Source organism: Spirosoma lacussanchae, from assembly GCF_005870035.1.
GTDB classification, from domain to species: domain Bacteria; phylum Bacteroidota; class Bacteroidia; order Cytophagales; family Spirosomataceae; genus Spirosoma; species Spirosoma lacussanchae.
The window spans coordinates 2155870-2213540 of record NZ_SWJG01000001.1 but is presented as its reverse complement, the minus strand read 5'-3'; the positions used below and the strand labels follow the sequence as shown (position 1 = coordinate 2213540).

Sequence of the window (57671 nt, the reverse complement as noted above, 5' to 3'; positions counted from 1 at the left end):
GCCGCCATGCCCCGCAAAGAAGAAGATGACCAGGTCGTTTTCGTTGGCCTGATCCCGAAGCCAGGCCAGCTTTCGTTCGATTTCGGCCCCTGTAGCCTGCTCGTTGAGTAACCGATGAATGTTTCCCGGCTTAGCCTGGTTGGGGTAAGCGGCCAGGAGGTAGGTGTAAAACAGCTGGGCATCATCGTCGGCAAATTCCAAATCCCGAATATCGCGGTTGCCGTAGGTGCTGACCCCAACAATCAGCGCGTAAATGTTTTTAAAGGTCGAAGGGGCATCTTCGGCGGTCGCCTGAGAGCCGCGTTTTTTATCGGTCGACTGAGCCCTAAGAGCCGAAGCCGCACCGCTCAACATCAGCAGGGCGCAGCCTACTACCAGCACTTTTTTCATGAGTATCGGAGAGGTTAACAAGTTGGTTTGTTCTCAACAGAAAACGTCTTGCCGAGGGTCTGAACAGCAGCTGTTCAGACCCTCGGCCCATATACTGGTTCGGACTGATTTACTGTTCTTTCTGCTGCTGATATTCGGTTTCGATCATTTTCATGATGAAGCCCGAAATCCAGCCAATCTGACCGTTCCGGTGAAAATGAAACTCTTTGGTTTCAGGATTACTCCGACGACATTCCTCCAGGATGCCTCGCAGCAGGGTGGCGCCGGCAATGATTTCGTCGCGTTTGAAGATTTTTTCCCGAACGGTCTTCACATCGGCCTGTGCTTTTTTGAAAACTTCGTCGCTGTCGATGCTGCTCATGTCAGGATTGGTGAGCGCTTCGTAATTGCGAATGGCCAGGTCCTGAAACTTCAGCGCATCCTTGTAGCTGAACTGAACGACAGTTTTGTTGGTCTCCTGGGGGTGCAGGTAGGTAATCAGGGCATAAACGATCCCGCCGAACACGTATATCTTACGGCGGTTTTCAAACTCCGGCTTGCGCCCCAGCTCCCGCCCCACCACCGATTGCATTTCGTCCGTATAGACCTGCTGGGCAGACTGGGCAACAGGTTTACCACTGTCCTGAATTTTGCGGGTCATGGCCGACGTACCCGGGAAGTCAACATATTCGAACTGATTATCCGCCGTGAAGTAGCCTCCCTTTGTGTTGCCGCTGCCGATATCGAGGGTAGCCGTTGTGAGCCATTCATTCTGGGCAATGGTTCCCCGGACGGTTAGTTCGGCCTCCGTAGCCGCGTCGATGTAGGGAATGTCGTCGGGCCATACCGTACTCAGCTCTGTTTTCAGGGCCTTGTTCAGGTCTGGCAGTTTGCTGGCATTCTCCAGCACAGTTTTCAGGCCGCTGCTGCCCACGACAAAAACACGATTCCGGGCAATGCTCCGTCGGTTGAGGAGTGTATCGAGGTAGCTGCGAACGGCTTTGGCGGTGGCGGCAAAAGCAGCAGGCGTCCCCTCGGCCGCTCCCGTGTTAATCGACTCCGCCTTGATAATTCTGAAATTCGGGCGGCCATTCGATGCGTACTGGAGCGCGATTACCGACACTTTTACCCCTCTGGCCCCGATGTCGATGCCACCGTAAATCTCCTCCTGTTTCTTAAGACCACCCACGAACTTCTGCAAAGCCAGGGCGCTGACGCTGTACTTGCCTTTATACAGGTCAAACGCTTTGTTCAGGTAAAAGGTAGCTTGTGTTGCATCATTCATATCCCGATACAGCCACCCCAGATTTTCGTAGGCTGCCGCCATCCAATAGGCATCTTTGGCATTTTTGGCCCCGGCAAGCCCCAGGCTCAGATACTTAGCGGCCTGGGCAAACTGGTTAGCCTCCCTGAGCGTGTTGCCAGCCTTAATGTAGCGTAACGCCTGGGCCAGACCAGCCGCGGGTTGGGCCGATACCTGTACCGAGAAAGCAAACAGGAGAAGCAAACCGTAGATCGAGATTTTCATAGTAATTAGCGTTTGGCAGATGTTACGACACGTTTATAGAACAGGTTAAAACTCGATGCGAAGTGTGCCCCGGTTAGATAGAGCCTTGTTTTGCAAAAGCAGGTGATTGGTACAGTGCTGACTAATAATACCATCACCATTTGCTCAAAATCGGGTAGCCGACTGTGTTTTCCAGTCGGCTCAGTCGTTTATGTCAGGTCTTTACTGTTGTTTATTGGCGTACTCTTCCCGGCTAATACTTAATGCACTCCAGGGCAAACTTCCCCCGGCGCCCGCCGATACGTAGCCAGAAAAAAAGCGTACCCTGGAAACCACAATCCACGTTCGGTATGGTGTATGTATCCGTATTGGTGTCGAAGTAAATCTGACAGTCTATTCTGCGCTACCGCTGGGGGCAGTGTAGACTGGTCCAGTAATCAGCTTTTCTACTTTACTCGTTTAGTCAGTACCCTGGGTGCCTGCAATGGCCTATATATTACTTTTTTGTATAGCCATTTGTGGTTTGCCGTGGGCTGTGCCGAAAACTCCGGGGCTCACCATTGAGATGATGAGACCGATCAATTAGTATATAAAAATCCGTTGCCCTACCAGGCTCTCTGATATATTCCGAACAGGGTGAGAAAAGTAACAGCCTAAGCGGGTTTTTTCCAGAAATATTTATTGAGTATAAATAAATTGTTGATGGCTCACACAGTTTATCCTGCGTTTACCATCGGGCAGCCCGGCCGTTTTGTGCTGGTCAGCTAGTTAGTACCCGCGTTGATCGGTAAGGTGGCGAAGGGTAGCTGGCGGTTATGATAGAGCAGAAAGGTCCAGTTCTCCGCTTCGCCCTGCTCGACCCACCGTTTGCGGGAATCCCGGGCGCGTTTACCGTCGTAGTCGTTCTTGTAAGCAACGTTTCGCCGAAGGTATCCGAACTGGGGTACCTCGTCGGCGCCGTAAAACAGGGTCTCGCTGCCCTCCCGAATGGTTACGGTTTGATGAAATGGCGTGTGCCCACCGCTCACGGCGTACCAGATCTGGTCGCCCAGCTGGCCTTCGTCCGCGTGCAGTCGCTCGACCTGAGGGTGATTCTCCAGCACCCGTACCGTGGGGGCGTGGTACGACGGGTTACCGGTTTGCTGGCGGGCAAACGCCAGCTCCCGCTCCTGCACGTAGTAGGTAGCGTTCGGGAAATTTAGGTCAAACTGGTCGTCGCTCGGCCAGCGGCCGATGCCGCCCGTATGGTCTTTGTGCAGATGCGACAGGATCACCTTACTGATCTGACCGGGCGTAACCCCCTCCCGCTCCAGGGCTGTCAGAATCTGCAGCTGGCCATCCCGGCTGTAGCCGAGTCCGGTATCGAGCAGGATGAAATCGGATTGCGTACAAACCAGAAACGGCTGGACCGCCACCACCACCTTGCCGGCCAGTTCGGGCGATGATACGTCGATTTGATCGTCGACGGGCGTAAATACTTTGGCGGCATTCACCGTAAACAGCCCTTCGCGGAGTGCAGTGGTTTTCACAGCTAAACAAACAGTAAGACGTAAAGATAGCCGGGCGATTGCGGAGCCGGGCTCGCAGCCACTAACCGACCTGTTGGTGGCAAACCTACGAAACTAACCTGACAGACTGGCTCTATGTCTGTTCACCACCGGTCGCGGGTCCGTCACTGTCGGGTAGCTGAGAGCTGCTGTCTGCCCGTTTTAACCACCGCTTACAAAGATTAGCGATGAAACTGGTGAAGGCCGACTATCTTTCGCGGTTTTCGTTTTGAGCCTGTAGCGGTGCCGGATTCAAAAAACAGGCCTGGTCTGACAGATTTTTTCACCCACACCGTTAACCCTGTAGCAAGCATCCTTCTTGTATTCATCCATGGCCAATCAGCCAACGACCTGGTTTAGTAAACTGGGCAAGCTCCTGGTCCCGACCAGCGACGCCCAGTCCAACCCGACTGCTACCATTACCAACACGCGGATTCTGCACGAACTGGTATCCTCGTTTGAGGAGTCTATCCGGCGCGAGTCCGTCGGTTCCAGCCTGCTCTTCAACGCCCATTTTCTCATCATTCTGCACCCCGATACCTACGAGGAACGGCAAAATGCGTTTCCGGTCATTGTCAACGAAGCCGTCAACGCGTTCATGAGCAGTATCGACGCGCAGAAGCCGTCGTATGAACGGGTGGTACCGGTAGCGTCCAGCTGGTTCTTCAAATTCGGGGGCGGGCGCGAGTTCGGCGGGGAGCCCGTCAGCCCGACCGATGTGTTCGTGGTAGGGGCGCTGACCGGTATTCTGCCCGGCAACGCACAGAGCCAGACGCCCGACCGACTCAACGTGACGCGCCGGGTTCGGCAAACCAACCGCTACGAGAAGGTAGACGTAGACCTGAATATGTTCCAGCATATCGACTTCCGCGAGCCGGGTGCGTTTGTGGTACGGTTTGGGTTCGATACAGCCGCACCCCCGGCCCCTCTGGCGGTAGGCAGCGGTACCCGCATGGCCCCCAGCCAGCCCCAGAAACCCGGCGATGTGCTGGCCGAGATATCCTATTACCTGGCCGAACTGAATAAAGAAGGCAACTGCCGGATGCGCGACCGCGAGATCGTGATAGCCCGCAAAGAACCCGACAACCAGCACTTCCCGAACTACCTGCTGCTCGAATCGGCCTACGTTTCGAACCCCCACGCCCGGATTCGCTACCACGACGCTTCCGGTTCGTTTCAGATAGCCTCGTTCAGCCGCAACGAAACCCGGGTCAACGAGCAGCTGATTGCGCGAAGCGAACCCGCCAGCCCACAGTGGTACCCGCTGCCCGATACGGCGCAGGTGTTGCTCAACAACATGGTTACCCTTCATTTTCAACGTACAGTCTGACCCTATGCTAGACGCCCTGCTTGCGGTGCTGCTGCTCCTGTTTGTCGTCGCCCTCGTCGTTCAGCACTTCCGAAACCTGCCCCGGTAAGTGATGATTTTTGATTGGGCGATTGAGTGAATGGCGAGGAAATGCGTGTACATAATATTAACCAGTAATCGAATTCGATGTCGTTAGAAATTACCGGTCAGACCGATGTCGGCCAGCGCCGAACCGATAACCAGGATACGTTTATCTGTGCCCCGATCTGGGCGGAAGGCAGTGCGCTGCTGGCGGTGATTGATGGCGTTGGGGGTTATGCGGGCGGAGATCAGGCTGCGGCCATTGCGCAGGAGTCGATCTCCCAGTACATGACCACCCCAACCGGAAACCCGCTTTCCATGCTACGCGAAGCGGTCGTTTTTGCCAATAACCAGATCAACACCCGGCGGCAGCAGGATCGGGCGCTGGCGCAGATGTGCTGTGTGCTGACGGTTGCCGTTGTCGATAGCCAGTCCAGGAAACTTTTTTTTGCGCATGTGGGCGACACCCGCCTGTACCGTTATCGGCAGGGTACCCTTACCAAACTGACCCACGACCACTCGCTGGTTGGGGTTCGGGAAGATGCCAGCGAGCTGACCGAAGCGGAAGCCATGCAACACCCCCGCCGAAACGAGATTCTGCGCGAAGTCGGGTCGGCCGCCCACCGGGTCGACGATCCTGATTTTCTCGAATCGGGCGAAGCCGATTTCCAGCCGGGCGATCAGCTCTTACTCTGCAGCGATGGGCTGACCGATATGATTACCCAGGCCCAGATCCGATCGGTGCTGGACCAGAAAAAAGCCCTTCCTGAAAAAGCCTCAGACCTGGTGAGGCTGGCCAACGACGCGGGCGGCAACGATAATATTACGGTCGTGCTGGCTACCAACACCGCCCAGCCATCCCGCCAGCCGTCGGCCAGCCAGCCCCGGCCAGATCGGATGGTGGCGCCCGCCCCACTGCCGACAGCCGCAACGACGCCCGCTCCGGCGCCCACGGCATCGACCCGGCCACAAACTGGCAACCGGACCGGCCGCTGGCTGGTGCTCGGCCTGCTGGCTGCGGGAGTAGCCGGTTTTTTATGGTACCAGAATCAGGCAGCAGACCCGACGGGTACGGCCGAAAATGCAAGCACTCCAGCCGACAGCCTGACGAGCGGGGCGCCGGCAACCGAACTACCACCGGCCAGTCCGCTCGACTCACTGCTTCGGGTGGCGTACCAGAGTGCCGACAAACGCCTGGTGCTGCCCCCCGACACCATCCGGCTCAACTCGCCCCTGCTCCTCGCCGATTCGCTGCAGAGCATCATCGGTACGGAGCGGTTAACGGTACTGGTGCCCGCCGATACGATGCGGTCGGCCGTAGCGTTACGTATACTGCGTGCGGGACCGACTCGTTTAGAAAACATAGTGATCAGTGGATTTAAGACAGGCATTGAAACCAGCCGCGAAACGAAGTTGCAGCTTGTCAGGGTCCATTTTCAACAGGTAGACCTGCCCATTCGCGCAGAAATCCGGCAAGACAGCTTCCAGAATGCCGTTATTCAGGTTAGCGTACAAAGCCAGACCGATTCACCCAAACCCGTACGTCCCTAATGTCCACCATACGATTCGACACCCGATTTCCTGGCTATGAGGTGCTGAGTGAGCTGGGGCGCAGCAACGCCCGCATCCTCAAAGCCCGTCATCTGGCCACGGGCGATCTGGTGGCCATCAAGCACTTCGCGCTCAACACCGATGCCGAGACCATTCGGCGGTTCCAGCGAGAGTCGGCCATTATGACCAGCATTGCCCATCCTAACATTGTTAAAGTGCGGGAGGTGCAGGTCGAAGCCGAACTGCCTTACATCGTTATGGAGCTGATTGAAGGCGGCAGCCTGAAGAACCTCTTCGCCGGTCAGCAGCGCATCGACGTACCCACCACGATCCGGCTGGGGCTACAGATGGCCAGTGCGTTCAAAGCCATCCATCCGCAGGGCATCATCCACCGCGACATCAAGCCGGAGAATATCCTGTACCGGCCCCTGCCGAGCGGTGAGCTGCATTTCCTCCTCACCGACTTTGGCGTGGCGCGGCTGCATGAACAGTCGAACACCCTGACCGGCCAGTCGCTGATGACCTACGAATACGCATCGCCCGAGCAATTCAATGATCCCAAAGGGGTGGGCATAGCCACGGATTATTACTCGCTGGGGGTGGTGCTGTACGAATGTCTGCACGGCAGCGTACCCTTCGCGCTCGACGATCATTCGGGAATTGTCACGTTCATGAACAAGGTACTGACCGAAGCCCCCCCCGTCCTGACGGTCGATGCGGTCAGTCAGCCGCTCAGCCATTTTAACGATTTGTTGCGGGGACTGCTGCAGAAAAAAGCCGCCGACCGGATCAGTGACCCCGACGAGCTAACGTGGCTACTCAAACAGGCTGAGCTGAACTACCTGCAGGCCAACCGGTCCAGCAACGCCCGCCCCGTTTCCATTCCGCCGACTGTGACGGTAGCGGGTCCCGCCTACACGCCTGCGCCCGCCACCCCGGCTCCCGGAGTACCAGCCGCAACAACCACCGCAACGCGCCCTTCTCAACCGCTGGCCGAGCCCCCGGCCACGCATGCAGCCGCTGCTCCACCGGCTCCGCAGCCCCGCCGGCCGCGCCAGTCGGTGTCGGGCGGACTGTCGTGGGCTATACTGGCGTTGACCGTGTTACTGGCGGGAGCCGGTGTGTACTACTTCTTCCTGCTCCCGAAACAGACCGGCAGTCGGACAGAAACCAGCACCGAAGCGCCAGCGGGTACGGGCCTCGACGGCATCACGACCGACTCCGCTGCGCTGGATAAAGAGACCCTCCGGCAGCAACAGGAGGAAGCCGAACGGCAACAAACCCTGCGCAAACAGCAGGCAAAAGCCGCCGTTGGTGAGCTAAGTGCCGAGGTTACCGATTTTAAGGTTGGTTTCTTCGGGGGCATCAAAAACGTGAAGATTCAGCTGCGTAACCCCAGTTCGGTTGACTTTGCATCGGTGGCGGTGCGGGTCAATTACTACAAGGACAATGGCGGCCTGTACAAGTCCGAAAATGTGTTTTTCAGCCCCGTTGGCCCCAATATGACCCTGACCCGTACGGCCCCCAACAGCGACCGGGGCGTTCGGGTTACCTGCAAAGTGATTAATCACCGGTTTGCGCCCGACCTGGATTCGTTGATGACGATTATGGAAAGCCCCGACGATGACGAATCCGACGAGTCTGACTCCCTGGATTGATCGACCCGGACCTGCCCCCTTCATCTGATGCGCACCAGTACCACCGTTTGACTCTATGACCCCAGCTTCCCCTTCGTCAGGACGTCTGTATCTCCTCGGCGCTTCCGGCATGCTTCTGCTGCTGTTTGCCCGGCTGTACCTGAATCTGTACCCTGACCTTGACCGCGCCAGCGACGCCCTGGCCAGCGGGCAGGCCCTCGCCCTGACGCCCGGCCTGAAACCGGCCGCTATCCAGCGGTTGCTCAATAGCGGCAACTACTATACCGACCCGAAAGACAGGGCGCTGGTTGCCGATTCGCTGGCTACCAAACTTAACCAGTACGGTGCGCCCGAGAACCTGGGGGCTATCAACAAACGACAGTTCGCCGTGCTGGCTCCCGTGGTCTGGCGCAGCCGCATTGGCGGAGTCGATTTTCAGAGTCGACTCCAGGCATCCCGCCAGCAGATGGGGTTCGATTCGGTTTTGTACCGGCGGGAGCAAACCAATCCGCGCCCCTATGCCGCTACCGTCAGTGCTGGTACAGGCTCGGTGAGCCTGTCGGGCCGGGTTCTGCGGGACGACCAGCCGATGGCCGACGTGCTGGTGCAACTCAGGCAACACCCCGCCACGGCCCGCCCCGACACCCTTCCCGACCGCTTTACCTACGCCCGAACCGACGCCGACGGCCGGTTTTCCTTTACGGGTCTGACCGATGGATCGGGCTATAGCGTGGTGCCGATGAAACCCGGTTTTGAGTTTGGGAGCCGCAAAGGAACCAGCCGACTCAGCCGCGATCCGCAGTTTTCGTTCACCGGCCGGCCGCATCAGCTCCGGCTCATTGGCTCTGTCGTTTACGGCCAGCTCAAGACCGACCATGCCTTTACGGTACGTACGCCCTCGGCCTTCACCGCTCAGTTCTGGGCCATAGCCGGCCTGTTTCTGCTGGCGTTCTGGGCCGTTCAGGGGTTCTGGTCGCTCCGGCGGTTTGCGCCCGACCCGCTGCTGTTACCCGTGCTGATGCTGCTGACAGGCATTTCGATACTGACGCTGCTGGCCATTCAGGACCCGGTGCAGGATATGCTTTACGCCTGGCAAACGCTACAGGGCGTTGCCGCCGGGCTGGCGGGTATGGCGGTTCTGTCGCAGCTGAATGCAGGTCGTTTTTACGCCGACTGGCGGTTTGACTGGCTCGTCACCTTCCAAAGTCGATCGTCGGTGCGGCTATCGGGCTGGACCTGGCTGGTTCTCGCGCTGGGGCTGGCGTTTCTTACCCTGCTGATCGGGTCGGGGCCAGAAGGCAGTGGTGTCCGGGTTAACCTGTCGGTGCTGGGGTTGACGTTTCAGCCCAGCGAAATCACCAAATACCTGCTCCTGCTGTTTTTTGCCGGGTTCTTCGCAGCCCATGAGCAACAGCTTCGGCAACTGCCCGACCTGCGCTGGCGATTTGCCGTGAGCGCCGGTGCGCTGGCCGGGGCCGGGGTTCTTATGCTGCTATACCTGCTGCTGGGCGACATGGGGCCAGCGCTGGTTGTGTGCTTTACCTTTCTGCTTTTCTACAGCATTGCCCGCGGTAACCTCTCCCTGACCCTGGCCACCGGACTGGGCTACGGCGTTGCGCTATGGTTTTTACCCGGCAGTCTGGCAACGCTGCTGACCCTGGCGGCCCTGGTGGCCTATATGGTCTGGCAGGGCGAAGCGCGGTCGCGAACGGCGCTGGGCTGGGGCGCTTTGCTGACTGAGGCTCCGGTATTGCTACTGCTCGTCATGGCCATGTTCACTTTCGGCGATCAGCTGCCCTTCGTGGGTGACCGGCTGGCCGATCGAAAAGCCATGTGGCTTAACCCCTGGGACAACGATGTGTACGGGGGTGATCATCTGGCCCACAGCTTCTGGACCCTGGCATCGGGGGGCTGGACCGGACAGGGTCTGGGCAAAGGATTTGCCAATGCCATGCCAGCCGCCCATACCGATATGATACTGCCCAGCGTAGGCGAAGAGCTGGGCGGGCTGGGCGTCATTGCCGTATTTCTGCTGATGGGGCTGCTGCTCCACCGGCTTTTTCTGCACGCCCGCCGGGCTGGCCAGCCATTCAGCTTTTTCCTGGTGGCCGGTATTGCCATATCGACCGGCATTCAGTTTCTGATCATCGCCAGCGGATCGCTCGGACTGCTGCCCCTGACCGGCATCAGCGTACCGTTTCTGAGTTACGGCAAAATATCTTTGATAATCAATCTGCTGGCCATGGGAGTCGTTTTCAGCGTGGCCAACCGACCCGGCCAGGCCGAACAACGGCAGTATCTGGAGAAGCAGTATGACGGGGTGTTGATGGCCGGTATTGCCGGGTTTTTGCTGGGAGTAGTCATCCTGATCGGCAGGCTGATGCCGATTATCGGCTGGCGGGGCGACGAATACATTGTGCGGCCCGCCCGCGTCGTTACCCGCACCGGTGATCCGGTCTATAGCTACAACCCCCGGATCGAGCGGCTGACGCGTGTGTTGGCTTCGGGTACGCTCTACGACCGGAATGGGCTGGTCCTGGCCACCAGCTCACCGCAGCTGATCAACCAGCAGCGCGCCCGGCTGCGGCAGAGCGGGCTGGCCCCCGAGGAGCTATCCCGTCTGACCCAGAAACGGCTGCAACGCTATTACCCGTTTGGCGAGCAGCTGTTTTTCTGGACCGGCGACCTCAACACCCAGCTTTTCTGGGGGCAGAGCAACGGTTACTACGCCGAAGCGACCCACTTCAGCGAGTTGCGCGGCTTCAATAGTCGTCCCCGTAAAACAACCCTGGTTGCCACCCGATACCGCGCCGACCGGTTCAGCCCCTCGGTCCAGCAGACCCGCACCCTGTCGGTCTACGACTACCGGGAGCTGGCCCCGGCCCTCCGGGCGGGTATCGACAGCCGCGAGGTGGCGCAGCGCAAAGCCCGCAACCGCGATCTGCACCTGAGCGTCAACGCCGAGTTACAGGTTGCCCTGCAAAATGCCCTCGCCCAGTCGGCCTTTACGACCAAACGACTGTCGGTTGTGGTGATGGATGCGGCATCGGGCGATGTGCTGGCTTCGGCTATGTACCCGCTGCCGAATCTGAAAACGCCCGAAACGATGCTGTTGCCCGATCGGGATCGACTTAAACTGCCCTATCTGGTCACCGAGCGCGACCTGGGCATGACCTACGCTACCGCCCCCGGCTCAACGGCCAAAATCCTGACGGCAATGGCTGCGTTCAACAAGCTGGGCTCATCGGCGTCTGAAGTCAGTTACCCCATTTCGTGCGCGGAGATCATCCGGCGCGGCACGCGGGAGTCGGAACCCTGCGGTGAAGCCGTCGACATGCGAAAAGCGATTGTCCGGTCAAGCAACGTTTACTTCATCCGGGCCGCTAATGACAACACCCTCGACAACGAACTTGCCGACCTTTACCTGGCTACGGGGATGAACGTCGACCTGATGGGTGGCTATTCGTTCGCGGATACGCATACCGGAGCCGAGCAGCAGCAGATCCGGCAGCACTGGCGCGACTCGTCGTTTGTCGTTCGGCGTAACTTATACCAGAGTACCCGATACCCCCGCCGGTACCGCAGCGAGTTCTCGGGGCTGGCGTGGGGACAGGGAAAACTGACCTCAACACCCGCGTCGCTGGCCCGTATGGCGGCTGGTATCGCCAACAACGGTCGCATGCAACCCTCGCGCTACGTGCTGAAACGGGCCGGCAAATCACAACCCCTGGGGTCTGCCAAACCCCTGGCCCGACAAGCCGACTACGCCCGGCAGCTGACGTCGTTCATGATTGAGCAATCGAATCCGGGCGGACGGGCTAAAATCAGCGTGGCTCGGGTAGCTGGTAAGACCGGCACCCCCGAACGCATCGTACAGGGCGAGCAGCAAAACGACGGCTGGTATGTTTTTTTTGCCCCGACTCCCAACGGTCGGTCGCATACGGTCACGGCCATACGGATCGAGCTGGGCGAGTCGTCGGCCGATGCCGTGCAGCTAGCCAACGAGGTAGTGGCACCGATTCTGAAACAGCGTAATTACCTGGGAAGTTTTTAACCTATGAACCCAACCAACAGCTCCCCGACCAATCCGACGGGCCGGGCCAACGACACCCTACTGCGATGAGTCTACTGGAAAACCTAAAAAACTGGTTCGGGTTCAGCTCCCCCGAGTCACGCCCCACGGCTCCCCCAACAACAGAGCCCCCATTGTCGGACAAACCGATTGCTGCCAGCCCGGCACCCGCACCAGCCGGTCCTCCGCCCGCGGCTCAGCGCCGGGAGCAGCTGATCCGGTTCATTGTCAGCAAACTACGGATCTATCAAAACGAGCCAGATACGGTCCCCGTCGGCATTAGGCTGGGTATCCTATGCAGCGATCCGGAAGAACAGGCCTTATATAAGGTGGCGTTATGGGTCAGCCAGCCAGGAAAGTTTCAGCAGGAGCTGAGCCGACAACTGGCCGATAACTACATCACACTGCCCAAAAACTGGCTGTTCGACTATACCTTCTTCGCCGATGAGCTACCTGCCAGTACCTACCGCGACGGCAACGTCAGCCTGTTCATCGTCGATAGCTCGAAATCTGACGATACGCCCGTGCTGGGCAGACTCGTCACCCTGGTGGGCCAGACAAAGCAGCCTGAGTACCTCCTCGACCCCACCCGGCAAACCAGCTTCTGCATCGGGCGCGGACAGACTACCCAGACCAACTCGGGTCGGGTTCGCACCAACGACATTGTTATCGTCAATGACGACGATCCCGATTTCGACGCCCAACGGGGAAAGGGCAATGGCGCCGTTAGCCGGGCCCACGCGTCGATCCGCTACGATAGCGTTCAACGACGCTACGCCCTGCTGGTCGATCCGGGCGGCTTGCCTGCCAGTGGCAATAAAACCAAGATTATTCACCCGGATGATACTATCGAGCGGGCCGATATCGCCACGCTGGTCTACCCACTTCAGTCGGGCGACCAGATTGAACTGGGCGGTGAGGTGCTGTTGCTGTTCGAGCTAGAGTAGCTACAGTTTCGTGAAATCGACGGGGTAGCTCATTAGTCCCGGCAGACGACGACGATCAACAACCATTTTCAGTTGATTGACCGGCATCATTTTGCCGTCGATCAGGCGTTTGGTGGGAGCAAAAACGGGTACTTCCCAGTAGGCGCCGTTCCACAAAGCGCCTTCGAGGTTGCCGATCTGATCGGTTAAATGAGTGTCGTTGCGGAAGCTAACAGTAAAGTAGAGATCACCAGGTTTGTGGTTAACAAAGATCGTTGGACGTGTTGCCATGGTGCAGATAAGTATAATTCTTTACTTAATCTTTTCTTGTTACTCAATATTTACGAATGAATCTATAAAGTAGTTTTTAATAATCAAAAAATAAAATTACGGAACATAAAAAACCGCCTTATTTGCGCAAATAAGGCGGTTTTTTATGTAAAAAAAGTTTTCAATCTCATACAACACGCTGATTACTAACCAATTCAGCAGTGGTATCAATATTGTAAGTAACACTATTGCATGCTGGAGAGGCCGCTTACCCGGTCATCAACCGGCGGGGGGCCAATAGCCTGTATTTTGGGTTAGATTGGGGTTTATCCAGCAAACGACGAAGGCTGATTGAAGGCAACTACCCATTTCCCACAATTGTCAACTATGTGGCCTGGCAGACCATGCACATATTGACTAACATAATACCGCTACGTAATCCGCAGGCAATGGGCATAATCGCCGGTTTTGCGGGCTGGCAGCGTTACTTCCAGCGCGTCGGCCGTTCGGTTCACAGACAGTGGGCCGGGATGGCCCAACAGTTCAACCTGTTTTACGGATTGATCACGAGCCGCAGCTGCGTTGCTGCCCAGGTTTTTGATACGTACGACTCCGTTGGCCGGCCACCCCATTACGATTGCATACAGCGTGTTTTCTTTCTGGGTAAACCGAATATCTTCGGGGCCAAACGGTTTTCCTTTTCCTTCATTAAACCCCTGCGCGCTGAGCGGAGCGGCCGATTCGAGGGCGGGGCCTTCGCCAAACACCCGCCACGGACGGGTCCCGAAAATACTTTCCTTATTGATAGCCATCCAGCTGGCTATCCCTTCTACCACCGCCGTTTCTTTTTCGTCGATACTGCCATCGGCTCGGACAGGCACGCTCAGCAGGAGGTTACCGTTTTTGCTGACCACATCGGCCAGGGTATGAATCACCGTTTGGGGCGTCTTGTACCGGTTACCCTCGTAGACGCGCCGGTCGTAGTGCCAGCTGCCTATGCAGGTGTCGGTTTGCCAGACAAAGGGCTCGATCTGGTTCGACTGGCCGCGCTCAATGTCCCAGACCATGCATTTCTGCTGTTCGGGCGTTAGGATCTTACCATTTACGACGGCTTCCAGTTTACCACCGTGGCGCTTCATGTTGCTATTGTACAGGTGGGCCGCAATCCGCAGCCCTGCATCGCTTACCGGCCACAGGGGCAGCGCCGTGTCGTCAAAATAGACCACCTCCGGTTCGTACTTGTTGATCAGGTCGACGGTGCGGTTGTAGAATTTTTCGATGTATTCGTTTGTCGGCGCGCTGGCGCCGTTCCCCCAGTCCCACTGCCGGTGGATGGTATTGGTTTTTTCGCTTCCCTCGCTCAGGGCATGGTTCTGGGCATACAGCTCCTGCGGGTCGTACCCTTCCCACCAGGTCCCTTTTCCGTCGGCTTTGGTCAGTTTCCCATCGTAGGGTACGCCCGCCAGCGGCCCGTTTTTGTCAGCACGCTGGGCGGTTTCGTACCAGGTCCAGGCGTGGGCCGCGTGAATACTGACCCCAAACCGAAGCCCATGCTGACGGGCCGCCTTAGCCCAGCCCCCAACAATATCTTTCCTGGGCCCCAGCCGGGTCGAGTTCCAGGACTGGTACTTGCTGTTGTAGTTATCGAAATTGTCGTGGTGATTCGCCATCGCCATGAAATACTGCGCCCCGGCCCGTTTGTAGAGGCTCAGTAACTGATCAGGATTCCAGTTCTCAGCTTTCCACTGATGAATAACGTCCTTGAAACCAGCTTTGGAGGGATGGCCGTATTTTTCGACGTGGAACTTGTAGTCGTTGCTGCCTTCGTCGTACATCGATCGCGCATACCAGTCGCCATGTTCGGGCTGGCATTGGGCGCCCCAGTGGGCCCATATGCCAAACTTCGCATCGCGGTACCAATCGGGTACACTATACTGCCGGAGCGACTCCCAGGTGGGCTTGAACTTCCCCGTAGCCATTGGCTCGCCGGGGCCAGACCAGGTTGCGGGGCGGGCCCAGGCGGGCAGCTGTGCCAGATACCAGCCGGGTACGAGGCCCCCTATCCCCTTCAGGATGTGTCGTCTGTTCATTAACTACAAGATTAACGGTTTACGAATAATCCGTTTGCATTAATCAGGGCAGGCTCACCATGGCTTTGATCACGCCCGTGTTGGGATCGAGCCAGCTGCTGAACTGGTCACCAACCTGATCGAACAGAACCCGGTGGGTGATGTAGCTGGAGGCCTCGATATGACCAGCTCGAATGGCGTCGATGACCTGATCGAAGTCGGCGCGGGTGGCGTTGCGGCTGCTCATAAGGGTGGCCTCCCGTTTGTGAAATTCAGGATGACTGAAGCTGATGGGTTGCCGCTGGAGACCGACCAGTACGTAGCGGCCACCGTGGGCCAGATAGCTGAAACTCTGCTCAATGGCTTTCAGATTGCCGGTAGCGTCGATGATCACCGTAGGCATGTCCCCACCGGTGTAGGCACTGATTGCCTGAAAAGCGTCTTCGGTGCGGGGGTTAACCGTACGGGTTAGCCCGAGCTGCTGCCGACAGAAACCGAGCCGGCTGTCGTTGACGTCCAGCGCTGTCACCTGCGCCCCCGCCAGCTGCGCAAACGCGATGATGCCCAGGCCGATGGGCCCCGCGCCGACCACCAGCACATGCTCACCCGCCTGCACGTCCGCCCGCCGAAGCCCATGAACCCCGATGGCCAGCGGCTCAACCAGCGCCAGCTCGTCGTAGGTCAGGCCGTGGCCATGGAGAAGTGCGTAGGCTGGCACCATCAGGTATTCGGTCATACCGCCGTCTATGTGTACCCCGCAAACCTGCATCCGCTCGCAGCAGTTGATTTTGCCAACCCGACAGGCTATGCAGCGGCCGCAGTGAAAGTACGGCATGATGGTAACGGCCTCGCCGGGTACGAAGTCCGTATCTCCGTCGATTTCGACCAGTTCGCCCGCCAGTTCGTGCCCCAGCACGCGCGGATAGCTGAAATACGGCTGCGTACCCTCATAGGCGTGCAGGTCGGTACCGCAGATACCGATTCGGGTGACCCGGACGATCGCGTGCCCAGGCTGGAGTAGTGGCAGCGAGTCGGTTCGGTAATCCAGTTGACCAGGTGCGGTGCAGGTAAGTGTTTTCATACAAAAGGGCGCTGTGATCCCCAGCGCAAATAACTACTATTTCTTTTTGTCGATTAATTAGTAAATTACCAATATAGTAAGCTATCTTAACCTATTTGGAACAATAACATCCGAGAATAGGTGTAATTTGGTAATGAAGCCTCACCGTTTACAGGTTGCCACGGCCCCCAACCGATCGTTCAGCGTTCGGCGCGACCACTTGCCTAATATCAACAGCCGCTGGCACTGCCATACGCAAGTGGAGCTGATTCACTTTCACCGCGGAAGCGGCACCCAGTTTGTCGGAGACAACATTCGCCGATTCCACCCCGGGGATGTGGTGCTGGTTGGCGCTAACCTGCCTCACTACTGGCACTACGACCGGGACGATGCGGCCGAAGCCAGCCAGCAACCTTATTCGACCGTTATCCATTTCACCGAAAACTTCTGGGGCGACCGGTTTCTGAATCTTCCCGAAAACGCGGTGTTGAAAGCCGTACTGGACCGGGCCCGGCGGGGCATCCGGCTCACGGGCGAGACTGCCCAGCGGGTGGCCGGCCTGATGGAAACGCTGTACAAGGCCGAAGGGACGTACCAGCTGATCGCGCTGATGGAGTGTCTGCTGTCGGCCAGCCAGGCCGACGAAAGCTGCCTGCTGACCTCAATGGGCTTCCAGCATGAAGCCTCGGAGGTGGAACATGAGCGGATAAACACCATCTACGCCTACACGCTCAACCATTTTCAGGAAAAAATCCGGCTCGACGATGTGGCGTCGCTGGCGGGCCTGGTTCCGAATTCGTTCTGCCGCTACTTCAGGTCCCGAACCGGCAAGCAGTATACGCAGTTCCTGCTGGAGATTCGCATCGGCAATGCCTGCAAGCTCCTCATCAACACGAACATGAGCATCAAGCAGATATGTTACGAAAGCGGGTTTAATAATTTCACCTGCTTCTACAAAAAGTTTAAGCGCATTACCGGCAAGAGCCCCCTCCAGTACCAGCGCTCGTTTGCCACCAGTCCCCTGTAATCGAACAGAGCGCACCGGGCCGTACCGGTGCTGCGGGCTCAACTCCTCCGGTTAGCCTTTGACGTAGGCGGTTGGCGTCTGCTTATAAAACTCCCGGAACACTTTCGTGAAATAAGACGGGGTTTCAAAGCCCACCAGATACGCCGTTTCGGCCGCGCTATGACCCAGCCGCAGCAAGTCGATAGCTTTGCGGAGCCGGTATTGCCGAATCAGCTCCACGGGCGAGAGGTGAGTGAGGTTATGTATTTTCAGGTACAGCGCTTTCCGGCTCATGGCCAGTTTGTCGGCCAGCCACTCCACGCTCAGGGTAGAGTCGTCCAGATGTTCTTCGATGAGCGTGTATACCTTTTTGAGAAACTGATCGCCGACGGTATCCAGGGGGGTAGCGCTATCGGGTTGGGCCAGCTGCTGCCGGTAATGTTCCCGCAGGCGTTGCTGGCTATTGAGCAGGTTCCGCAGCCGCAGTCGCAGTTCGCCCAGGTGAAACGGTTTGGCCAGGAAATCGTCGGCGCCCAGGCTCAGCCCCCGCAGTCGCTGCTCCTCACCGACGCTGGCCGTGAGCAACACAACCGCAATATGATCCGTGGCCGGATCTGACTTCAGTCGTTCGATCAGGTCGTAGCCGTCCAGCCGGGGCATCATCAGATCGGTAATCACGATAGCCGGCAGCTCTTCTTTGGCCAGTACCCAGCCATCGTAACCGTTAGCTGCCGACCGTACGCGGTAGCTCGTAGCGAGTTCGGTCGTCATGAATTCGCGCAGTTCGGCGTTGTCTTCAACGACCAGGACCAGCGGGGTCGACTCAGCACCGCTGGTGGCCGGTTTTTTAGCTGCGCTGCCGGGTAGCGCCGGCAAGTCGATTACCAGATCGGGGACTATGGCTGCCGGAGTCGTCAGCGCTTCGCTCGTGCGCTGAATGGGAAGATCAAGCCTGAACACCGTACCCGACTCGCCGTTGGGCCCATCAATCTGGCTGTCGACCTCAATGGCCCCGCCCAGCCGCAGGGTCAGTTCGCGCACCAGTGCCAGACTGATTCCAGTACTGTCGTTGGACCGGATGCGCAGATTATCTCCCTGATAAAAACGGTCGAAGATATGGGGCAGTTTATGCGCCGTGATGCCGATGCCGGTATCGCGAACCGTCAGTCGAACGCCCGTAGTCGTTTGCCGGAGCGAAACGGTTATCGAGCCAACGTCGGTAAATCGAATGGCGTTGGTCAGCAGGTTGAACAGGATCGTTTCCCATTTGCTGGCGTCGAACCGGTAGCTCCCCGCGGGCAGGTCGGTTTCGTACACTAGCTGCAGCTTTTTAGTCGCCGTTGAAGGACGGAACAGCTCGACGACCTGCCCCACAAATTCGGGCAGATCCCCGATCTGGTCGACCAGCTCTACCTGCCGGGCTTCAAGCTGGTCGATGGCCAGCAGCTGATCGATCAGCCGCAGGCTCTGGCGGGCATTTCGACGCACCGTTAGCAGCTGCTCGCGCAAGCCATCGGCCAGGTCGGCCGTCTCCAGCAATTTATCGACCGGGGAAACGATCAGCGACAGTGGGGTTCGCAGCTCATGGGTGATGTTGGTGAAGAAGCGCGTTTTTACCTCGTCCATGAGCTTCAGCTCCCGGGCCTCCCGCATCTGCCGAACGTGGTAAGCGGCTTTTTCCAGGGTTGCTTCGAGGTCATCGAAGTTGATGGGTTTGGTAATAAAGTCGAAAGCCCCCCTATTCATGGCCGTCCGGATGGTGTTCATGTCGCCATAGGCGGTGATCATGACCGTACACAGCAGCGAGTTGGTCCGGGTTATGCGATCCAGCAGGGTCAGTCCATCCATGCCGGGCATGTTGATATCCGTCAGCACCAGATCGATATCGGGCTGCTGTTCCAGAATCGACAGAGCCTCTTCAGCATCCTGGCTAAAGACAAAGTCGTAAGTTCCTTTTTGAATAGCCTGGCGGAAACGCTGGCGAAACAGAGCCACCAGATCGGCTTCATCGTCCACCAGAAGTAATTTGGTCTTCATCGATCAGCTAGCAGCGCGTAATAAGCTCGTTGGAACAGGTAAGCCGGTCCTGCGCGTACAGGCCCGACCCGGAGCCAATGTACTACACAAAAATCGATTGACCAGCTATAGCTATACCATCGGACTGGTTTATATACAGACGGCACGATCACTGACCGTGCCATCCTGATTGAGGTAGTTAAACTGGTTACTGAGGAAAGGCAAAAACGGGTTATCTGCTTAGTTCAGCATAACGCGTCGGGGGCTGGCTACCGGCTCTTTGGTATCCAGCGTCAGCTCATGGGTCGTGGTATCTACACCGTTGGAAACAACCAGCTGATAGGCCCCGTCGGGCAGGTTGCTCACATCCAGCTGCATACGGGTCATCGTCTGATTCTTGCCAAGCTGCTGAGCGAATAACTCCTGGCCGGCAGCGGTCATCAACCGAAGTGTAACGGCGCCACCGGTTTGTTTATCGAGAGCCACTTTAATTTTCCCTTCGGCGGTGATGTAGATACCGCTCTGGAAGGTAGCGATGCGGGCGGGGCGACGGCCGGGGTTACCAGCGGCCATCGAAACAGTCAGGCTGATCAGGATCAGCGAAAAGGCAACGAGCAGGGGTTTGATGAGCGTTTTCATGATTGTATGGAGTTGAATCGGTTTGTCCGTTTTGGATAGATCAAAGGTCGGCCAGACCGGGCGGAGCGCCTGTCACAAATGAGTCAATCCCTGTTACTTTTGAGAATGGATAACAGACAAACCGGTTGGGCATCCTCCAACCGCTGATTTTTATGGCTACAGGCCGTCCCAAACAAACCCATACCCCTACGTTTGCCCAGCCTGCCGGCCTGTGCCCCGGCGGCCATGACCCCACCCCTATGTACAGCCTATGATCTTCGATGCTATTGTTGTTGGGCTTGGCGCCATGGGCAGTGCCGCCCTCTACCAGCTCTCGGCCCAGACGCCCCGTGTGCTGGGTCTTGACCAGTTTTCGCCCCCGCACACGATGGGGTCGACCCACGGCGATACCCGAATAACCCGGCAGGCCATTGGCGAAGGGGCCCATTTTGTACCGCTGGCGCTGCGCTCCTATGCCATCTGGCGCGACCTCGAGCAACGAACCGGCCATCAGCTGCTGACCATCACGGGAGGGCTGTTCGTGGGGCAGCCGAACTCAGCCGTGGCTATGCATCATAAGCCGGGCTGGCTCGACACCACCATCCGGGCTGCCGAGCAGTTTGGTATTCCCCACCAGGTACTGGATACCGAATCGCTCCGGCGGCAGTTTCCCCAGTTCCGATACCAACCGGGCGACATCGGATATTTCGAAGAAGAGGCTGGTTTTCTGCGGCCGGAACGCTGCGTAGCCACCCAGCTGGAACAGGCCCGACAGCGGGGCGCTACCGTTCGTACGCAGGAACGCCTGCTCGGGTTTACGGCCACCGACGGGGGCATTCGGGTACAGACGGATCAGGGAATCTACCACGGCCGGAAGCTGATCCTGACAACTGGCTCCTGGATCACCGAATCGCTCCGCCACAGCCCGTATCGCAAGTTGCTGACGGTGAACCGGCAGGTGCTGTATTGGTTCGACATCGAAGGCGACTATGCCCGGTACACACCCGATACCCTGCCGGTATTTATCCTGAACGAACGGAATGTATATGGATTTCCGGCGGTGGGTGGCCCCGCGGGAGGCATCAAGCTGGCTACGGAAACCTACGAGCACGCCACCAGTCCGCACACGGTAGACCGAACCGTCAGCGAGTCGGAAATACGGCTAATGTACGAGCAATACGTAGCCCCTAACTTCGTCGGGATTGGGCCACGGTGCGTGAAGTCGGTCGTTTGCCTCTACACAATGACGCCCGACGGCGACTTTATCATTGATCAGCACCCCGAGCACCCCGACGTCATACTGGCTTCGGCCTGCTCGGGACACGGGTTCAAACATTCGGCCGCGGTTGGGCAAGTGCTGGCCGAGCTGGCCCTGGAAGGCCGGACCGGGTTTACCATCAGCCCGTTTCAGCTAAGCCGCTTCGACCGCTCCTGACAACGGTAGAGCAGCCGGGCGTAGTCTGACCACCGGAGTTGGTTGCAAAGTCCTCGTTCCGGTGGCCAGACCATGGCTGGTCAGTAGCCTTTGCCTTCGGTTATTGGCGCTACCGGCGTGTCGGCCGCTACGGCACCGAACCGCCGGTACGCTTCCTCCAGAATAGCCGCCGTAGCCGATGCACCCAGCCGCGATACGCCCATGTCTTTGACGGTCAGCAGCCCATCGAGCGTACGCACACCACCGGCGGCCTTGACGCGCACACCGGGGCCAACATGGTCGAGCATCAGGCGCAGGTCCGGCAGGGTAGCGCCTTCGTAGCTGTACTTGCCATCGCTTCCCTTCACGAAGCCATACCCCGTTGATGTCTTGACAAACGCGGCCCCTACTTCGGTGCAGATGTCGCACAGACGAATCTTGTAGCGATCTTCGGGCAGATAGTCATTTTCAAAAATAACCTTCAGGATAGCGCCGTGGTCTGTACAGGCGGTATTGATCGCCCGAATTTCGTTGGTCACGTAGTCCCAGTCTTCGGCCAGCACCTTGCCCAGATTGACGACCATATCGATCTCGACCGCGCCGTCGAGGCAGGCCTGAATGGTTTCGGCCACCTTAATGGAAACGGCGCTGTTACCAGCTGGAAAACCGATGACTGTACCCACCAGCACGTCAGAACCGGCCAGCAGCTCACGGGCCAGGGTTACGGCATAGGGCTTGATACAGACCGATGCTACATCGTAGCGCAGCGCCAGCTGGCAGCCTTCGCGCAGTTCGGCGTCGGTCAGGGTGGGGTGCAACAGCGAATGATCGATCATCTTGGCGATCTCGCGGATCAGAGTCTGATTAGGCGTCATAATTACTGGGTTTATACAGGGTTTAGAGGTTACAGACCATTGCTGATGGCGTACTTATCGGTATGGCAGTATAACTGGCTATATACGTGTAGTCCCGGTCGGCTGGTCAGATACCGGCGCTCCATGTACAGCAAAGGCGTATGCAGTGCACACCCGAACACAGCCGCCTGCCGGGCCGTTGCCCCCACGGCATAGAGCCGCTGCTGCATGTCAATAATGGCAAGCTGGTAGCGCTGGTGTAGAGTTCGGAACAGGGACCCGTCCAGCAGATCGTTGGTCAGCATATCGTCGAGGCCGACGTTGGGCACAAAGGTGTACTCGAGCATGACCGGGTGCTCATCCGCGTATCGGATTCGTTCCAGCGCCAGACAATCGACAGCCCGTTCGGCATCGGTCAGCGGAAAAACGAAGGCCGATGGCCAGTCCTGAAGCATAATGGGTTTCAGAAAGGTAGTCCGAACCGCATGGCCACCGGCCACTACCTCCGAAAACCCCTGGAACGACAGTAAACCCAAGGTCTGCCGTTCGGACCGAACAATACTCCCCCGCCCGTGCTGTCGTTCGATATAGCCATCCCTGACCAGTTCGGTAAGCGCCTGCCGGACGGTTGTTCGCGTGGTCTGAAACTGAACCGCCAGCTCGTTCTCCGACGGCAGCAACGACCCTTTCGGGTAAACACCAGCCGTCAGCTGGGTCTTCAGCGACTCGTAGATAAGCTGGTACTGGCGCGGGCGGGTAAGCATAAACAAATATAGGCACCACAACTTGTCTAGACAAGTACAGCTGAATTATCTGTTGATCCGTACGGAGCCTGAACGTTGCTTTCTATTGGTCAACATAAGGATAACAGCCGCAGCCTTTTCAGAACATGACACCGGTTCCGGCGCACTTTTCGTACTTTTACTGACGGGACCAGCACTGGCCCGTTTGCCAGTAGCCTGCCATCACCTGGTTCTGATCATTTATCGTTCTTCATTCCATTGAACCTACCCGCTGACCATATTCGCCTGTTATTCGGCCTCAAACTCCGCCAGCTCCGCCTTGACCGGGGGCTGTCGGTCAGTGAGCTGGCCCAGCAGGCCGGCCTGTCGATCTCGTACGTGACCGAGATAGAGAAAGGCCGGAAATACCCAAAAGCCGACAAAATCTCGGCGCTGGCCAATGCCATGCAGGTTGACTACGATACGCTGGTCTCCCTGAAGCTGAGCAAGAAACTGGAACCGATCTCGGACCTGCTGCGATCGAAATTCCTGACCGAGGTACCGCTCGAACTCTTCGGCATCGATCCCTCTGACCTGCTCGAGTTACTGGCCGAAGCCCCCGCCAAAGTGAGTGCCATGATCCGTACATTCATGGACATCGCGCTCACCTACAACATGAGTGTGGAGCGGCTGTACCTGACCATGCTGCGCTCGTATCAGGAAATGCACGACAACTTTTTCCCGGATATCGAAGCCGATGCCGAACGGTTCCTCAATCAGTTTGCGCCCTCGGGTCAGGCCGTCGACGAAGCCCTGCTGACCAACCTGCTCAAGACGCAGTATAATATTCATATCGAGTACTTCGACCCGCTCACGCAGCCTGAACTGACAGCCCTGCGGTCTATTTTCAGACCCGGCCGGGCGGTATCGTCCGCAAACGCCCCGGCCGAAAAGCGAACTCTACACCTGAACGCGGGCCTTACGCTCGAGCAGCGGTCGTTCATTCTGGCCCGCGAAGTGGGGTTTCAGTTCATGAGCCTCAAAAACCGGCCGTATACCTATTCGTGGGTCGAGGCCGAGTCGTTCGAGCAGATTCTGAACAATTATAAAGCGTCTTATTTTGCCGGTGCCATCCTGATCCGGCGCGACCAGCTGGTAGAGCGGCTGAGTGCGCTGTTTGCCCGAGACACCTGGAGCAACGATGATTTTCTGCAGCTCATCACCGACTTTGGCGCTACGCCCGAGCGGTTCTTCTACCGGCTCAGCAACGTGCTGCCGAGTGCGTTCGGCATCGATCAGCTTTTCTTTTACCGGTTCAACCATACGGCGGGGCAAACGACCTTCCATCTGACCAAAGAGATGCACCTGTCGCGGCAACAGGGGCCACGCGGCATGGTCGATGAGCACTACTGCCGCCGGTGGATCGCGCTGACTATCCTGCAGGAGCTGTCGTTTCTGCAGCAGAACAAAGGCTTCGACGGTACGCTCTGCCGCGCGCAGGTATCGGAGTATGTCGACGCCCGGCAACAGTACCTGATTGTTTCGGTAGCGCACCCGTTTCAGGCCCGCGTAGGCAGCCATACCGCCCAGCAAAACATGAGCGTGTCGATGTGTTTTGCGATCAATGATGCACTGCGGGCCAAGATGAAATTCCTGACAACGACTAACAACGATATCCCGTTTCGGATCGTAAACGAAGCCTGCGAACGCTGCGGTATCTTCGACTGCCGCGAACGGGTGGCCGCCCCGACGATTCTTCAGAAGAAACGTCAGTTTGCCGGCCTGAAAGAAGCCGTTGAAAAATTGAAGTAACCGCGGCCCGCCCTAACGGATCTCGGGATGAGACGTAAAAAACCCGGCTGGCGGTCCTTGCGGATTGCCAGCCGGGTTTTTGTATAATCAATGACAGACACCAGGTCCGTCATTGGATTTACGCGTTTTGCTTCATCCGGATGATATTCAGCGCAGCACCCGCCTTGAACCACTCGATCTGACCTTCGTTATAAGTGTGGTTTGCCTGGAACTCGTCGGTGGTACCGTCGGCATGGTGAAGCACAATACCCAGCGGACGACCCGGAGCGAACTCGGTCAGGCCGGTGATATCGATGCTGTCATCTTCCTGAATTTTGTCATAATCGGCCGGGTTGGCAAACGTCAGCGCCAGCATACCCTGCTTTTTCAGGTTGGTTTCGTGGATACGGGCAAACGACCGCACCAGAATGGCCCGAACGCCCAGGAAGCGGGGTTCCATAGCTGCGTGCTCACGCGACGAGCCTTCGCCATAGTTCTCGTCACCTACCACGACCGATCCGATGCCAGCTGCTTTGTAGGCCCGCTGCACTGCCGGTACTTCGCCATATTCGCCCGTGAGCTGGTTTTTCACGCTATTGGTCTTCTCGTTGTAGAAGTTGACAGCGCCGATCAGCATGTTGTTCGAGATATTATCGAGGTGGCCGCGATATTTCAGCCACGGACCGGCCATCGAAATATGGTCGGTCGTACACTTGCCCTTGGCTTTGATGAGCAGTTTGAGACCGGTAAGGTCGGTACCTTCCCAGGCAGCAAACGGAGCCAGCAGCTGCAGACGATCCGAAGTCGGCGATACGATTACCTGAACCCCCGATCCATCTTCGGCAGGGGCCTGGTAGCCGGCGTCGTCGACGGCATAGCCTTTGACGGGCTGCTCGATACCCTGCGGCTCATCGAGTTTCACCTGCTCACCATTTTCATTGGTCAGCTTGTCGGTCATCGGGTTGAATGTCAGGTCGCCGGCAATGGCCAGGGCCGTCACGATTTCGGGCGAAGCCACGAACGCGTGGGTGCTGGCGTTGCCATCGTTCCGCTTGGCGAAGTTGCGGTTGAACGACGTGATGATCGAGTTCTTGCGGGTCGGATCGTCCATGTGACGCGCCCACTGCCCGATACAGGGGCCGCAGGCGTTGGCCAGCACCACACCACCCATATCTTCGAACGTGCCCAGCAGCCCGTCGCGCTCAGCCGTGAACCGCACCAGCTCCGAGCCAGGCGTAACGGTGAATTCCGACCGGACTTTCAGGTTTTTGCTAACCGCCTGAGCCGCTACCGACGCCGACCGGGTCAGGTCTTCGTAGCTCGAGTTGGTGCAGGAACCGATCAGGCCTACCTCCAGCTTTTCGGGCCAGCCGTTTTCTTTTACCGCTTTGGCAAAGTTCGACAGCGGCCAGGCGAGGTCGGGCGTGAACGGCCCGTTGATGTGCGGCTCCAGGGTGTTCAGATCAATCTCGATCAGCTGATCGTAGTACGTTGCCGGATCGGCATATACCTCGTCGTCGGAACGCAAATGCGCTTTTACGGCTTCGGCCGCATCGGCAATATCGGCGCGGCTGGTAGCCCGCAGGTAATTGGCCATGGCCTCGTCATAGGCAAAAATCGACGTAGTAGCGCCGATCTCGGCACCCATGTTACAGATCGTGCCTTTGCCGGTAGCCGACAGACTTTCGGCCCCTTCGCCGAAGTATTCGACGATGCAGCCCGTACCGCCTTTTACGGTCAGGATACCCGCCACCCGCAGGATTACGTCCTTGGCCGATGCCCAGCCGCTCAGTTTACCCGTCAGTTTTACGCCAATCAGCTTGGGCATTTTTAGCTCCCAGGCCAGGCCCGCCATCACGTCGCAGGCATCGGCCCCACCAACACCGATCGCAATCATCCCGAGACCACCGGCATTGGGCGTGTGCGAATCGGTACCGATCATCATACCACCCGGGAATGCATAGTTCTCGATAACCACCTGGTGAATAATTCCGGCGCCCGGCTTCCAGAAACCAATGCCGTATTTATTCGAGATCGACGCCAGGAAGTCATATACTTCTTTGTTTTTGCTTTTCGCAATGTCGAGGTCTTTATCGGCACCTACTTCAGCCTGGATCAGGTGGTCGCAGTGCACCGTCGATGGAACAGCCACCTGCGGCCGACCGGCCTGCATGAACTGCAGCAGGGCCATCTGGGCCGTTGCATCCTGCATAGCTACCCGGTCAGGCGCGAAGTCTACGTATGCTTTACCCCGCTCATATGCCTGCGTGGGTTGGGCCGAGGTACCGGCACCGGCAAAGAGGTGACTGTATAAGATTTTTTCCGACAGGGTCAGTGGGCGGCCCACTACCTGCCGGGCTGCTTCAATGCGCTCGCCCAAACCGGCATACACGCGTTGAATCATGTCGACATCAAAAGCCATGATAATAACGGATTATAAGGTACTGAATAGGGTATCTAGTAAGCTAACCAGCAAATTCAGTAAATGGATTCCAGTTAGCGGGTCAAAATTAGAGGATTCTATTTCGTTTTGGAAATATTCTCACGGCTAGCTTGCCCGAGTCGGCCCAGAATCCCGGAGATAGGGCCCGTTCACTCAGTATACCCTCCTATTTCACACTCCCCACCCGGACGAGCCGTTACCAAATCGGGTATCAACATATCATACCTGTAGATTATACTCTATTTTATTCACTGTAAACGCTTATTCAACGGATGAAAAAAGCACTCTTTGCTCTGCTCGGCCTGACGGTATCGGCAGCATTTTATGCCTGTAACGACGAAGACCCCGAAGCCACCCCGATTCCGGTTGTATCCAGTCAGTACACCGCTACGCTGTCCAGCCAGGGGTTGTCTACTTCGGCCACCTCCGGTACGACCACCTCTACAGCGACGGGCTCATTTTCGGGCACCATCGATCCGACGACCAGGGCGCTTAGTTATACCGTCTCCTATTCGGGCATTGTTACCCCTACGGCGATTACGCTGGAGCCGGTGTCTACGACAGCGACCTCAACAACGGCCGGCAGTACCCTCGTACTGGCAGGCTCGCTTACCCCCGGCCTTTCTGAACCGGGCAGCGGCACAGCCACAACGCCCGGCAGCGGTACCAGCACAACCCCCGGTAGCGGCACAGCTACCAGCCCCGGCAGCGGTACCAGCACACCCCCCGGTAGTGGAACGTCAACGTCGCCAGGTAGCAGCACCAGCACGACACCGGGGAGTGGGACATCGACCAGCCCCGGCAGTGGCACCACCGGTACAGGTCTTACGCTGACGTCTCCACTCAGCGGAACAGTTACCCTGACACCCGAGCAGGCCACCAATCTTCAGAATGGCAATTATCGGCTCATCATTCGGTCCACGACCAGCCCCAACGGTGAAATTGGCGGGCAGGTAAGCGCTCAGTGATCGTACCCGGGTACGTACTTAATCTGTAAAAAGGGGATTCCTGGAGGCCAGCTTCAGGAATCCCCTTTTTTAATCCGTCAGGTTCCCCTCTGGACCCTGGCAGAACATTCCTACCCGCCAGTGTTTTTGGGGCCAGCCGGTAGCCAGCCATCTTTTCCGGCGCGACAGCATGAAGAATTAGGCATGTATTTTGGTTGTGACTGAAACAAAGTAATTAAACGTTGATTTATACACGCCTTACGACTCCGTAAACGAACGTTGACCGACCGTATGGCGTTATAAAAAGGAGCAACTCTCCGATCTTTTCCCGCCGTACGCATTTTGTGCATTTGCATAAGTCAATTTGTTTGCGCCTATATTTGGCTCGACCTGCATAGGGTCAGCCAGTATGGATGTTGGCCAGATTGACCCGGTCTGGACTGAAATGCTGATGTAATCTACCGCGGGATAAGTGTCCCGGAGCCATTATCAACCTGAACACATAACATGTCGAAGAACTTAGTCATTGTGGAGTCGCCAGCGAAGGCCAAGACCATTGAAGGCTACTTAGGCAAAGACTTTACCGTGAAGTCGAGCTTCGGCCACGTCCGTGATCTGCCCAAAGACGGACTGGCCGTCGATGTCGCGAACGGATTCCGGCCCTCGTACGAAATATCGCCCGACAAGAAAAAACTGGTAAGTGAACTAAAATCGCTGGCTAAGTCGGCCGAGGAGGTATGGCTGGCAACGGACGATGACCGCGAAGGAGAAGCGATTTCGTGGCATCTGAAGGAAGCCCTGGGCCTGCGCGACAACACCAAACGCATCGTTTTCCGGGAAATCACCAAAAATGCGATCCTGAACGCCATACAGTCGCCCCGTACCATCGATGTCGACCTGGTGAACGCTCAGCAGGCCCGGCGCGTGCTGGACCGACTGGTTGGTTACGAACTCTCACCCGTTTTATGGCGCAAGATCAAGGGCGGACAGAGTTTGTCGGCCGGGCGTGTGCAATCGGTTGCGCTGCGGCTCGTCGTGGAGCGCGAACGCGAAATCGATGCTCACTCGGCGAAGTCATCGTTTAAAGTTACTGCCCAGTTCATCGTAGACGGCAATAAGGTGCTGAACGCCGAGCTACCGAAGAACTTCCCCACCGCCGGTGATGCCCGGGCGTTTCTGGATGCCTGCATTGGTGCTTCGTTTACGATCCGGAACTTGGAAACCAAACCCGCCAAGAAGTCGCCCGCGCCCCCCTTTACGACCTCTACTTTGCAACAGGAAGCGTCGCGTAAACTGGGCTATTCGGTAGACCGAACCATGCGCATTGCGCAGAACCTGTACGAAGCGGGTAAGATCTCGTACATGCGTACGGACTCGACCAGCCTCTCGCAGGAAGCGATCGGCAAAGCAAAGGCCGAGATCGAAAGCGAATTCGGCGACAAGTACGTGCAGACCCGGCAGTTCAAGACCAAGAACGAGTCAGCCCAGGAGGCCCACGAAGCCATTCGGCCCACGAACTTCAACGACCGGAACGCCGGCGCTGACCGCGATCAGAAACGACTCTACGAACTGATCTGGAAACGCGCCATTGCCTCGCAGATGGCCGACGCCCAGCTGGAGCGCACCACCGTAACGATTGCCATCGGTTTTGCCAATGGTCAGTCGGTTACGGTGCAGGCTAACCTGGACGACAGCCCGTTCGATGCGCCCGTTGCCAGCGGCAAGTCGAACGCAGCCGGCTTCCCAAAAGAACTGGTTGCCCAGGGTGAGGTCATCAAATTCGACGGATTCCTGCGGGTATATATGGAATCGAAGGATGACGAGGACGATGAAGATGCCAAAGGCATGCTCCCGCCCCTCCGCATCGGACAGAACCTGACCCTCGGTCAGATGAAAGCTACCGAGAAGTTTACCCGGCCGCAGCCCCGCTACGCCGAAGCCTCGCTGGTGAAGAAACTCGAAGAGATGGGGATTGGCCGTCCTTCTACCTATGCGCCAACCATATCGACGATCATCAACCGCGGCTATGTTGTCAAACAGGACAAACCCGGCCAGGAGCGTAAGTACGTTGAATACACCCTGCAGCAGAACCAGATCAGTGAGACGAGCGGCAAAGAAACGTTCGGTTCCGAAAAGGCCAAACTGTTCCCGACCAACACGGGCATTGTGGTAAATGATTTTCTGGTCGAGTACTTTCCGGACATTGTCGATTACAAATTCACGGCGACGGTCGAGAAAGAGTTCGATGAAATTGCCGATGGTAAGATTAACTGGCAAACCATGCTGGGCGACTTCTACGGTGATTTTCATAAGAACATCGAAGAAATACAGGGCTCATCGGGCGTGTCATTTAAAACCGGCGAACGCGTGCTGGGCGCGGACCCGGCTACCGGCAAACCCGTTTCGGCCCGGCTGGGCAAATACGGGGCCTACGTGCAGATCGGTGAAGCCAGCGACGATGAGAAGCCCCGTTATGCCAACCTGCGCGACGGCCAGCTGATCGAAACCATTACCCTCGACGAGGCCATGAACCTCTTCGCTCTCCCCCGTGAGGTTGGTTTCTTCGAAGACCAGGCCATGACCATCGGGATCGGTAAGTTTGGCCCCTACGTTAAACACGACGGCAAATACGTATCGCTCACCCGCGACGATGACCCCTACACGATTTCAGCCGAACGGGCTATTGAGCTGATTCAGCAGAAACGGGCGGAGTCGGTCAGCGAATCGCTGGGTGAGTTTGAGGGCACATTGGTTACCACAGGCAAAGGCCGGTTTGGTCCGTACGTGAAGCACCTCGACAAATACATTTCTATTCCGCGTAACGAATCACTGGCCGAGCTTACCCTGGAGCGGGCTATCGAGCTCATTCAGCAAAAGCGCCAGGCAGAAGCCAACAAGTATATCAAAGAGTTTGCCGAGCGGCCCGAAATCAAGATTGTTAACGGTCAGTACGGCCCTTATCTGGCCGTGGGCAAACGGAACGTACGCATCCCGAAAGATGTAGACGCGGCCTCGCTGACCCTGGAAGACTGTTTGAAACTGGCTGGTGAGGGCGAAGAGTCAGCCGGTAAAACAACGGCGAAAAAGGCCGGTTCAACCAGTAAAACCAAGGCCGCAGCCAAAGCGCCGACGGCGAAAAAAACGACGGCCAAGAAGCCCGCGGCCAAGTCGAAGTAAGACGACGAAAATGGCTAGCTTCAACCCCCCATCCAGACCGTCTGGATGGGGGGTTGCTTTTTCATACGGTCGATCGTGCTTACCTTGCCTGTTCATTCTTGCCCCATCTTCCGTATGAAGTACCTGATTGGTCTGTTACTCCTCTCTTTTGCAGCTATCGGTCAACAACCCGAAAACCAGTACAATCTCATTCCGTTTCCAGCCCGCTTTGCCGGTCAGGATGGCCAGTTTTCCATTACCAGCACCACCCGCCTGGTTACCGCGCCTGGTACCGATGCTGGCGTGCGGGCCGTAGCCCAGACCTTTGCGAGTCAGGTCAAAGCAGCTAATGGACCCACCCTTACCCTGGCGGCTGCCAGCCCGGCTCTGGCCAAAGGCGCGCATATTTTCTTGACCATCAACAAGAAGTTAACCCTGGGCGACGAGGGCTACAAACTGACCGTAGCACCGGGTAAAGTAACCGCCGAAGCGGCAACCCCACGGGGCCTGTTCTACGCCACTCAGACCCTGCGGCAACTCCTGACGGACAACCGCCTGCCCGCCTGCCAGATCACCGACAAACCACGCTTCGGCCATCGGGGTCTGATGCTGGACGTCAGCCGCCATTTTATGCCGGTATCATTCGTAAAGAAGTTCATCGATCTGATGGCCATGCATAAGCAGAACACCTTTCACTGGCACCTGACCGACGATCAGGGCTGGCGGATCGAGATCAAGAAATACCCGAAGCTGACCCAGATCGGCAGCCAGCGCCCGGAGACTCTCGTTGGTCAGTTTTACCAGAACTATCCCATGCAGTACGACGGCAAACCGCATGGCGGGTTCTATACGCAGAACGATATTCGGGAGGTTGTCCGGTACGCGCAGAGCCGCTTCATCACGATCGTTCCCGAAATCGAAATGCCGGGTCACGCGCGGGCCGCCCTGGCTGCCTATCCCGAGCTGGGCTGCGAACCCACCAAAGCCTATACAGTGGCTACCCACTGGGGTGTATTTGACGACGTATTTTGCCCGTCAGAGAAAACGTTTACTTTTTTGCAGGACGTACTGACCGAAGTGGTGGCTCTCTTTCCGGGTAAGTACGTGCATATCGGGGGGGACGAGTGCCCGAAAACGGCCTGGAAACAAAGCGCATTCTGCCAGGAGCTTATGAAGAAAAACAAGCTCAGGGATGAGAACGAACTGCAGAGTTATTTCATCCGGCGGATGGAGAAATTCCTGAACAGCAAAGGCCGGAGTATCATTGGCTGGGACGAGATTCTGGAGGGCGGTGTCGCCCCCAACGCAACGATCATGAGCTGGCGCGGTACGGCGGGTGGCATCGCGGCTGCCAAACAGAAGCATACGGTCATCATGACTCCTACCGATAACTGCTACCTCGATTATTACCAGGGCAACCCCGCCACTGAACCCCTGGCCATTGGCGGCTACCTCCCCCTCGACAAGGTCTATGCTTACGAACCCATGCCCGCTGAGCTAACAGCCGAGCAGCAGAAATACATTCTGGGTGTGCAGGGTAATATCTGGACCGAATACATGCCAACCCCGGAGTCGGTCGAGTACATGGTCTGGCCCCGGGCGCTGGCGCTGGCCGAGATCGGCTGGATGCCCGCTGGCCCGCGCAACTTCGAGGACTTTGCGATGCGGCTAAAAAATCACCTGCCCAAACTGGACGCCAGCCGGGTCAACTACGCCAAACGACTGTTCGATATATCGGCGCAAACGCAGGCCGGTGAGCAGGGGCAGGTTCAGGTGAAGCTAACCAAGCTCGATGCAGACAGTCACATTTTCTTTACGACCAATGGCAAAGAACCCAGCGAGAAGAGCAGCGAATACAGTGGCCCCATTACCCTGACCAAAACGACAACCCTACGCGCTATCACCCAGACGGGAGGGCGGCTAACCCAAACCTTCACCCTGCATAAAGCTAAGAATAAGCCCTACACCTACGCCATCGCCCCGCAGGGCGATGCAACCGCCAACAATCTGAAACTGACCGATGGCGTACGGGGCGAAACACCCCGCGACCGGCGCCAGTGGGTCAGTGTCTACGGCACCGACCTGGACCTGACGCTGGATCTGGGCGAGATTACGAGTGTTTCGAAAGTGTCGCTCAATTTCCTGAAGATCATCCTGGAAGGAGGCTTCCCGCCAACCTCTGTAGAGGTGGCCCTATCGCGCGATGGGCAGGACTTCAAAGAGGCCATTGCCCAACCCGTAACCTACGAGCTGAACGGCCCCTGGTCGATCCTGCCCGTGGTGGCCGATTTCCGGACGGGACGGGCTCGCTACGTGCGGATACGCGCTAAAAACGCCGGTGTCTGCCCAGCCGGGCACCCTAATGAAGGCAAAAAAACCTGGTTTGCCACCGACGAAATCGTGGTCGAATAGGTATCTTTAGGGAGCAAATCAGCCGGGCGAAGTCCAACCTGCTTCGCCCGGTTGCCTGCCTTATTTCATGGACACACGCAAAAAAATTGTTGTTTTGTCGGGGGCGGGGATCAGCGCGGAAAGCGGTATCCCCACGTTCCGGGCGTCGGATGGGCTGTGGGAAAACCACCGGATCGAAGACGTAGCCACCCCCGATGCCTGGCGCCGAAACCGGGCGCTGGTCCAGGACTTTTATAATCAGCGCCGGAAACAGGCCCTCCAGGTTCAACCCAATGCGGGTCATTATGCGCTGGTCAGGCTGGAGGAGCAGTACGACGTTACCATCGTTACGCAGAACGTTGACAACCTGCACGAAAAAGCCGGTTCATCTACTGTCGTACATCTGCACGGCGAACTGTTTAAAGCACGATCCACCGTCGATGAATCGCTCGTTTATTCGATGGACGGCTGGGAACTCAAAGAAGGCGACCTTTGTGAAAAAGGCTCTCAGCTGAGGCCGCATATCGTCTGGTTCGGAGAGGCCGTACCGATGATGGTCATGGCCATGGATATTGCCGCAGAGGCAGACATTTTTATTGTGGTCGGTACCTCCCTGAACGTTTATCCGGCGGCTGGTCTGGTCTATGGCATACGGAAGGGCGTTCCTGTTTATGTAGTTGACCCGCACACACCCAGTATGCGCAAAACGCCGGAGGTAACCTTTATTCAGGAACCCGCAACCGTGGGGCTGACCCAACTGGCCGGTCAGCTGCTGTCGGGGGTAAAGTAAACAGTATCAGCCAAACCGGGTTCAACAGAAACGCTCAACGTTTCTGTTCCATGACATCCCAATCTGACGAGACAACCAAAACCCTGGATGCCCACCAGCGGCTCAATGAGTTTTACGGGGTTCAGGCTATCTATGGCCGGGCAGACCCGATGCATGAACTTGTCGGCACCATCCTCTCGCACCGGACAACCCACCATAACGAAGTAGTAGCCTACCGAACCCTGCGCGAGCGGTTTCCAACCTGGGAAGCCGTGCGGGATGCGCCCTTGCCGGACCTGATCGACGCCATCAAAACGGCTAATTATCCCGAGGTTAAAGCCCCGTATATTCAGAACCTGCTGACCCATCTCATCCGCGAAACCGGTGCGGCCAACATCGACTTTCTGCGTGACCTGTCTAGCGACGAAGCCATGAAATGGCTAACCGACCTCCCGGGTATCGGGCTGAAAACGGCCACCCTGTTGCTGCTGTTCAACTTTCAGAAACCGGTACTGCCTGTCGATACCCACGTTCATCGGGTAACCCAGCGGCTCGGCCTGATCGGCCCTAAAGTCAGCGCCGAAAAGGCCCATACGCTCCTGCTGGAACGCCTGCCTGCCGATCCCGTCGTCCTGTTTAACTTCCACAAACACTTCTACTGGCATGGCCAGCGGGTCTGTACCTGGTACAATCCGCGCTGCGGAGAATGCGTCCTTCGCGACCAGTGTATCTACTTCGAGTCTGGCCTGACTCTGGCTCTCAGCAGCACGCCCAGCCGTAAAAACAAATAGCCGTCGTACCAGCAACTGGCACGACGGCTACCAGGAAGAACGAACCGGATCAGGAGTTGGCTCCGTATTTCTTTTCGTGGAACGACTTTGACTGATCGACCCAGTTATCGCGTTCGATGCGGCCGGGGAAGAACTCGATGATTTCGTTTACCTGATCGATATCTTCCTTGGTGAAGTTGGCCACCTGCCGAAACGTGTAGATTCCGAGACTGTGTAATTTACGCTCCAGAAACGGGCCTACGCCCACGATGTCCTTCAGGTCATCGGCTTCGGCCGCAGTGGCCCGACCGATCCGGTCGAAGTTTAGTTCACCGGCGCGGGCCGCAATCCGGCTCAGCACGGCCACTTCTGAGTTCTCAGCCACCGCACCGGCCTCGGCACCAGCCAGCCCAACGGCTTCAATCTCCCGGGTAGCGATGACCGGTACCGACGGATCGACATTGATTGGGTCCGGGGTCGTGTCGAAACTCAAGGCCGGCTCAAGCGGGTCGGCGTGAACATAGGTAGGCGGCACCTCCACTACGGGAGCGGGCCGGACGGGCACGGAAGCAGCCGGCATCCGCCCCGAGGTCGACATAAACTTGGTCCGGCGGCATTCGTCCAGCTCGGCTTCTTTATTCGTGAGCGCGGTCCGCAGTGTCCGGATGCGGCCGGCCAGGATTAACCGTCCCAGCAACCAGCCAACCAGCGCAGCAAACGCCAGCAGCAACAGTATTTCGGCTATGGCAACCGGGCGACTCAATGGATCTAATCCAAACATGATTTTGTCTGTTTTTAGGTTTCAGTATTCGGTACGTAGGGCGTCATGAAGGCCTACCTGTGCATCAAATCGCGTTCTACTGTCGTTTAATCAGGTCCGTTGCCTGCCCCACCCAGTTGTCACGCTCGATACGACCGGGAAAGAACTCGATCACATCGTTTACCTGATCGATATCTTCTCTGTTGAAATTGGCAATCTGCCGGAACGTGTAGATACCCACAGCGTGCAGCTTTTTCTCCAGAAAAGGCCCAATACCAACAATGATTTTCAGATCGTCGGCATCGGCCAGGGAAGCCAGGCCAATCCGGTTGAAATTCAGCTCACCCGCGCGGGCCGCAATCCGATTCAGCACGATGGCTTCCTCGGTGCTGCTGCTGGCCGATGCCGTTGGCATGCGCTGACAGTCATCAACGGCCCGTTCTGTTGTGGCCAGCTCGCTTTCGAGCTGACGGACCGTACTCTTCCGAGATACATAACCAATGATAAAACCCAGCATACCGGCCACGAACAGCATTATCCATTGCTGCATCTGGGCCTCGGGCAGGTTGAGGGGGTTCATGTCAAACATACGACTGTTGGGGTTAAAAGTGCGACTGCGGGCCGACCGGCTGATCGTCCCGAGTTGATGAGAGGATTTATTACTTAACTACGACCGTAACCCGGCGATTGGCTTTACGGCCTTCGCGAGTGTCGTTAGAGGCTTTAGGATTGGCTTCACCTTTGGCGTCGGTGACGATCTGATCGGGCGAGATACCCGACTGGCGTAGTCTGGCTTTTACCTGATTGGCGCGGTCACGTGAGAGTCGCAGGTTTACGTCGTCCGGACCGGAGTTATCGGTATAGCCGGTAAGTACGAGCTTCTTTTCTTTATGCGTTGACAGGTACGCAACGGCTTCTTTAAAGAATTTAGCGGTTTCGGGGGTCTTGATGTAGTTAGCTTCGCCCAGCGGGAAATACAGATCGATGGGCTCAAAAACCGTTGTGAACTTTTCTTTAGCAGCCAGCCCCGCTTCGGTGATGCCCGCAGCCACGGTTTCGGTAGCCGGAGCAGTAGCGGTCAACGCCGTCTCGGTGGTCAGATCGGTCAGGGTAGAATCGACAGGCGACGTGCTATCGGCCCCATCAAAGACAAAGTTTAGCCCACCATACAGTGAATCTCCGGCAGCCGTGAACGTCAGATCATCCTGCAACACGCCTTTCGTGGTCAGTGATGCCGCCGGAACGCCCTGCTGCACCAGGTATTGTTTGATGCCTTCGGCGCGGGCAAGGCCCAGATTAGGGAACGAACTGGTATTGGCTTCCGTCGATGCGTAATATCCTCTGATCTCCATGGTTCGGCCGGTAGTTTTAAGATAAGCCGTTAATGAGTCGAGCGATCCGCCCAGCGCACTCATGTTGGCATTGGCTCCCGACTTGGCGAAGCTGAAGTTGCCAGCCATATCGAGCCTGAACCGGTCACCGTCGGCAATGATTAGCGATGGCATGGCAACGGTCGGCAAGGTGGTGGACGATGGCAAATCATCAACGCACAACTGCTTGATTTTGCAGACATGCCACCAGGTTGAACCGATCATCCACAGCACCAGCAGGATAATCCAGGGAGTTTTATTGGTGAACATAGTGATAGTGGGGTTATTAAAGTACCTCTCGGTTTCGAGTGCGGCTATTAGACGACGATCCGGGAAAAGGTTGCTCAAAAATACATGCAAGCAGTATAAATACAAGACTGTCAGGGAATCTCAATATGCGCCCTCCACCCGCGGTGGCACGAATCCGGGCCAGTTTGTCAATTAGTTACCGGCATCACCTGTCCATAACCGAAAAAGACTAGTTTTGTAAGTAGTTCTATAGAACTAACATCCATACCATCTTATCATGACCCATACCCTTCCGGCTTCGCTCCGTGCAGGATTGCTGTTGACGGTGTTCGGCCTGCTGACCCGCTGTCAAAACGGAGTCACCGCCGTCGACCAGACAGCCGAACCACCCGACATTCCCAAAACGGTTGCGCTGCCTCCCCTCCCGCCCCCTACCCGCCCTTTTACGTACGAAACGCCGACCGAGTCGAGCGCCTGGATGGCAACCAACCCAAACTCCATCAACGGGCGACCCATTGGACCGGTGTCGGCGGCCGAATCGTCGATACTGCGGGTCGAGGTTCGACGGGATTACGGAGGGAGCATTCAGATTTACGACAAAGTCAGCAACCAGGCCCTTATCAACTTCTACGATATGGGCCGCGAGTCGGGCATGGCTTCTTACGGCGGTCCCCGAAGCTACGCCGACGACTCACCCCGCTGGAAAAATATCGGGTATAATCCGTTACAGGCTGGCGACGATGGGTTTAACCCGTCTCCCATACTGGTTCACGGCATCGTGAACGGCTGGATCTATACGAAAGCCCAGTGTTTGTCATGGGCTCATCAGGATGCCCGCCGACTGCCTTTTTTCTATGAACAGTGGGTTGGCGTCGACAGTAACAAAGTGCACGTCAAGGTCAGACTGACCCACCAGCGACCCGACAAAACGTTCTATAACGTCGAAGAGCAGGAATGGCCCATGATGATGATCAGTGGGCACCGCAAGGTTCATTTCTACACCGGCTCACGCCCCTACCAGCACGACCTGACTACCGTAAGCGACGGCATTGAACGGAGTATCGGCAGCATGGCTACCCAGCAGAGTACGCCTTTCTACCTTACCGAACCCTGGGAAGGCGTCGAGATTGCGCCAGACCGGCTGATTGGGTTATACAGTCCCGGTTTCTTTCGGGCCAACTACAACGTAGCTGCCCTGACCCCCTCACCCGACAACAGCGAAGGAAGCCTGACGCTGACCTACGTCGGCAACCGGCCCATGGTTCATTTAGACAGCGACAATATCTGGTACAAAGAATATACGTATATACTTGGCAGTGAACAGGATATACGCCTGTACGTGTACGCGCAGCCCCGCCAGACAGTACCCGATTTCACGTTCAACAAAGCCGGTGGCCGTAACGGCTGGTTCATCCAGGATGGCGGCTATGATCAACAGGAACCGTTCTCCTCCGATGACTGGCGGGTTATATTCACTGGCAAAACCGAAAACGGCGTCACCAACGCCCGGGGCACTAAACTCATCTCGACGACGGGCAGCTGGCCCGCCAGTCAATCCGGAACCCTGTACATCCGCATGGCGTATACCGGCCCGCCCGGTGCTCCGGCGCAGGTTCCTCTACGGTTAGCCTGGCTGCTGAACGGGCAGGAGCCCAACGGCTTCAATAGCCAGTATCCGGACCAGAACCGAACCCGGTTTCCAAGGGGTATTCGGAGCCCTGACGATCAGTACGTCCCCCTGGTTGTTCAAAATGACGGGCAAATGCACACCTACAAACTAACCATGGCCGGTCATCCTGCCTGGAACGATGTAGTGCAACAGTTCGAGATTGCGCACAACGTCAGTCCGGCTTTTGTTGCACCCGGCGAAGTGCTGACGCTCCGCTACTTCGGCACGCACGATCCGGGGCAATAGGTACCTGTGCTGTTTCAGGGCATAGTTTTTTCATCCACACCATAAAGATTCCAACATGACTGGCACACACGCGTCAGGTCAGCGGCTATGCAGGCTGCTGGTAAGCCTTGTATTCACCCTCCTTATTTTTAACCGATGGGTCGTTTATAATACCCCACTCGATGGTCTTGACGGATCCTGGGCCATTGCCCTGCATCTGGCCCGGGCGGCCGGGCTGGATTACGGTACCGACTTCATATTCACCTACGGCCCCCTGGGGTGGTACACGACCCGGCTTCCTATAGCGGTAGAGACCTGGGAAATTGTTCTCCTTGACCTGGTCTACGTTGTTCATGTATACATAATCATATGGTTTGTACTTGGCCCTCAATTCTCCTGGCTGCGGTACGGGATCGTAGCCGGGCTGGTCACCCTGCATACGCTGGCCGCGGGGACTGAGACTCCCTTTGTCTTCTACTTCTTCGTGCTGGCCTACCTGGGTCATTATCAGCGTACACGCCAGGCCTGGACACTGGTGGGCGCGTCGGTCATCGCCATCCTTACCTTCTACATGAAAGCGAATGTGGGCCTTGTCAGTCTGGGCAGCCTGGTTATCTACGCCCTGATCCAGCGGCTAACGGGTGAGATGCCATCCCGACATCTCCTGATCAGTCTGGGCAGTGTGGCAACTCTGCTGGCTCTGAGCGTGGTACTACTACCTGTTCAGCTGGGTCCGTACCTGGTTGCGCAATGGCACCTAATCGATTCGTATAACGACGTCATGTACCTGGTTCAGAACAAACGGGCGGTTCTGGTAAGCCTCTTGATTCTGGGCATGACCATCGGCGCGCTCAGCTGGCCGCTGTACCGACTCCTGAAAACGGGGCTGCTTCCCGGGCTTCTCCGTCGGGAAGGCGTCCTGTTCGGGCTGGTAGCCTTACAGCTCTTCGTTCTTTTTAAGGAATCCTTTGTCCGGGCCGACGCTGGGCACATTGGTTTCTTTTATAAGTACGGGCTGCTGCCGTTCACGATTTTGGCGTTGTTTTCGGCTCACTCGTCTGTTCGCCGGTGGGCGGTGCTGCCCATGATACTGCTGGCCATCGCAGCGCCGAAGCTTGTTACTTATAACTGGGATAGTAGTTTTCCGTACCGCTGGGTCAGCCAGGCCGTTAGCTACGGGCAGGATGTGTGGCATCCGGTCAGGCCCTCGCTGGTAACCAACCGGACGGGCTTGCCCGTATCCTGGCTAAACAGGCTGAGCCAGAAGCGGGTAGACATTATGCCCGCCGATGTGGCTCTGCTTTACCACCATAAACTGCGGTATACGCCCCGGCCCATTATGCAAACCTACCAGGTTACCGATGCTTATCTGGACTCGCTCAACGCGACCTACTACGGCTCAGCCCGCGCGGCCGACTATGTGGTGATCGCCTGGGATGCCATCGATGGCCGCGATCCATTTAACGATGAACCCGCCACCAAGCTGGCCCTTCGTACACACTATGCCGTTGTTGATCAGCAGGGCGACTGGCTGCTGCTGGGGAAGAAAGCAATCCCTCAAACTGACCATAAGCCCTTGGTCCGTACTCAGGTTGCCCAAATAGGTCATTCTGTTCCGGTACGGCCGGCCGACGGTTGCTGGCAACGCTGGCAGATCGATTGCCGGTATCGGCCCATGGGGGCGCTCCAGCGGCTGCTTTTTCAACCCCCGTCGCTTCATGTCGAGCTGACGTACCAGTCTGGCCAGCGCGATACCTTCCGGACGGCCATTCCCCTGCTGAAAGGCGGCCTACTGGTTGGGCCTCATCCCCGCAACCTGGCCAACATGAGCCATTTTCTGCAACGACGGGATCAGCATCTGCCCGGTTTGGTCTCCATCCGGCTGCTGGCCGACACCAGCTTGTTTTATCCAACCGTTCATGTCCACCAATATCCCTTAAATTTGTCGGGTAACGGACAACCTGATTATGCTGATTGACCTTCGTAGCGATACCATTACTCAACCCACGCCCGCCATGCGCGAGGCTATGTTTAACGCCCCGCTCGGCGATGATGTGCTGGGCGACGACCCCACGGTAAATGCTCTGGAAGCTAAAGCCGCTCATATGTTCGGCATGGAAGCGGCTCTTTTCTGCGCCAGCGGCACCATGACCAATCAGCTGGCGATCCGGACCCACTGCCGCCCCGGCGACGATGTGATCTGCGATCAGCTCTCGCACGTATATCTGTACGAAGGCGGGGGTATCATGGCCAACGCCCTGGCTTCGGTTAGCCTGCCCCAGGGAATACGGGGGAAGCTGACCCCCGATCTGATTCGCGAGTACATTTATAGCCCCGCCGATCCACACAAACCCCTGTCGCGGCTGGTGGTGCTGGAAAACACCGTCAACAAGGGCGGGGGCTGTTACTACACCATTCCCGAAATAGCGGCTATCCGCAGGGTCTGCGACGAACACGGCCTGCTGCTGCACCTCGACGGGGCCCGGCTTTTCAACGCGCTTGTCGAAACCGGCGATCCCACCCAGGCCTATGGCCAGCTGTTCGACTCGATCAGTATCTGCCTCTCGAAAGGCCTGGGCTGTCCGGTCGGTTCGCTGCTGCTGGGGAAGGCCTCCTTCATCGGACAGGCCCGCCGGTATCGGAAACTCATGGGCGGGGGATGGCGCCAGGCTGGCTTTCTGGCGGCTGCGGGTATTTACGCCCTCGACCACCACGTTGAACGGCTTCGGCAGGACCACGCCCGCGCCCGCCGGATCGGAACGCTGTTCAGCAGCCGCCCCGAGGTAGAGGAAATTTATCCAATCGATACGAATATTGTCATTTTCAAGCTGTCAGAAACCCTTTTAGCGGCTGATTACGTTCAGAAACTAGAGCAAATCGGTATCCGGGGTATTACCTTCGGCAAGCACCTGGTTCGATTTGTTACCCATCTGCACCTGACCGACGAGCACATCGACCAGATGGCCGGGGCACTCCAGCAATTGACTTTAGAGACTACGTACTGATGCATATTCAGACCAGAACACTACAGAAAGACGATTACGACGACCTCAAGGAGGCCATGATTGAGGTATACAGCGGCATTGGCGGAGATTACTGGCAAAAAAGTAAGATCAACAAGCTGCTCACAATTTTCCCCGAAGGCCAGTTCTGCGTCGAAGTCGACGGCAAAGTGGTGGCTTGTGCGCTCGCCATTCGGGTGAAGTACGACCAGTTTGGTGACAACCACACCTACCACGAAATTACCGGTGGCTATACCTTCAAAACGCACAGCGACGAGGGCGACTACATGTATGGCATCGAGGTGTTCGTTCATCCTGACTACCGCGACCTGCGCCTGGGCCGACGGCTCTACGACGCCCGGAAGGAGCTCTGCGAAACCCTCAACCTGAAAGGGATTCTGGCGGGTGGACGTATCCCGAATTATAATAAATACGCTGACGAACTGAGCCCGCGCGAATACATCGCCAAGGTAAAGCAGAAAGAGATTTACGACCCCACGCTGACGTTCCAGATCTCGAACGATTTCCACGTCCGGAAGGTCCTGCGCGGCTACTTGCCCGGCGATACAGAATCGAAGGAATACGCCACCCTGCTGGAGTGGATCAATATTTATTACGTTGTCGAGAAAGACAAACGCCCCCATACCGACTCCATTATCCGGCTGGGCGTTATCCAGTGGCAGATGCGCCTGTTCAAAAACCTGAACGCGTTTCTGGATCAGGTTGAGTTTTTTGCCAACGCGGTTAGTGATTACCGGGCCGACTTTATGGTGCTGCCGGAGTTTTTCAACACCCCGCTCATGGCCGACTTCAACGACCTGCCCGAGCCGGTAGCCATTCGAAAACTGGCCGACTTTACCGAAGAGGTGCGCGACAAACTCTGCGAACTGGCCATCTCGTATAATGTGAACATCGTTGGCGGTAGTATGCCCCTCGTCGACAGTGATGGCAAGCTGTACAACGTAGCTTACCTCTGCCGGCGCGATGGTTCCTACGAAGAGTACCGGAAGATTCATATCACCCCCAACGAGGTGCGTCACTACGGCATGGTGGGTGGCTACGAGATTCGGGCCTTCGATACCGACTGTGGTAAGATCGGAATGCTGATCTGCTACGATGTTGAGTTTCCCGAACTGGGCCGGATTCTGGCTCAGCAGGGCATGCAGATTCTGTTCGTTCCGTTCCTGACCGATACCCAGAACGGATACTCGCGGGTACGGCACTGCGCCCAGGCCCGGGCAATTGAAAACGAATGTTACGTGGCGATTTCGGGTTGCGTCGGCAATTTGCCGAAAGTGCACAACATGGACATCAATTTTGCGCAGTCGGCGGTATTTACCCCATCTGACTTTCAGTTTCCAACCAATGCGGTGAAGGCAGAAGCGACCCCGAATACGGAAATGGTTTTAATAGCCGACGTTGATTTGAGCCTGCTGAAAGAGCTGCATGAACACGGCTCAGTACAGGTGCTGAAAGACCGGCGGACCGACCTCTACGATGTCACGCTGAAGAAAGCCGCCAAGAAGGCATTAAAGCAGAAAAAAGCTTCGCCCGACAACGACCCCGAAGCCGTGGCGCCGGTCATTGTGGTAGCCAGTTAATGAATAGAAGGCCTTCCTGAGTTAGCTCAGGAAAGCCTTAATTTACTTAAAAGCAACTTATAATCAGAACTATCAATAATCCCGGCCTGAACTAACGCAGCAAGCCGGGATTATTGACTTAATACAGCACCTTTGCCATTTCCAGGGGCCGATCAGTACTCATTACGTCGGCCCCGTTGTCGGCAAATTTCTTATAAAGCTGGTCGCCTTTGGCAGCGGCCTGCCGGTCGAGGTTACCAAGGGTGCCGAGGATGCAGGCAATCCCTTTCTGATGCAGAAAATCGTACAACGCCTTATCCGGTTCTTTGACGCCCACGAAAGCAATCATGCGGTTGTCCGGAACGCCCAGTTCGCGCAGTCGGTCGTATTCGGCGCGGTTGCGGATCGTGACAGAGATCATCAGCGCCGGATCGAGCTTGTGCAGTTTACCGGCATCCTGCGCGTTATAGGTGATCACAGCGGCATAGTCGCCCGCGCCGGTGCGATGGATCATGTCGACTATTTTCTCAAACGATACGTTTCGCTTCACGTCGAGGGTAAAGGCCACTTTGTTCTTTCCCCAGCGGAGAACCTCCTCCAGGGTTGGAATTTTGTAGGGCGTCGGGTTGCCCTGGTTATCTTCCAGCCGGTACGGGCTCAGCTCAGCGTAGGTTTTCTCGATCAGCTTGCCGGTTCCGGTTGTAGTGCGGTCGAGGGTAGCGTCGTGCATCATCACCAGTACGCTGTCTTTGGTCAGGTCGATGTCGCACTCGATAATGACGGGCGTTTGTTTAGCCAGGTACGCAAATGATTCGATGCAGTTTTCGGGATACCCTTTCAGATCGCCCCCACCCCGGTGGGCTGAAATACGGGCGGGCTGACCGGGTGTGTACTTAAAAAATTGATAGGCCCCACCGGCAGGAATGCGCGTATAGGTTTTGGGCGAGCAGGTAACCAGCGAAAGAGCCAGCAGACTAACAGCAATGCAGTTTTTCATGCCGCAAACCTACTAAAAAGAACAGCGTCTGGCCCAGCTTACCCGGCTATTCGGGAAGGTGATTCCGATAAATTGGCCGGGGTCCGCCAGGTAGAAACCCTGAACAAGGATCAGGACCGCCCGGTTGTACCCGAAGCCGGTTGCCGCTGACCTTTATTCAGTACACCAGCTCTACCAACGTACCCTATGGAAACTATCTATGAATGGTTGCTGCATAACATGGGCAATCAGGGCAATGCCTTCACCATCCTGAACGTTCACCGACAAACCGCCCAAGCCGACAGCACTCCGCTCGAGGTGATGGCCCGCACCCATGACTACGCCGTCGTAACGGTGCTGATCCAACCCGTTAAGGCTGACTCGTCAGACGCGGATCGGCTCCATGACCGCCCGGCAACCCATACGATCCACTTCGCCAGTACCGAACAGCTGCTCGATTACCTGAGTACCGGCAACCCGCCCGATGCGGCCACCAACCAATCGGCCAGCGGCTTTCGTGTTTCCGTCTTCGAGCCCCACGATGGCGCGGATCAGATCGTTTTTCCGCAGGAGTAGCTTTCTCTTGTAGCCATTACCCTTCATATACGTGCTGCTGTTTTTACGGCCCAATCAGGCTCGCTGACGATTATGGCCAGGAACCGTTCGGGTAAGCTGCGTTGTTGCCTATAGGTAAGCATTGGTCGGTGCTTCATCCAACCGGATCAGGCCTGCCGTTGCCATAAACCGGGCCAAACGGCCCACCAACGTAGTATGATTCCCTTTTCAGTTCTTGATTTATCGCCCATTGTGGCTGGCAACACCGCCAGTCAGGCGCTACACAATACATTAGATCTGGCCCGACACGCCGAACAGCTAGGCTACAACCGGTATTGGCTGGCCGAGCACCATAACATGCCTGGTATTGCCAGCGCTGCTACCTCGGTTGTGATTGGGTACGTAGCCGGCGGCACCCGGACTATCCGCGTTGGCTCGGGCGGTATCATGCTTCCCAACCATTCGCCCCTGGTCATTGCCGAACAGTTCGGCACGCTGGAATCGCTTTACCCCGGCCGGATCGACCTGGGGCTGGGTCGCGCGCCCGGCTCCGATCAGGCTACCGCCCGGGCCCTGCGCCGGGACGCGACAGGGCCCGATACGTTTCCGCAGGATGTCATCGAGTTGCAGCGTTATTTTCAGCCCGACGACTCCGGCCAGTTCGTTCAGGCCATTCCCGGCACTGGTTTAGATATACCGATCTGGATTTTAGGGTCCAGCCTGTTCGGGGCCCAGTTAGCCGCCCTGCTGGGTTTACCGTACGCCTTTGCCTCCCACTTTGCACCGGCGCAGCTGATGCGGGCTTTGCAGGTGTATCGGTCGCAGTTCAAGCCATCGGCTCAGTTGCAGGAACCCTACGCGATGGTGGCCGTGAACGTCATAGCCGCCGATACGGATCAGGAAGCCGAGCGCTTGTTTACCTCCGTTCAGCAACAGTTTCTTCACATCCGGCGCGGCAAAGCCCGGCAAATGCAACCCCCGGTCGACGATATTCAGGCATTATGGCCCGACTATGAACTGGCAGGTATCGAGTCGGTACTGAGCTGTTCGGCGGTGGGTTCGGCCGATACGGTACAGCGGGGACTGGCCAGTTTCCTTGACCAGACGCAGGCCGACGAGCTGATTATCACCGCGCCTATCTTCGACCACGAAGCCCGCAAACATTCGCTTACCCTGACAGCCCAGGTACGACAGGCGCTGGCCGATACCTCACTGCAGGGGGTGGCTCCCTAAAGCCGGTTTCCGGGTAGTAGCCCCGACTCAGGTAAGTGGGGCTACTACCCGGAACAATCCCCTCCCGCTTAGAAGCGGGCCCGATCGTTGACCCGGATGCTGTATTCGTCTTTGGGAAACAGGTCGGTATTGATTTCGTCTGTGCGTGCTGTAGTGGCTGGCAACAACCGCATACCGTGGCCGTAGCGGGCCAGCAGGGGCTCTATTCGTATCCCTGACCGCCCATAATGCTGCCGGCTATAAAGACTACCAGCCCGTTGCCGAATGGCGCCCCAGTCCAGTTTTATGGGTTGATTACTCCCGATGAGCAGTAGTTTATCGCAGTAGGCGACGTACGGAAAAACGGCGCGAAACGTATTGAGCACCCGTGCCGTTGGACACCAGGTAACAGCTAGTCCGCCGGGTTTCAATTTGGCCCTGAGCAGCTCAAAATACTCTCTTGAATACACATTACCGGAATAGGCAGAAGCTGGCCGTAGGGCATCGGCTTCGATGATGTCATAGCGAATGGCCTGGTTACGGATAGCGTATCGCCCATCCCGAAAAATCAGATGCAGCCGCTTATCACGCAGCAGGGTTTGTATGGCCGAATCGCCCGCCTGCTCCGCATACTCCGCCAGTACATCCGCCTGGTTGGTGGCAATCTCGAAACAATCGATCCGCTGGGTTTCTGCCCGACCCGCTATTCCGTTGACTGTACCGGCCGATCCCAGGCCAATCACGGCGACCCGCTCGGGCCGGGGATGAATCATGAGCGGCAACGCTCCCAGTAACGTATGTATTTCGTCCGTCGAGTAAGGTAGCGCGCTCTGCCCCAGTCCGTTGACAAAAACGACCCCCAGCTTCCGATCCGGTGACCGTTTGATGACCGACACCGCCGATTCGTTCTCGTCGAAGACGAACTGATCGGGCGTTTCGATGCCATTCATCAGCTGCCAGAACCGCGCATTATCGGGTATGGTTAGGCTCACCAGTACCAGCGCACCAGCCATGACGACGGCCAGACCAGCGGACCAGTGTCGACGAACAGCCAGCACGATGATGTACACTAACCCCAGGCACCCGATAACCCGTATGAGCATTGCAGTACCGAACAGCGGGAAGCCCACCCACGTTATCCCCCATGCGCCAACAGCCGATCCGGCAATATTCACAAACTGTAACCAACCCACCCGGCGGCCCACTTCATCGGGCTTGTCCTGGAGTAGAGACTGGGACAGGGCGAAACTCATTCCCATCAGGAATGTGGGTAAAAACAGCAGAAAGACCGGTACAAGGCCGTAGGTGAAGATGCTGAAGCGAGGGGTCAGAACCGGCTCTCCACTGGCGAAGTAATCCCACAGAAACCGCAGAGCCGGCCAGTGGGCAATACCGTATAAAAATGCCGTGAGGGCCAGCATGGTGTATGCGTACAGGCTTAGCTGACACACCAGAAAAAGACGTTCACGCCAACGGGCCGACCGGGTACCGAACCGGGTACCCACTACGGTACCGACAGCCATTGACCCCAGGTAGATGGCCAACAGCACGGCAAACGTCAGCGACACCGACTTGATGAGGGTTTCCAGGATCCTGAACCAGATGAGTTCGAGTGATAGCGCTGCCAGCCCTGACATAAAGTACTGTACCGACCAGGTCGTCAGGACCGGCGTAAGCCGCAGGGGCACCTTTGAGCCCGCGTCCGACCCGCCGACCGACACCTTCCTGGACAAAGACGCCTGTCGACTTAGCAGGTAGGCGGATGCGGCACAAACGCCGTTCAGGGCCGCCCCCACCCAGATAGCCTGATCGAACCCAAGCCGCCGAACCAGCAGAAATCCCGTAATCAGTGCCCCCAGCGATGCCCCCAGCGTATTGATGAAATAGAGCAGGCTGATGTAACGCGCCTGCTGGTCCATTTCGCCGAACCGGAACGCCCGGGACAGCACCGGCAACGACAGCCCCATCAGAAACGTGGGCACCAGCAGCACCCCAAACACAAGGGCGTACAGGATAATAGGACTATCGCCCAGGGGCGGTGCGGACGCATAGAGAAAGTCATACAGGAGCCATTTGCTACCGGCAGCAAAACCCATAATGCCCAGCTCAGCCCCGATAAAATAACGCAGATTGACCTGCGGTGCCGACCGATCGGCCAGCCGCCCCCCGGCCAGATAGCCAATACCCAGCCCGGTCATGAAGGCCGACACAATCAGACTGATGCTGACCGTATCGGAGCCAGTGTAGAACACCAGGAGCCGCTGCCAGACAACCTGGTAGAGTAAAGCAGCAAACCCGGAAAGAAAAAATAGAAGTAGAACAAATTGACGGTTACGATTAGATGACATGCCTAAAAAAATAAGCCCAGCCTCCCGACTATCAGGAAACTGGGCTCAATATGGCTCAAAATCGTCTATATCACCACATTGACAATCCGCTTTGGCACAACAACTACTTTCTTGGGCGTCTTTCCTTCAAGCCATTTCTGAACGATCTCATCGGCCAGCACCTCCCGTTCGATGTCGGTCGGCGCGCGATCAATGGCGAAACTGATCGTGGTACGCACCTTGCCGTTAATCTGAATCGGGTACTCGAAGGCGTCTTCCACCAGATAGGCCGGGTTGAAAACCGGGAAGCTGGCCTGCGAAACCGACCCTGGTTCGTTCCCCAATGCCGCCCATAATTCTTCGGTAATATGGGGCGCGAAGGGCGACAGCAGCAGCACCAGATCCTGCAATACCGAGCGCTTGTGGCAGTCGAGCGAAGCCAGCTCGTTGACGCAGATCATGAACGAACTTACCGACGTGTTGAACGAATAGGCATCGATGTCGTCCTGCGTTTTCTTGATGGTCCGGTGCAGAATTTTCAGCTCGGCGGGGGTCGGCGGCTCATCGGTCACTATCCACTGGCTCGTTCCGGCATCCGATGCCCCGGCAGCATTGTCCTTGTAGAACAACCGCCAGAATTTACGGATGAACCGGTATACGCCGTCGATCCCATTCGTGTTCCAGGGTTTGGCCTGTTCGAGCGGTCCGAGGAACATCTCGTACAAACGCAGTACGTCGGCCCCGTAGCGCTCTACGATCGTATCGGGGTTAACCACGTTGAACTTCGACTTCGACATTTTCTCGACTTCGGCCCCAACAACATAGCGCCCGTCGGGTTCGCAGATGAACTCGGCGTTTTCGGTCAGGTCGGGCCGGGCGTTACGGAACGCGTCAATGTCGAGCACATCGTTCTCAACGATGTTGACATCCACGTGTAAGGGCGTCACCGCTCGGTCCTGAATCTGATTGAGCGACACAAAAACGGCGGGTTGACCTTCCTGTCCGGTGCCTTTGAGCCGGTAGACGAAGTTGCTCCGGCCCTGAATCATACCCTGGTTGATGAGCTTTTTGAACGGCTCCTCCTGCGGCACGTAGCCCCGGTCTTTCAGAAATTTGTTCCAGAAACGGCTGTAGAGCAGGTGACCGGTTGCATGTTCGGTTCCGCCGATGTAGAGATCTACATTCTGCCAGTAGCTGATGGCCTCGCGGCTGGCAAATTCGGTCTCGTTTTGGGGGTCCATGTAGCGGTACCAGTACCACGATGATCCCGCCCAGCCGGGCATGGTGCTCAGCTCGTATTCATACTGCCCTTTGTACTTCCAGCCTTCGGCACGGCCCAGCGGTGGCTCACCGGTCTCGGTGGGCAGGTATTTGTCAACCGCCGGCAGTTCAACGGGCAAATCCTGTTCGTCGATCAGATAGGGCAACCGTCCCGTTGACCCTCCTTCTTTAAAATAGACCGGCACGGGTTCGCCCCAGTAGCGCTGGCGACTGAATACCGCATCGCGCATTCGGAAGTTGACCTTACCCCGGCCCAGACCGCGGGCTTCGAGCCAGGCAATCAGCGTTGGTACGGCTTCGGCGTAGGTCATACCGTTGATGATGCCTGAGTTGATATACCGCCCTTCTTTGGTATTGTCGGCCTGGATGTCCATCTCTTTCTGAGCATCCAGCACCGGCACGATAGGCAGGTTAAAGTGCTTGGCGAACAGATAGTCGCGCTGATCGCCCGACGGAACGGCCATGACAGCACCGGTACCGTACCCGGCCACCACGTAATCGGCCAGGAAGATGGGGACCTTCTCGTCGTTGAGTGGATTGAGGCAGTAACTCCCCGTAAAGACGCCCGATACGACTTTGGTCTCGGCCATCCGATCGCGCTCGGAACGCAGTTTGGCCGCATTCACGTAGGCGTCAACAGCGTCGCGCTGTTCTGGCGTAGTTAGGACCGGCACCAGCTCGTGTTCGGGCGCCAGCACCATAAAGGTTACCCCGTAGATGGTATCGACTCGGGTGGTAAATACCTCGATGGTTTGGGGCTGTTCACCCGCCACCGGCGCGTCGAGCAAGGGAAACTTCACGCTGGCACCAACGCTTTTGCCGATCCAGTTACGCTGCTGTTCCTTGATCGATTCGGTCCAGTCGATGGTGTCAAGACCGGTGAGCAATCGGTCGGCATAGGCCGTAATCCGCATCATCCACTGGCGCATGAGCTTCTGCTCAACGGGGTAGCCGCCCCGTTCCGAAACGCCGTCCTTTACCTCATCATTGGCCAGCACCGTACCGAGCGCCGGACACCAGTTCACAACGGCATCGGCCAGGTAGGTCAGGCGATATCTGAGCGTGATTTCGTACGACTCTTCGGCAGACATGGCGTTCCATTCCGCAGCGGTGAACGTCAGGGGCGCTCCGCCCTCACGGTCGTCGTCACAAACGGCATTGACATCGGTGGTTCCGTTGGTGGCAAACTTCTCCAGCAGGGTCTCGATGGGCTCGGCCCGGTCCGTATCCTTGTTGTACCAGGACCGGAACAGCTCCATAAAGATCCACTGCGTCCATTTGTAGTAGGCCGGATCGGAGGTGCGCACCTCGCGCGACCAATCGTAGCTGAAGCCGATATTTTTGAGTTGTTCGATATAGCGCTTCAGGTTCTGCTCGGTGGTTAGAGCTGGGTGCTGACCGGTCTGAATGGCATACTGCTCGGCAGGGAGGCCGAAGCTATCGAATCCCATCGGGTGCAGGACATTGTAGCCTTTCAGCCGCTTGTACCGCGACACAATATCCGAAGCGATATAGCCCAGCGGGTGGCCAACATGCAGCCCGGCTCCCGAGGGGTACGGAAACATGTCGAGTACATAATATTTCGGTTTACCGGTGCTGGTCTGCGTACGATACGTCTGGTTTTCGTCCCAAAACCGTTGCCATTTCTGCTCGGTTTCGCGGTGGTTATAATCGGCCATATGTAGGGGGCGATGGGTCAGTCAGCCCATCTGAATCATATTTAAGTCTGACGGGTACTTGGCTTACCGGCCAAATAGGTCACTACAGTTTGCAAAAATAGCCGTTTACCGAGACTTTTGCCCACCTCCTTCCGACAATCGCCTGTTCGCTCCCATGCCCACTGCTCACTCCGCTTCGATTCGTCAACCTGCCCACGCTGCCGCTGGCTGGCGCTGGCCCCTGTTGTTAGCCATCCTTACGGCTGTCCTGGGCGCCTGGGTCGTAGATGATTTCAGCCGCCCCCTGTCCGACGGCGACGACACGGATCAGTACGAATACGCGGGCTATTATTTCGGCAAGAATCTCTCTCTGTGGCCCTTTCCCCACCTTGATCTGGTTAATAACCAATCGTTTTACCCCTATGGCCTGAACCAGGTGTTTCTGCCCTGGGGGTTTGAGCGCGACTACTGGTACGCCCTGTGTTACCAGTTTCAGGGTGGTTATGCCGGTCCGTATCTGCAGTACTACTACATCTACAGTTTGCTGGTGGCCGCGCTGGGAACGTACCTGCTGCTTCAGCCCCGCTTCGGCACCAGCCGATCGTTTGCGGCCGGGCTGATCGTGTCGGTTTTCAACCTCTACGCGATCTTCAAGTTTCCGGTCCACATGAACGTCTGCGTCGGCCACTGGACTATCCTGTGTATGATAGCCACCTATTGCCTGCTTCACGACCTCCTCGACCGGCATCGGGTTTCGCTGGTGTTCGTTCTGCTGTGGGTATGGCTCCATGTGCAGGTGCTGAGCCAGGAGCTGGGCTATGTAGCGGGCTATGCGCTTACGTTCACCACCCTGACAGTGCCCATTGCCGGCGTCGTTCTCTACCGACAACATCCCCATCCAGCCCAATGGATGGCGCAGTTGAGTCAGTATCTGGTCGCTTCCTGGGCCCGTCAGTCCCGCTTGTTGCTGCTGATGCTGGTATTGATTCTTTTCAGCACTTTTCTGTACCTACCGCTCACCCTCCAGATCGCCTTCACCGCCTGGGAATTTGACTTTGCCGCCATGCCTCCCCTGCGCGCCTGGTCGCATCCGCTACGGCTGTTTCTGCCCCATTTGCCGGGCCTCGATGCCTTTGTTGTGCCCTACCAGTCATGGCTACGGGATACGTTCGAGAGCTACGGGCAGGGTAGTCCGGGTTTATACCTGACCATCCTGGCTGGCGCGGGACTGTGGCAGACCCGGCGGCAGGTTGAACTATGGCTACCGGTTGTGCTGATGCTGGTACTGTGTCTGCTGTATCATCCGGCGGTGCTGCCTACGCTCAAGCTGTTTCCCTGGTTTAGCTTTAACCGACACGGCGGCCGGGCCAGCCTGATTTATCCAGTTCTGCTGGTGCTGCTGGCTTTACCGCTCCGCTGGCCTGCAAGCCGAACCGGTCTGATCGCCACGGTTGGGGTGTTGCTGCTGATGGTCAGCGAATGGTCATACGGTCTCTACCTGCGCACCTCCCTGCCTACGCTCGTTGCCTCCGATGATCTGCTCCGCTATTGTCAGACCATCCGGCAGCAGCCGGGTAAGGCTGTTCTCGACTGGCCCTTCTGCGCCGTCGGAGCCGATGGACCCGGCATGGCCGAAGGGCTTTGCCCCTACTACAAACAACAAAATGCGATTTTTACCTTTCGGCGGTTTTACGACAAACACGTAGTTGGCCAGTATTTCGGGCGGCTTCACCCCAGCCAGATTCAGCCCTTTCTGCGCGATGGCTGGCCCCGGCTGCTAACCCCGGGCAGGTCATTTACCCAAGCAGACTGGCGCTTTTTTATCGATTTTCTGCAGAAGAATAACTTCGCCGGTATCAATCTCTACCCCGACTTACTGACGCCGGACCAGGTAGCTGAGTTTTACCGACGCCTGGGCCAACCCATAACAGAAACGCATTTCCCGGTAGCCGGGCGGGTTGTCTTTATTCCTGTAAAAAATTATGCTCCTAGTCCCGTGACCGCGGCACCATAACCAGCGAATTTTACGTTTTAATAGCACCCGTATTTATAACCAGTAGCGACTGCATGAACTGACCTGTACGATACCAGATTTTTGTTTATCATCCTTCTTGTATTGTTCATGCCCCGTTTAGTATCTCCCGTTACCTCATTGTATGTGGCGCTGGCGGTGATCGGCTGTCAAACCGATCGTGACGTTGAGCCCACCTTCTCGGCCGACTGCCTGGTCAAAGCCTCCACCCTGAACGGCCAGGCCATTGCGGGTTCGTACATCGTCACGTACCAGCCTGAGCAGTCGCTGCCCGGCTCGCCCAACGCCCGAGTAAGTGCCGCCCGGGCCGGAATCGACCAGCTACTGGCCCGCCACCGCATCGAAGATGATGCGCCAGAGTTGCTGGCATCCACGGAACAAACCAGTTTCCTGGCTCATTTATCAGCTGCCGAAGCCACCCAGCTCCAGCAGGACCCGGCCGTTTCTATGGTCGAGCCGGACCGGATTATGTCGATTTGTAACTGCGTCGATGTGGCCGCACCCAGCACCGTGTATTGGAACGTTCAGCAGACCGGTTATGGTCGGGGCGATTTACAGACCGGCAAAACGGTTTGGGTAGTCGATACCGGCATTGACCTCGACCACCCCGATCTGAACGTCGATACGGAGCGTAGCCGCTCGTTCGTGAGTGGGGTTACCTCAGCCGACGATCAGAACGGGCACGGCACCCACGTAGCTGGTATTATCGGCGCCCGAAATAACGGCGTTGGGGTAACAGGAGTGGCCTCGGGCGCGCGGCTGGTAGCGCTGAAAGTGCTCAACCAGCTGGGCGAAGGGCGGCTATCGGGTATTATCCAGGCCGTAAACTACGTTCGTCAGACTGGGAAAGCCGGTGACGTCGTGAATTTAAGCCTGGGTGGCGAGGGGGTATCCGTAACGCTGGAAAACGCCATCCGACAGGCAGCCAACAGCGGCATTCTCTTCGCCATAGCAGCCGGTAATGACGGCCAGAACGCCAACGAGGCCACCCCCGCCCGGCTCAACAACACCAACGTCTTTACCGTATCGGCCATGGACCGAGCCAATCAGTTTGCCAGTTTCTCCAACTACGGCTCCAGCGTCGACGTTTGTGCCTATGGGGTTCGTATCACCTCGACATACAAGGATGGCCGGTACGCGGTTCTGAGCGGCACCAGCATGGCAGCTCCACACGTGGCCGGCCTGTTGCTGATCCGTGGCAGCAAACTCCCGACACGCGGCTTCGTCACCGGCGACCCGGACGGCACGCCTGACCCTATTGCGGGCGAGTAAATACATTTAAAAGCAGAGGAAGGGAACCCAAAAAATACAGAACGTTCTTGAAAAAAGAAGCTAGCACTGTAAGTTCAATATGTGCTGCTTATTTTATGGGTATAGTTATCTCATTGATGTATAAATTAGTCCGTAAAGACGTTTGCTTGCAGAATTTATTCAACTTCCTCAGAAGATGTAGCGATCAGATATAAACTTTGCAGACTTACTCGCGGGTCAATAAGTGGGTAGTGTATACGGTTAAGAGTAACGGCTTCATCAATATAAACACTTTCAACTCATCTACACAGACGGTTTTGTTAATGGGGGATGTAAATCTACGCACTCCTGCTAATGCCGGACTGAAAAGGACTTCTTTGCCAAAAGGTACTAAGCCGGAGGTGATTCCTAATCCCTCAATGTGTATCGATTAGTTTTGGGAGGAGTATGTAAACGGTGTACTTGTAAATTCAATTTATGTTTACTCACCTTGTATGGGCTGGGGAAGCGATTCGGAAGGAGGGCCTGTCACTAGCGGTGGCCCTAATAGGGGCTCACAAAAAACTAATAGACCCAATTAGAGAAACTGTCGTCGTTGTAAGGAATTAGCAGACAATAAGAAAAAGGCTAAATTGAATGAGGCAAGGTATAATTTAGCTACCAATATAGGACTTTGGTGCCATGTATCAGGGTTTAGTGCTGGAGCAACCACTGCAGCTACATTAGCTTGGCTAAACGGTGTCCCTGTAGTGGGCAGCGCTGCAGATCTGGCTGCTGGTTTATTTGTTGATATGGAATGTTCAACTCGCTACTTTTTTCAGTATAAAGCTGCGCTTGTCGAGATTGAAAACAACCATTACAAAGATTTGCTGGGCTGTAATTCAAGTTACAATTGTGGGTTTTGAACTAAAAAGTATGATTATGATAAGCGTTTTCACAGATTTTCCGCTTCTATACGGTATAGTGCTTGTGAGTATTATAGTTCATTTGTTTACGTTATATGTTGCGTGCCGTATATTCAAAAGCAGAGGGAAGGGTATTATTCTTTAGGGTAGCCTAACAATGATGGAGGCAATAACAATACTGTACTTAAACCATATTATTTAAGCTTGAATATAAAAGATCAATAAAATGAGTATTCGAATACTCGTTTTTATTATTTCGCAAATTGAAAAGCGAGAGGTAGTCAACTATTCTTGGTTCGAAATCACGGACTCCCTCCGACTTTACAATAGTCAACTTGTTCTTACGGATTGAAGCGATCCAACTTTGGCCCCAGCGTCGACGCGTATGCGTATGGCGTTCGTATTACCTCGACCTACCTGAATGGAAGTTACGCCATACTAAGCGGTACCAGCATGGCGGCTCCTCACGTGGTCGGGCTGCTTTTTATTCGCGGTAACAAGCTCCCTACGCGCGGCCTCGTGACGGGCGACCCGACCCGATTGCAGAGGAGTGAGACAGTAAATAAGGCAGTACATGCACAGGGATGAAAAAGAAGCGTGTATCGAATAAAGCCGTATATATGTCGAAACTTCAGCGAAAATGACAACCACACTGAGTCTCAAGAATGTAGTTCGTCGTCTGGGTGTTTTATCAACTGTCTTGACGCCTATAATATTACACTTCAGGGTATTGGAAGTCAACAACCGACTTTTTTACCCTATTATGCTCACTATTTTAATTATTCAATGCGTATCAGTGTACTTCTGGCTCAATGAGAAAGCAACCAACCGTTGGTTGAATTTCACAATTGCCGTTGGCATCTTCATTAGTATGGTGGCACTTTGGTATTTTCTGAATTGGTACACAATTACCCGTCACGGCTAAGTTGAGAATAAAAAAATCACCAGGAGTACATCATACTTTTCAGTCTGCGTACTCCTGGTGAAGCATAAATCAAGCTCAGTCTATGGGTTAAACTTATCCCAGTTCACTTCGGCTACCGGCCGCTCGAGCCGCTCCAGTACCTTCATGTTTGCTACCGGCAGAATAATCTCGTTCAGTTTGTTGTACCGACGCATATCGACCCAGCGGTGGCCTTCGTAGAACAGCGAGTACAGCCGCTCTTTCAGGATGGCGTTGATCAGCGCATCTTTCGTGGTGGCTCCGGCGTAGTTAGGCAGACCAGCCGCCGTCCGGATGACGTTGATCAGTCGGGTAGCTTCCGCTGCGTTGTTCTGCTGAGCGGCAATCTCGGCGCCAATCAGTACCAGCTCTTCGTTCCGG

Annotated in this window: 39 protein-coding genes and 1 pseudogene (2 of these 40 only partly in view); 22 read left to right on the top strand and 18 right to left on the bottom strand. The window is 56.6% G+C overall.

From position 1 onward, the window contains the following. The 3 genes from FBR45_RS09130 to FBR45_RS09120 all read right to left on the bottom strand — a co-directional run. Window positions 1-390: the 5' end (the start) of a DUF2610 domain-containing protein gene (locus FBR45_RS09130; RefSeq protein WP_138501328.1), read on the bottom strand. 4107 nt of this gene lie to the left of the window's left edge; 390 of the gene's 4497 nt are visible here — the first part of the coding sequence; its start codon is at window positions 388-390; the stop codon falls past the left edge of the window. Between the two features lie 109 nt (window positions 391-499). Next, the gene (locus FBR45_RS09125) at window positions 500-1897 is read right to left on the bottom strand and encodes a tetratricopeptide repeat protein (RefSeq protein WP_138501326.1); all 1398 of its coding nucleotides are present in this window, start codon (window positions 1895-1897) and stop codon (window positions 500-502) included. Window positions 1898-2640: 743 nt separating this feature from the next. Beyond that, on the bottom strand, window positions 2641-3405 hold the full coding sequence (locus tag FBR45_RS09120; RefSeq protein ID WP_171044859.1) for an MBL fold metallo-hydrolase: 765 nt from the start codon (window positions 3403-3405) through the stop codon (window positions 2641-2643). Window positions 3406-3754: 349 nt separating this feature from the next. Here FBR45_RS09120 and FBR45_RS09115 point away from each other — a divergent pair, with 349 nt between their 5' ends. The 5 genes from FBR45_RS09115 to FBR45_RS09095 all read left to right on the top strand — a co-directional run bounded on the left by FBR45_RS09115 (window position 3755) and on the right by FBR45_RS09095 (window position 13020). After that, window positions 3755-4753: an FHA domain-containing protein gene (locus FBR45_RS09115; protein WP_138501322.1), complete on the top strand. Its 999-nt coding sequence runs from the start codon at window positions 3755-3757 to the stop codon at window positions 4751-4753. Window positions 4754-4918: 165 nt separating this feature from the next. After that, the gene (locus FBR45_RS09110; RefSeq protein WP_138501320.1) at window positions 4919-6364 is read left to right on the top strand and encodes a PP2C family protein-serine/threonine phosphatase; all 1446 of its coding nucleotides are present in this window, start codon (window positions 4919-4921) and stop codon (window positions 6362-6364) included. Next, complete coding sequence (locus FBR45_RS09105; protein WP_138501318.1) at window positions 6364-8022, top strand: serine/threonine protein kinase; 1659 nt, start codon at window positions 6364-6366, stop codon at window positions 8020-8022. The genes FBR45_RS09110 and FBR45_RS09105 overlap by 1 nt, the downstream gene beginning before the upstream one ends. A gap of 55 nt (window positions 8023-8077) precedes the next feature. Continuing rightward, the gene (locus tag FBR45_RS09100) at window positions 8078-12055 is read left to right on the top strand and encodes an FtsW/RodA/SpoVE family cell cycle protein (RefSeq protein ID WP_138501316.1); all 3978 of its coding nucleotides are present in this window, start codon (window positions 8078-8080) and stop codon (window positions 12053-12055) included. A 65-nt stretch (window positions 12056-12120) separates the two neighbouring features. Next, window positions 12121-13020, top strand: a complete 900-nt coding sequence (locus tag FBR45_RS09095) for an FHA domain-containing protein (RefSeq protein WP_138501314.1) — start codon at window positions 12121-12123, stop codon at window positions 13018-13020. Here FBR45_RS09095 and FBR45_RS09090 read toward each other — a convergent pair whose 3' ends face one another. From FBR45_RS09090 to FBR45_RS09080, 3 genes are all read right to left on the bottom strand, one after another. Next, window positions 13021-13290 (bottom strand): hypothetical protein, encoded by a 270-nt coding sequence (locus FBR45_RS09090; RefSeq protein ID WP_138501312.1) that lies wholly within the window; start codon window positions 13288-13290, stop codon window positions 13021-13023. Between the two features lie 410 nt (window positions 13291-13700). Then, on the bottom strand, window positions 13701-15359 hold the full coding sequence (locus FBR45_RS09085) for an alpha-L-fucosidase (protein ID WP_138501310.1): 1659 nt from the start codon (window positions 15357-15359) through the stop codon (window positions 13701-13703). Between the two features lie 43 nt (window positions 15360-15402). After that, on the bottom strand, window positions 15403-16419 hold the full coding sequence (locus FBR45_RS09080) for a zinc-binding alcohol dehydrogenase family protein (RefSeq protein WP_138501307.1): 1017 nt from the start codon (window positions 16417-16419) through the stop codon (window positions 15403-15405). A gap of 133 nt (window positions 16420-16552) precedes the next feature. Here FBR45_RS09080 and FBR45_RS09075 point away from each other — a divergent pair, with 133 nt between their 5' ends. After that, window positions 16553-17425 carry an AraC family transcriptional regulator gene (locus FBR45_RS09075; RefSeq protein ID WP_138501305.1) on the top strand — a complete coding sequence of 291 codons (873 nt, stop codon included), beginning with the start codon at window positions 16553-16555 and terminating at the stop codon, window positions 17423-17425. Window positions 17426-17476: 51 nt separating this feature from the next. Here the strand turns inward: FBR45_RS09075 and FBR45_RS09070 are convergent, their stop codons facing one another. Both FBR45_RS09070 and FBR45_RS09065 read right to left on the bottom strand, forming a co-directional pair. Further along, a complete protein-coding gene (locus FBR45_RS09070) occupies window positions 17477-19441 on the bottom strand; it encodes a response regulator (protein ID WP_138501303.1) in 1965 nt (654 codons plus the stop codon). A 219-nt stretch (window positions 19442-19660) separates the two neighbouring features. Then, complete coding sequence (locus FBR45_RS09065; protein WP_138501301.1) at window positions 19661-20059, bottom strand: T9SS type A sorting domain-containing protein; 399 nt, start codon at window positions 20057-20059, stop codon at window positions 19661-19663. 250 nt (window positions 20060-20309) lie between these two features. On the opposite strand from FBR45_RS09065, the gene solA reads away from it, so the two are divergent. After that, the gene (solA, locus tag FBR45_RS09060) at window positions 20310-21473 is read left to right on the top strand and encodes an N-methyl-L-tryptophan oxidase (RefSeq protein ID WP_138501299.1); all 1164 of its coding nucleotides are present in this window, start codon (window positions 20310-20312) and stop codon (window positions 21471-21473) included. An 80-nt stretch (window positions 21474-21553) separates the two neighbouring features. Here the strand turns inward: solA and deoC are convergent, their stop codons facing one another. Together deoC and FBR45_RS09050 are read right to left on the bottom strand one after the other, a co-directional pair. Then, the gene (deoC, locus tag FBR45_RS09055) at window positions 21554-22327 is read right to left on the bottom strand and encodes a deoxyribose-phosphate aldolase (protein ID WP_138501297.1); all 774 of its coding nucleotides are present in this window, start codon (window positions 22325-22327) and stop codon (window positions 21554-21556) included. Window positions 22328-22356: 29 nt separating this feature from the next. Then, window positions 22357-23070 (bottom strand): GntR family transcriptional regulator, encoded by a 714-nt coding sequence (locus tag FBR45_RS09050; protein WP_138501295.1) that lies wholly within the window; start codon window positions 23068-23070, stop codon window positions 22357-22359. A gap of 237 nt (window positions 23071-23307) precedes the next feature. Here FBR45_RS09050 and FBR45_RS09045 point away from each other — a divergent pair, with 237 nt between their 5' ends. Beyond that, window positions 23308-24840: a helix-turn-helix domain-containing protein gene (locus tag FBR45_RS09045; RefSeq protein WP_138501293.1), complete on the top strand. Its 1533-nt coding sequence runs from the start codon at window positions 23308-23310 to the stop codon at window positions 24838-24840. Between the two features lie 118 nt (window positions 24841-24958). Here the strand turns inward: FBR45_RS09045 and FBR45_RS09040 are convergent, their stop codons facing one another. After that, window positions 24959-27241, bottom strand: a complete 2283-nt coding sequence (locus FBR45_RS09040) for an aconitate hydratase (protein ID WP_138501291.1) — start codon at window positions 27239-27241, stop codon at window positions 24959-24961. A 293-nt stretch (window positions 27242-27534) separates the two neighbouring features. On the opposite strand from FBR45_RS09040, the gene FBR45_RS26575 reads away from it, so the two are divergent. The 5 genes from FBR45_RS26575 (at window position 27535) to FBR45_RS09015 (ending at window position 35316) form a co-directional block, all read left to right on the top strand. Next, entirely contained in the window at window positions 27535-28230 is a 696-nt protein-coding gene (locus FBR45_RS26575; RefSeq protein WP_246082163.1) for a CHRD domain-containing protein, read from the top strand. A 486-nt stretch (window positions 28231-28716) separates the two neighbouring features. Beyond that, entirely contained in the window at window positions 28717-31386 is a 2670-nt protein-coding gene (topA, locus tag FBR45_RS09030) for a type I DNA topoisomerase (RefSeq protein WP_138501287.1), read from the top strand. Window positions 31387-31500: 114 nt separating this feature from the next. Then, entirely contained in the window at window positions 31501-33777 is a 2277-nt protein-coding gene (locus FBR45_RS09025; protein ID WP_138501284.1) for a glycoside hydrolase family 20 protein, read from the top strand. A 67-nt stretch (window positions 33778-33844) separates the two neighbouring features. Next, a complete protein-coding gene (locus FBR45_RS09020) occupies window positions 33845-34546 on the top strand; it encodes an SIR2 family NAD-dependent protein deacylase (RefSeq protein WP_138501282.1) in 702 nt (233 codons plus the stop codon). A 50-nt stretch (window positions 34547-34596) separates the two neighbouring features. Further along, window positions 34597-35316 (top strand): endonuclease III domain-containing protein, encoded by a 720-nt coding sequence (locus tag FBR45_RS09015; RefSeq protein WP_138501280.1) that lies wholly within the window; start codon window positions 34597-34599, stop codon window positions 35314-35316. A gap of 49 nt (window positions 35317-35365) precedes the next feature. Here FBR45_RS09015 and FBR45_RS09010 read toward each other — a convergent pair whose 3' ends face one another. The 3 genes from FBR45_RS09010 to FBR45_RS09000 all read right to left on the bottom strand — a co-directional run bounded on the left by FBR45_RS09010 (window position 35366) and on the right by FBR45_RS09000 (window position 37695). After that, window positions 35366-36076 carry a hypothetical protein gene (locus tag FBR45_RS09010; protein WP_138501278.1) on the bottom strand — a complete coding sequence of 237 codons (711 nt, stop codon included), beginning with the start codon at window positions 36074-36076 and terminating at the stop codon, window positions 35366-35368. Window positions 36077-36152: 76 nt separating this feature from the next. After that, window positions 36153-36644, bottom strand: coding sequence for a hypothetical protein (locus FBR45_RS09005; protein ID WP_138501276.1), 492 nt, complete (start codon window positions 36642-36644; stop codon window positions 36153-36155). A gap of 70 nt (window positions 36645-36714) precedes the next feature. Beyond that, window positions 36715-37695, bottom strand: coding sequence for an OmpA family protein (locus FBR45_RS09000; protein WP_138501274.1), 981 nt, complete (start codon window positions 37693-37695; stop codon window positions 36715-36717). Window positions 37696-37951: 256 nt separating this feature from the next. On the opposite strand from FBR45_RS09000, the gene FBR45_RS08995 reads away from it, so the two are divergent. Genes FBR45_RS08995 through FBR45_RS08980 form a run of 4 tightly spaced genes read left to right on the top strand, consistent with a single transcriptional unit; the run spans window position 37952 to window position 44171 of the window. Then, window positions 37952-39589 carry a hypothetical protein gene (locus FBR45_RS08995; RefSeq protein WP_138501271.1) on the top strand — a complete coding sequence of 546 codons (1638 nt, stop codon included), beginning with the start codon at window positions 37952-37954 and terminating at the stop codon, window positions 39587-39589. Between the two features lie 55 nt (window positions 39590-39644). Further along, the gene (locus tag FBR45_RS08990) at window positions 39645-41546 is read left to right on the top strand and encodes a hypothetical protein (protein ID WP_138501269.1); all 1902 of its coding nucleotides are present in this window, start codon (window positions 39645-39647) and stop codon (window positions 41544-41546) included. After that, entirely contained in the window at window positions 41536-42573 is a 1038-nt protein-coding gene (locus FBR45_RS08985; protein WP_138501267.1) for a threonine aldolase family protein, read from the top strand. The genes FBR45_RS08990 and FBR45_RS08985 overlap by 11 nt, the downstream gene beginning before the upstream one ends. Beyond that, entirely contained in the window at window positions 42573-44171 is a 1599-nt protein-coding gene (locus FBR45_RS08980) for a carbon-nitrogen hydrolase family protein (RefSeq protein WP_138501265.1), read from the top strand. The genes FBR45_RS08985 and FBR45_RS08980 overlap by 1 nt, the downstream gene beginning before the upstream one ends. 118 nt (window positions 44172-44289) lie before the next feature. Here FBR45_RS08980 and FBR45_RS08975 read toward each other — a convergent pair whose 3' ends face one another. Then, a complete protein-coding gene (locus FBR45_RS08975; protein WP_138501263.1) occupies window positions 44290-45147 on the bottom strand; it encodes a glycerophosphodiester phosphodiesterase family protein in 858 nt (285 codons plus the stop codon). A gap of 186 nt (window positions 45148-45333) precedes the next feature. Between FBR45_RS08975 and FBR45_RS08970 the strand changes: the two genes are divergently transcribed. Beyond that, the gene (locus tag FBR45_RS08970; RefSeq protein ID WP_138501261.1) at window positions 45334-45702 is read left to right on the top strand and encodes a hypothetical protein; all 369 of its coding nucleotides are present in this window, start codon (window positions 45334-45336) and stop codon (window positions 45700-45702) included. Window positions 45703-45897: 195 nt separating this feature from the next. After that, on the top strand, window positions 45898-46914 hold the full coding sequence (locus FBR45_RS08965) for an LLM class flavin-dependent oxidoreductase (RefSeq protein WP_138501259.1): 1017 nt from the start codon (window positions 45898-45900) through the stop codon (window positions 46912-46914). Between the two features lie 68 nt (window positions 46915-46982). Here FBR45_RS08965 and FBR45_RS08960 read toward each other — a convergent pair whose 3' ends face one another. Both FBR45_RS08960 and leuS read right to left on the bottom strand, forming a co-directional pair. Then, entirely contained in the window at window positions 46983-49241 is a 2259-nt protein-coding gene (locus FBR45_RS08960) for a fused MFS/spermidine synthase (protein ID WP_138501257.1), read from the bottom strand. Window positions 49242-49306: 65 nt separating this feature from the next. Then, window positions 49307-52180 carry a leucine--tRNA ligase gene (gene leuS / locus FBR45_RS08955; RefSeq protein ID WP_138501255.1) on the bottom strand — a complete coding sequence of 958 codons (2874 nt, stop codon included), beginning with the start codon at window positions 52178-52180 and terminating at the stop codon, window positions 49307-49309. Between the two features lie 154 nt (window positions 52181-52334). On the opposite strand from leuS, the gene FBR45_RS08950 reads away from it, so the two are divergent. The 3 genes and pseudogenes from FBR45_RS08950 to FBR45_RS08940 all read left to right on the top strand — a co-directional run. Continuing rightward, window positions 52335-54173: a hypothetical protein gene (locus FBR45_RS08950; RefSeq protein ID WP_246082162.1), complete on the top strand. Its 1839-nt coding sequence runs from the start codon at window positions 52335-52337 to the stop codon at window positions 54171-54173. A 108-nt stretch (window positions 54174-54281) separates the two neighbouring features. Next, window positions 54282-55463, top strand: coding sequence for a S8 family serine peptidase (locus FBR45_RS08945; RefSeq protein WP_138501253.1), 1182 nt, complete (start codon window positions 54282-54284; stop codon window positions 55461-55463). Window positions 55464-56704: 1241 nt separating this feature from the next. Then, window positions 56705-56935 (top strand): annotated as a pseudogene (locus tag FBR45_RS08940) (S8 family serine peptidase); the annotation flags it as partial. Between the two features lie 417 nt (window positions 56936-57352). Here the strand turns inward: FBR45_RS08940 and FBR45_RS08935 are convergent. After that, window positions 57353-57671 carry the 3' end of a RagB/SusD family nutrient uptake outer membrane protein gene (locus FBR45_RS08935; protein WP_138501249.1) on the bottom strand. 1010 nt of this gene lie beyond the right edge of the window, so the window shows 319 of its 1329 coding nt (coding positions 1011-1329); the start codon falls outside the window, past its right edge; the stop codon is at window positions 57353-57355.

What these genes read in the sequence shown, in the direction of transcription:
- FBR45_RS09125 (WP_138501326.1), bottom strand. Translation starts at nt 1,897, where the DNA reads ATGAAAATCTCGATCTACGGTTTGCTTCTCCTGTTTGCTTTCTCGGTA.
- FBR45_RS09115 (WP_138501322.1), top strand. Translation starts at nt 3,755, where the DNA reads ATGGCCAATCAGCCAACGACCTGGTTTAGTAAACTGGGCAAGCTCCTG.
- FBR45_RS09110 (WP_138501320.1), top strand. Translation starts at nt 4,919, where the DNA reads ATGTCGTTAGAAATTACCGGTCAGACCGATGTCGGCCAGCGCCGAACC.
- FBR45_RS09105 (WP_138501318.1), top strand. Translation starts at nt 6,364, where the DNA reads ATGTCCACCATACGATTCGACACCCGATTTCCTGGCTATGAGGTGCTG.
- FBR45_RS09100 (WP_138501316.1), top strand. Translation starts at nt 8,078, where the DNA reads ATGACCCCAGCTTCCCCTTCGTCAGGACGTCTGTATCTCCTCGGCGCT.
- FBR45_RS09095 (WP_138501314.1), top strand. Translation starts at nt 12,121, where the DNA reads ATGAGTCTACTGGAAAACCTAAAAAACTGGTTCGGGTTCAGCTCCCCC.
- FBR45_RS09090 (WP_138501312.1), bottom strand. Translation starts at nt 13,290, where the DNA reads ATGGCAACACGTCCAACGATCTTTGTTAACCACAAACCTGGTGATCTC.
- FBR45_RS09085 (WP_138501310.1), bottom strand. Translation starts at nt 15,359, where the DNA reads ATGAACAGACGACACATCCTGAAGGGGATAGGGGGCCTCGTACCCGGC.
- FBR45_RS09080 (WP_138501307.1), bottom strand. Translation starts at nt 16,419, where the DNA reads ATGAAAACACTTACCTGCACCGCACCTGGTCAACTGGATTACCGAACC.
- FBR45_RS09075 (WP_138501305.1), top strand. Translation starts at nt 16,553, where the DNA reads ATGAAGCCTCACCGTTTACAGGTTGCCACGGCCCCCAACCGATCGTTC.
- FBR45_RS09070 (WP_138501303.1), bottom strand. Translation starts at nt 19,441, where the DNA reads ATGAAGACCAAATTACTTCTGGTGGACGATGAAGCCGATCTGGTGGCT.
- FBR45_RS09065 (WP_138501301.1), bottom strand. Translation starts at nt 20,059, where the DNA reads ATGAAAACGCTCATCAAACCCCTGCTCGTTGCCTTTTCGCTGATCCTG.
- solA (WP_138501299.1), top strand. Translation starts at nt 20,310, where the DNA reads ATGATCTTCGATGCTATTGTTGTTGGGCTTGGCGCCATGGGCAGTGCC.
- deoC (WP_138501297.1), bottom strand. Translation starts at nt 22,327, where the DNA reads ATGACGCCTAATCAGACTCTGATCCGCGAGATCGCCAAGATGATCGAT.
- FBR45_RS09050 (WP_138501295.1), bottom strand. Translation starts at nt 23,070, where the DNA reads ATGCTTACCCGCCCGCGCCAGTACCAGCTTATCTACGAGTCGCTGAAG.
- FBR45_RS09040 (WP_138501291.1), bottom strand. Translation starts at nt 27,241, where the DNA reads ATGGCTTTTGATGTCGACATGATTCAACGCGTGTATGCCGGTTTGGGC.
- FBR45_RS26575 (WP_246082163.1), top strand. Translation starts at nt 27,535, where the DNA reads ATGAAAAAAGCACTCTTTGCTCTGCTCGGCCTGACGGTATCGGCAGCA.
- topA (WP_138501287.1), top strand. Translation starts at nt 28,717, where the DNA reads ATGTCGAAGAACTTAGTCATTGTGGAGTCGCCAGCGAAGGCCAAGACC.
- FBR45_RS09025 (WP_138501284.1), top strand. Translation starts at nt 31,501, where the DNA reads ATGAAGTACCTGATTGGTCTGTTACTCCTCTCTTTTGCAGCTATCGGT.
- FBR45_RS09020 (WP_138501282.1), top strand. Translation starts at nt 33,845, where the DNA reads ATGGACACACGCAAAAAAATTGTTGTTTTGTCGGGGGCGGGGATCAGC.
- FBR45_RS09015 (WP_138501280.1), top strand. Translation starts at nt 34,597, where the DNA reads ATGACATCCCAATCTGACGAGACAACCAAAACCCTGGATGCCCACCAG.
- FBR45_RS09010 (WP_138501278.1), bottom strand. Translation starts at nt 36,076, where the DNA reads ATGTTTGGATTAGATCCATTGAGTCGCCCGGTTGCCATAGCCGAAATA.
- FBR45_RS09005 (WP_138501276.1), bottom strand. Translation starts at nt 36,644, where the DNA reads ATGTTTGACATGAACCCCCTCAACCTGCCCGAGGCCCAGATGCAGCAA.
- FBR45_RS09000 (WP_138501274.1), bottom strand. Translation starts at nt 37,695, where the DNA reads ATGTTCACCAATAAAACTCCCTGGATTATCCTGCTGGTGCTGTGGATG.
- FBR45_RS08995 (WP_138501271.1), top strand. Translation starts at nt 37,952, where the DNA reads ATGACCCATACCCTTCCGGCTTCGCTCCGTGCAGGATTGCTGTTGACG.
- FBR45_RS08990 (WP_138501269.1), top strand. Translation starts at nt 39,645, where the DNA reads ATGACTGGCACACACGCGTCAGGTCAGCGGCTATGCAGGCTGCTGGTA.
- FBR45_RS08985 (WP_138501267.1), top strand. Translation starts at nt 41,536, where the DNA reads ATGCTGATTGACCTTCGTAGCGATACCATTACTCAACCCACGCCCGCC.
- FBR45_RS08980 (WP_138501265.1), top strand. Translation starts at nt 42,573, where the DNA reads ATGCATATTCAGACCAGAACACTACAGAAAGACGATTACGACGACCTC.
- FBR45_RS08975 (WP_138501263.1), bottom strand. Translation starts at nt 45,147, where the DNA reads ATGAAAAACTGCATTGCTGTTAGTCTGCTGGCTCTTTCGCTGGTTACC.
- FBR45_RS08970 (WP_138501261.1), top strand. Translation starts at nt 45,334, where the DNA reads ATGGAAACTATCTATGAATGGTTGCTGCATAACATGGGCAATCAGGGC.
- FBR45_RS08965 (WP_138501259.1), top strand. Translation starts at nt 45,898, where the DNA reads ATGATTCCCTTTTCAGTTCTTGATTTATCGCCCATTGTGGCTGGCAAC.
- FBR45_RS08960 (WP_138501257.1), bottom strand. Translation starts at nt 49,241, where the DNA reads ATGTCATCTAATCGTAACCGTCAATTTGTTCTACTTCTATTTTTTCTT.
- leuS (WP_138501255.1), bottom strand. Translation starts at nt 52,180, where the DNA reads ATGGCCGATTATAACCACCGCGAAACCGAGCAGAAATGGCAACGGTTT.
- FBR45_RS08950 (WP_246082162.1), top strand. Translation starts at nt 52,335, where the DNA reads ATGCCCACTGCTCACTCCGCTTCGATTCGTCAACCTGCCCACGCTGCC.
- FBR45_RS08945 (WP_138501253.1), top strand. Translation starts at nt 54,282, where the DNA reads ATGCCCCGTTTAGTATCTCCCGTTACCTCATTGTATGTGGCGCTGGCG.